General features: G+C 45.0%; 38 protein-coding genes. 34 read left to right on the top strand and 4 right to left on the bottom strand.

Translation table 11 applies throughout. The annotated features are described in order from the left end of the window. On the bottom strand, positions 1-143 hold a 143-nt coding region (locus C6P11_RS09575), incomplete at its 3' end, for a helix-turn-helix domain-containing protein (RefSeq protein ID WP_135518151.1). A gap of 283 nt (positions 144-426) precedes the next feature. Here C6P11_RS09575 and C6P11_RS09570 point away from each other — a divergent pair. The 15 genes from C6P11_RS09570 (at position 427) to C6P11_RS09500 (ending at position 19,144) form a co-directional block, all read left to right on the top strand. Further along, positions 427-2,424, top strand: a complete 1,998-nt coding sequence (locus C6P11_RS09570; RefSeq protein WP_135520660.1) for a WxL domain-containing protein — start codon at positions 427-429, stop codon at positions 2,422-2,424. Between the two features lie 335 nt (positions 2,425-2,759). Then, positions 2,760-4,022 (top strand): UDP-N-acetylglucosamine 1-carboxyvinyltransferase, encoded by a 1,263-nt coding sequence (locus tag C6P11_RS09565; protein WP_135520658.1) that lies wholly within the window; start codon positions 2,760-2,762, stop codon positions 4,020-4,022. 262 nt (positions 4,023-4,284) lie between these two features. Further along, positions 4,285-4,668: a hypothetical protein gene (locus tag C6P11_RS09560; protein WP_135520656.1), complete on the top strand. Its 384-nt coding sequence runs from the start codon at positions 4,285-4,287 to the stop codon at positions 4,666-4,668. 51 nt (positions 4,669-4,719) lie between these two features. Continuing rightward, positions 4,720-5,472 carry a WxL domain-containing protein gene (locus C6P11_RS09555; RefSeq protein ID WP_135520654.1) on the top strand — a complete coding sequence of 251 codons (753 nt, stop codon included), beginning with the start codon at positions 4,720-4,722 and terminating at the stop codon, positions 5,470-5,472. A 21-nt stretch (positions 5,473-5,493) separates the two neighbouring features. Beyond that, the gene (locus C6P11_RS09550; RefSeq protein ID WP_135520652.1) at positions 5,494-6,267 is read left to right on the top strand and encodes a WxL domain-containing protein; all 774 of its coding nucleotides are present in this window, start codon (positions 5,494-5,496) and stop codon (positions 6,265-6,267) included. Positions 6,268-6,279: 12 nt separating this feature from the next. Further along, positions 6,280-7,104, top strand: coding sequence for a WxL domain-containing protein (locus C6P11_RS09545; protein WP_135520650.1), 825 nt, complete (start codon positions 6,280-6,282; stop codon positions 7,102-7,104). Positions 7,105-7,205: 101 nt separating this feature from the next. Continuing rightward, positions 7,206-8,459: a DUF916 and DUF3324 domain-containing protein gene (locus tag C6P11_RS09540; RefSeq protein WP_135520649.1), complete on the top strand. Its 1,254-nt coding sequence runs from the start codon at positions 7,206-7,208 to the stop codon at positions 8,457-8,459. 6 nt (positions 8,460-8,465) lie between these two features. Continuing rightward, positions 8,466-9,242 carry a class A sortase gene (locus tag C6P11_RS09535; RefSeq protein WP_135520647.1) on the top strand — a complete coding sequence of 259 codons (777 nt, stop codon included), beginning with the start codon at positions 8,466-8,468 and terminating at the stop codon, positions 9,240-9,242. A gap of 179 nt (positions 9,243-9,421) precedes the next feature. Continuing rightward, positions 9,422-11,005 (top strand): DEAD/DEAH box helicase, encoded by a 1,584-nt coding sequence (locus C6P11_RS09530; protein ID WP_056972399.1) that lies wholly within the window; start codon positions 9,422-9,424, stop codon positions 11,003-11,005. Positions 11,006-11,172: 167 nt separating this feature from the next. Next, positions 11,173-12,657: an alanine racemase gene (gene alr, locus C6P11_RS09525; protein ID WP_135520645.1), complete on the top strand. Its 1,485-nt coding sequence runs from the start codon at positions 11,173-11,175 to the stop codon at positions 12,655-12,657. A 10-nt stretch (positions 12,658-12,667) separates the two neighbouring features. Further along, complete coding sequence (locus C6P11_RS09520; RefSeq protein ID WP_003607860.1) at positions 12,668-13,030, top strand: type II toxin-antitoxin system PemK/MazF family toxin; 363 nt, start codon at positions 12,668-12,670, stop codon at positions 13,028-13,030. Between the two features lie 75 nt (positions 13,031-13,105). After that, on the top strand, positions 13,106-14,434 hold the full coding sequence (locus C6P11_RS09515) for a dihydrolipoyl dehydrogenase family protein (protein WP_135520643.1): 1,329 nt from the start codon (positions 13,106-13,108) through the stop codon (positions 14,432-14,434). Between the two features lie 335 nt (positions 14,435-14,769). Further along, on the top strand, positions 14,770-17,070 hold the full coding sequence (gene helD / locus C6P11_RS09510) for an RNA polymerase recycling motor HelD (RefSeq protein WP_135520641.1): 2,301 nt from the start codon (positions 14,770-14,772) through the stop codon (positions 17,068-17,070). Positions 17,071-17,174: 104 nt separating this feature from the next. Then, entirely contained in the window at positions 17,175-18,194 is a 1,020-nt protein-coding gene (gene trpS, locus C6P11_RS09505) for a tryptophan--tRNA ligase (protein ID WP_056972427.1), read from the top strand. Positions 18,195-18,214: 20 nt separating this feature from the next. After that, a complete protein-coding gene (locus C6P11_RS09500; protein WP_135520639.1) occupies positions 18,215-19,144 on the top strand; it encodes an exopolyphosphatase in 930 nt (309 codons plus the stop codon). A 622-nt stretch (positions 19,145-19,766) separates the two neighbouring features. Here the strand turns inward: C6P11_RS09500 and C6P11_RS09495 are convergent. Then, positions 19,767-20,825: an oxidoreductase gene (locus C6P11_RS09495; protein ID WP_135520637.1), complete on the bottom strand. Its 1,059-nt coding sequence runs from the start codon at positions 20,823-20,825 to the stop codon at positions 19,767-19,769. Positions 20,826-20,971: 146 nt separating this feature from the next. Here C6P11_RS09495 and C6P11_RS09490 point away from each other — a divergent pair, with 146 nt between their 5' ends. Beyond that, positions 20,972-21,817, top strand: a complete 846-nt coding sequence (locus C6P11_RS09490; RefSeq protein ID WP_135520635.1) for an NAD(P)H-hydrate dehydratase — start codon at positions 20,972-20,974, stop codon at positions 21,815-21,817. 76 nt (positions 21,818-21,893) lie between these two features. Here C6P11_RS09490 and C6P11_RS09485 read toward each other — a convergent pair whose 3' ends face one another. Further along, positions 21,894-23,339, bottom strand: coding sequence for an MFS transporter (locus C6P11_RS09485; RefSeq protein WP_135520634.1), 1,446 nt, complete (start codon positions 23,337-23,339; stop codon positions 21,894-21,896). Positions 23,340-23,578: 239 nt separating this feature from the next. Here C6P11_RS09485 and pepV point away from each other — a divergent pair, with 239 nt between their 5' ends. Beyond that, positions 23,579-25,000: a dipeptidase PepV gene (gene pepV, locus C6P11_RS09480; RefSeq protein WP_135520632.1), complete on the top strand. Its 1,422-nt coding sequence runs from the start codon at positions 23,579-23,581 to the stop codon at positions 24,998-25,000. 48 nt (positions 25,001-25,048) lie between these two features. On the opposite strand, the gene C6P11_RS09475 is transcribed toward pepV, so the two are convergent. Next, positions 25,049-26,053, bottom strand: a complete 1,005-nt coding sequence (locus C6P11_RS09475) for a hypothetical protein (protein WP_135520630.1) — start codon at positions 26,051-26,053, stop codon at positions 25,049-25,051. 207 nt (positions 26,054-26,260) lie between these two features. Here C6P11_RS09475 and C6P11_RS09470 point away from each other — a divergent pair, with 207 nt between their 5' ends. The 17 genes from C6P11_RS09470 to rpiA all read left to right on the top strand — a co-directional run bounded on the left by C6P11_RS09470 (position 26,261) and on the right by rpiA (position 40,480). Further along, positions 26,261-27,262, top strand: coding sequence for a DUF1002 domain-containing protein (locus tag C6P11_RS09470; protein ID WP_135520628.1), 1,002 nt, complete (start codon positions 26,261-26,263; stop codon positions 27,260-27,262). A gap of 82 nt (positions 27,263-27,344) precedes the next feature. Continuing rightward, positions 27,345-27,890, top strand: coding sequence for a flavodoxin domain-containing protein (locus tag C6P11_RS09465; protein ID WP_135520626.1), 546 nt, complete (start codon positions 27,345-27,347; stop codon positions 27,888-27,890). A gap of 100 nt (positions 27,891-27,990) precedes the next feature. Continuing rightward, positions 27,991-28,770: a biotin--[acetyl-CoA-carboxylase] ligase gene (locus tag C6P11_RS09460; protein ID WP_135520624.1), complete on the top strand. Its 780-nt coding sequence runs from the start codon at positions 27,991-27,993 to the stop codon at positions 28,768-28,770. Further along, positions 28,767-29,312: a biotin transporter BioY gene (locus C6P11_RS09455; protein ID WP_135520622.1), complete on the top strand. Its 546-nt coding sequence runs from the start codon at positions 28,767-28,769 to the stop codon at positions 29,310-29,312. Before C6P11_RS09460 ends, C6P11_RS09455 begins: the two co-directional genes overlap by 4 nt. A gap of 87 nt (positions 29,313-29,399) precedes the next feature. Then, positions 29,400-29,960: an AAA family ATPase gene (locus tag C6P11_RS09450; protein ID WP_135520620.1), complete on the top strand. Its 561-nt coding sequence runs from the start codon at positions 29,400-29,402 to the stop codon at positions 29,958-29,960. Positions 29,961-29,984: 24 nt separating this feature from the next. Continuing rightward, positions 29,985-30,416 (top strand): hypothetical protein, encoded by a 432-nt coding sequence (locus C6P11_RS09445; RefSeq protein WP_135520618.1) that lies wholly within the window; start codon positions 29,985-29,987, stop codon positions 30,414-30,416. Further along, a complete protein-coding gene (locus C6P11_RS09440) occupies positions 30,416-31,219 on the top strand; it encodes a DUF6681 family protein (RefSeq protein WP_135520616.1) in 804 nt (267 codons plus the stop codon). The genes C6P11_RS09445 and C6P11_RS09440 overlap by 1 nt, the downstream gene beginning before the upstream one ends. Before the next feature lie 161 nt (positions 31,220-31,380). Then, positions 31,381-32,115, top strand: a complete 735-nt coding sequence (locus tag C6P11_RS09435; RefSeq protein WP_135520614.1) for an amino acid ABC transporter ATP-binding protein — start codon at positions 31,381-31,383, stop codon at positions 32,113-32,115. Positions 32,116-32,128: 13 nt separating this feature from the next. Next, the gene (locus C6P11_RS09430) at positions 32,129-32,977 is read left to right on the top strand and encodes a glutamate ABC transporter substrate-binding protein (protein WP_135520612.1); all 849 of its coding nucleotides are present in this window, start codon (positions 32,129-32,131) and stop codon (positions 32,975-32,977) included. Further along, positions 32,974-33,618, top strand: coding sequence for an amino acid ABC transporter permease (locus C6P11_RS09425; protein ID WP_003607837.1), 645 nt, complete (start codon positions 32,974-32,976; stop codon positions 33,616-33,618). Before C6P11_RS09430 ends, C6P11_RS09425 begins: the two co-directional genes overlap by 4 nt. Positions 33,619-33,620: 2 nt before the next feature. Further along, a complete protein-coding gene (locus tag C6P11_RS09420; protein WP_003607836.1) occupies positions 33,621-34,277 on the top strand; it encodes an amino acid ABC transporter permease in 657 nt (218 codons plus the stop codon). 283 nt (positions 34,278-34,560) lie between these two features. Next, on the top strand, positions 34,561-35,514 hold the full coding sequence (locus C6P11_RS09415; protein WP_135520610.1) for a Dyp-type peroxidase: 954 nt from the start codon (positions 34,561-34,563) through the stop codon (positions 35,512-35,514). Continuing rightward, entirely contained in the window at positions 35,511-36,869 is a 1,359-nt protein-coding gene (locus C6P11_RS09410) for an MFS transporter (RefSeq protein ID WP_135520608.1), read from the top strand. Before C6P11_RS09415 ends, C6P11_RS09410 begins: the two co-directional genes overlap by 4 nt. A gap of 139 nt (positions 36,870-37,008) precedes the next feature. Continuing rightward, positions 37,009-37,164, top strand: coding sequence for a hypothetical protein (locus C6P11_RS11020; protein WP_161691246.1), 156 nt, complete (start codon positions 37,009-37,011; stop codon positions 37,162-37,164). A 337-nt stretch (positions 37,165-37,501) separates the two neighbouring features. After that, complete coding sequence (gene rbsR / locus C6P11_RS09405) at positions 37,502-38,503, top strand: ribose utilization transcriptional repressor RbsR (protein ID WP_135520606.1); 1,002 nt, start codon at positions 37,502-37,504, stop codon at positions 38,501-38,503. A gap of 329 nt (positions 38,504-38,832) precedes the next feature. Continuing rightward, on the top strand, positions 38,833-39,768 hold the full coding sequence (rbsK, locus tag C6P11_RS09400) for a ribokinase (protein ID WP_135520662.1): 936 nt from the start codon (positions 38,833-38,835) through the stop codon (positions 39,766-39,768). 13 nt (positions 39,769-39,781) lie between these two features. Next, a complete protein-coding gene (gene rpiA / locus C6P11_RS09395; protein ID WP_167849566.1) occupies positions 39,782-40,480 on the top strand; it encodes a ribose-5-phosphate isomerase RpiA in 699 nt (232 codons plus the stop codon). The last annotated feature ends 137 nt before the right edge of the window (positions 40,481-40,617 follow it).

The following is a 40,617-nucleotide window of genomic DNA, read 5'->3' as shown; positions in this document are numbered from 1 at the left end:
CCAACACAGCGGGCAATCTCACGAGAGATTGTCGAAGCGCTTCTACCAATTTCTTTTGCAATGCTACGCATTGACAACCCTTCTCTGAGTAAAACTTCTATACGTCCGCGATCAAATGCGGTAAGCTGATGATAATGACTCATAATGTTTCCTCGCGTTCTGTATGTTCTAGACAAACTACATTTTACGCTGGTTCATTATGAGTCAGTTTTTATTTAGCTTAGTGTTGCACTTGAATTGTAAATTCAAGTTTCTTGAAAAACTGACGGATAATCATGGTGGTGAGTATATTGTTTTATGTAGCTTTGGCGGTTCCGGTTCTGTGGTTCGTTACTATGTAAAAAGGGTGAGCTATATATATGTGAGTGACAAACTTTTACTCACGGCGTGAATAAGACACCGTAAGCAAAAAAGCGAGGAAAACCAATGGGACTATTCATCAAAAGGCTTTCTAAGACTGTCATGCTGACCGCCACGTTGGGGTTGGTGATGCCAGTTTTGCCAACAACAGTATTTGCAGCCACAATTCCAGAGCTAGCCACACAAACGGAAATTGGTAGTTCGAAAATTAACCTAATCACTCCGGGACAAATGGGAAAGGCGTTTATCACGGGTGGTGACAGTACACCGTTTAAGAATGGACAAGCTGATTTAACCCAGGGATTGGAACAACAATTTGGGTCAGCATCATTTAAGTATTCAATTGACGTTTCGCAACCGTTTAAGTTCAAAGGTGTGTTGCGCACTAGCACTGGTGGAAATGCTCCGGGAGGCGGTTGGTTTGGCCCCAAGCCTAAGCGCACTGGAGATGCATTTGGTGTCATGATGGCACCTGTGGCGCCACACGAAATGGGGAATGGATCACGAGGAGGATTATTGGGAATTGGAAAGGATCCAAAGACGGGAACGGGATTTAATAATGCCCATTTTTGGGGAATTGACTTTCACTATAATCAGGAATGGCATGATGCGCCAATCTCAACAAATAATAATTCGCAGTATGCCTCATTTCGAGAAACTAATGCTAACGGTGACCTGCAGCATTACAACCCATCATACGATCAAGGTATGAAGGTTAAGTTAGATAAAAATGGGGATGATGTAGAAATTAATTGGAAACCGACTACGGTTACGGATACGCAAGTAACGGGAACGCTATCTTCATCGGCGTTTAAAAATCAATGGTCAAAAACAATTACTGTATACCGCAACATGGGATTCGGTGTGATTGCAGCAACTGGGCAAGATACATCAACCATGACGGTTGATATGCGTTCGTTTGAATTGCAACTGGGAACCTCCAACGTGACATTTAAGGGTGTGCCGGCAGCTAATACGGTCGATACATCAGATTTTAAGGCGCCTGTCTTTACACCGGCAGTCAAGCCAGCGTTGGTTGGTGCGCATGTGACCGTTTTGAGAGATGAAACAGCGCAAGCGGATGCTGCGAAGGATCCTAATTACGACCCGGACTATGTTTACTTGGCGCCTAAAGTTCAGGGTTATGAGTTAGCTGGTAAAAACCATGCGAACTATCTTAACTTTACGATTGGCAACGATGTTAACACGGAATGTGATTTAACGTATGAGAAGACCAGCGATGTGACGGTTAAGTACCAGTATGCAGCCAGTCGCGGACAATATTTTAAGCAGGTGACGCAGTCTGGTTATGATGGTGAAGCATATACAATTGATTCACCACAACAAGCTGGTTTTACGCCAGATGTTAAAACCGTCACTGGAAAGTTCGGCGATAAAAAAACGGTGGTTGTCACGTACTACCCAATTTATAACCGACCATTAAATCCATTTAATCCAAAGTGGGATGACCCGGTCACGCCGGTTAATCCTGGGGATGGGTCTGATGTTCCAACGGACGCAAGCGGTCAATTAACACTTGATTATGCCTCGACTTTTGATTTTGGAAAGCAAAAGATTAGTGCTTTAGACAAAACCTATCATGCGACCGCTCAGACTTTTAGCGATACAAACCATACTGGACTGACCACGCCGTTGTATGCGCAAGTCACAGATTTACGTGAACAACCAGGAAAGTGGGCGCTACAGGTAAAGCTAGGTGAGCTGAAAAGTCAAACATCAAATACAACACTGTCGCAAGCTTATTTAGAATTTAAAGGGGCAGCGTTAGCGTCGACTGATGCGAACCAGAAGGGTGTGACAGCAATGGCGGATCAATCAGCGGCCTTTGGTGACACTATTCAAATTATGTCGGCTGACAATGTTGGTGTTTGGGGGACGTGGCTAACCCGCTTTGGTGGTCAGAATGATTTCGGAACGGATTATGATGGTCGCAAAACGAATAGTGGTGTTTCGCTAGTTGTACCAGGAACGACCGCTAAGGCTGAATCCTATCAAGCCAATATGAACTGGATGTTAATGAACGTGCCAGGATCGATTAAATAAATCAGAAAACAGACCGATTATGTTTTGATGGGTCTGTTTTTGTATAAGCATATTTCCTTATTATTCGGTAACTATAAATAAGTAATGAGAACTGTATGAAATATAACGAGTATGATAATTCGGTAATTTTAAAGTAAAAGTTATAGGTTGATATTAGGTGCCGACTTTTCTTGTTATTCATATAAATGTAATGTAGACTTGTACAGTACGTTGTTTAGAAGTTAATAAATCTTCCCGGTTGATGATAATCAATCGGTATGCACGTTACAAATATATGAAAACATGAACGGGCCTGATAGGCATAAAAGAAATAAGGCTTTTATAAGGGTGAAAGAATGAAGAAGTTGGTTATCCATGGTGGACGCCGACTCAGTGGTGAAGTGACAGTTGGAGGCGCAAAGAACTCTACTGTTGCCTTGATTCCAGCTGCAATTTTGGCTGAGACACCAGTGAAGTTTGACAGTGTGCCAGATATTCTAGATGTATACAATTTGCAAGTTATCTTGGAGTCAATGAACGTTAAGTCTACTTTTGTAGGTGGCGAATTGATGATTGACCCAACTGATATTGTTGAGGCGGAGTTGCCATCTACGGCAATTAAGTCTTTGCGTGCCTCATACTACTTTATGGGATCTCTATTGGGTCGCTTTGGCCGCGCAACGGTGACGTTCCCAGGTGGTGATAATATTGGACCTCGTCCAATTGACCAACACATCAAGGGGTTTGAAGCCTTGGGTGCAACGGCGCGTGAAGAAAACGATACGGTTTACATCACGGCTGAAAACGGCTTGAAGGGTGCTCGCATCTTCTTGGACATGGTCTCAGTTGGTGCTACGATGAACATCATTTTGGCTGCTGTACACGCAGAAGGCACGACCATTTTGCAAAATGCCGCACGTGAGCCAGAAATCATCGACTTGGCAACGTTCTTGAACAACATGGGTGCACAAATCCGTGGTGCTGGAACGGACGTTATCCGTATTACGGGTGTGCCTAAGTTGGAATCAAAGAATACCCACACGATTATTCCTGACCGTATTGAGGCAGGAACTTATTTGTCATTGGCTGCCGCGCAAGGTGATGGTGTTTTGGTTAAGAACATTATTCCGGAGCACTTGGAGTCATTTACGGCTAAGATGATTGAAATGGGTGTGGACTTGGATGTTCGTGAGGACAGCATCTTTGTGCCAAAGGTTGAAAACCTTAAGCCAATCCACATTAAGACGGCACCGTTCCCTGAATTCGCTACTGACTTGCAACAACCAATTACGCCACTTTTGACGTTGGCTGAGGGTGAGAGCATTATTTCAGAGACGATTTATCCAGAGCGTACGCGTCACATTCCAGAGCTTCAAAAGCTTGGGGTAGCGATTGAGAATCCTGAGTACGGTGTTATTACTGTTGCTAACAGCAATAACTTCCACGGCGCAAGCGTTGCCGCGGCTGAGATTCGTGCCGGCGCTGCGTTGGTGACGGCTGGATTGATGGCTGACGGTATCACTGAAGTGACGAATGCTGAGCACGTTTTGCGTGGATATGATCACATTATCCACAAGCTAACGATGTTGAATGCGGATATTCAAATAGCAGAAGATTAATGATAAACACACACAATGCGACTCGGCGTTGTGTGTGTTTTAATATATACGGCAAAGCATCAGTCTCGAACATTTGGGACTGGTGCTTTTTTTGCACAGGCACTTAATTTTTAAAAATTAAAAAACTGCCACGAACGGTTTGTAAGTGCGCCTTATTCAAAGCGATTGCCAATATTGCCTGCCAAACAATTTACACTAAGGGTGTACAAATAGGTAAAGACTATCTGTAAACCAAACTTATTGTGAGGGGAGGATAAATTATATGAAAGTTAAAGCACTTTTGATTGTTGCTAGTACGCTGTTTGGTTTAAGCGTCGCAACGGTGGGATATACGGAAGATACGCCTGCCAACGTAGTTTCTACTGAAACTTATCAAACGGATGGTGTGGCCCGCTTTAGTGGACACTACACTTACCCAGATGATCAAGTGAACGGCTCGGATGATACATTCCAAAACACGGTCTACCAACCAAACGATAATACAAATCCGTATTATAAGCAGGCAAACGAAAAGAATGGTACACCGGTGTTGCCGAACACGGGTAGCGAAACGATGCTAGAGCGATTTAGTTTGCCGGTGTTGTTAACATTCATTGCCACTGGACTTTATTTCGTTAACGGTAAGAAATTTAGCCAACGCGGTTAATTTATCCACATTTTGACCCTTTTAGACACATTCGAAGCGAGGAGAAAAAATATGTCTAAAACTGTTACATTATTTGCCGCATCGGCAATGGCAACGCTGGGAGTGACTGCGAGTGTATACGCAGCGCCCGTCTCAACACTTGATTCAACGGCACAGGTGACGTTTATTCCAAACGATCAACCATCTGGACCGTTGGATCCAAACAACCCAGATCCGACCAATCCGGTTAAGCCAGTGGATCCTAATAATCCCAACAAGCCTGATAATCCTAATGCGGGACCTTTATCACTTGATTTTGCGTCATCATTTAATTTTGGTAAGAACAAAATTACGACAACTGATGAAACGTATTATGCAGAAGTCCAAAAATTTACGGACGGTCAAGGAAATACCACGACAGGTCCAAATTATGTGCAAGTTACTGATAATACCGGTGAGGATAAAGGTTGGGTGCTATCCGTAACGCAACAAGGTGATTTGACGGACAACAAGAATTCGCTTGATGGTGCAGTGATTACGTTGCATGATGCGAACGTAAAGGGAATCGCAGGAACTGGCGCAACTGCACCAATCGTTGCTGCAAACGATATTGCCTTGGAAAAGGGCCAGAAGAAGTTGGTTATGACAGCCACTGCGAACAGTGGTCAAGGAACGTGGTTAACGCGCTTTGGTAGCAACAAATTAGCTGACGATAAAGCGGTCAGTTTGTTTGTCCCTGGTAAAGCAGTTAAGCACGCGGCAACATATTCAACCACTTTGAATTGGAGTTTGGAACAAGTTCCAACGAATACGCCCATCAAGTAGTACAAAAGACAGAGGTAAAGCATGACAAATAAACTGATTACGATTACAAGTGTCGTAGCGGTTTCATTACTTAGTCTTGCAAGTGCGGTGACCGCAGATGCAGATGAGTATCAAACTAGCGGCACAGTTGGATTCATCCCCAGCACTGAGGTGGTACCACCGCATAACCCTGATGAACCCGAGGACGAAGTAACACCGGTTGATCCAACGCGATCAGATGGTAAGCCAGAACCTGGTATGCCGGGTCCGTTGTCAATCGATTTTGCCTCAAGTTTTAACTTTGGTACGCATGCAATCACTAATAAGAATGTTAGTTATGATGCTGAGGCGCAAGAGATTCAAACACGGGGTAAAGATACCTATGTGCCTGATTATGTACAGGTGTCTGATTACCGCGGTAATCGTGCAGGTTGGACACTGCAACTTTCGCAAAATGGCCAATTTAAGACGAATGATGCAAAACACCCTTCAGTTCTTGATGGTGCAGTTATTTCATTAGACGACTCATACGCAGTTGGATTAACGAATGCTATTGCACCAGATACGTATAATACAGCCTTGTCGCCTGATGGCAGCAAGACTGTTGTTATGGAAGCTGAAAAAGGTGAAGGAACAGGGACTTGGATGATGCCTTGGGGATACGATGGTGACTTGAAGCCGGACAAAGAAAACGGTGGTATGCTCATCGACCCAAAGGTATGCTTATCAATTCCTGGTACGACGCCCCGTGATGCCGCAACATATACAACGACATTAACGTGGACACTTATTAATGTCCCATTACAACAAAAGTAAGGAACAATCATTATGAAGAAGCAAGTAACTCTTTTTGCAGGTGTAGCTCTTGCTACGTTAGCTGTCACTCAAACGCCGATTCTAGCGGCGCAAATGTCTGATTATAAGTCAACAGGAACTGTTACTTTCCAACCGTCAAAGGATACAACCAACCCGGTTGATCCGACGAATCCAGACCCAGACAAGCCGGTCAAGCCAACGAATCCAGATGGTACTGACCCACAAGCGCCACAAGCTGGCCCTTTGTCGATTGATTTTGCTTCATCAATTGATTTTGGTATTCAAAAAATTACATCAAAGACCGAAACTTACCAAGGTAGTGCGCAACAATACACGACGTTTGATGGTAAGAAGACAACAGGACCTGATTATGTGCAAATGACAGATAATCGCGGATCGTTTACGGGTTGGACGCTGTCAGTTAAGCAAAACGGCCAATTCAAGGGACAAAACAGTAATGCTGTTTTGGATGGTGCTGAAGTCACATTTGGCAACGCAAATCACCTAGGAATGACGACAGCATCAACAAACGCAACGGACATCACGGCGCTAAAGTCATTTACGCTGGATCCATTGTCTAGTAATGCCATTAACATTATGTCTGGCGCGGCAGCTAAGAATGCTGGTGACACAAACGAAACTGGTGGTACCCACTTGATGCGTTTTGGTGACGCAACAGACATTGTTTCAACGGAAGTTAACGCTGATGGCTCAAAGCGTGGTGACACTGATAAGGCTGTCACACTAATGGTGCCAGGTAAGACGGATAAGATGGCAGATAAGTATGCGACAGAATTCGAATGGATCCTAAGCGACATGCCAACTATCGTTAAATAGAGAATATTTTCGCATGATAAATGAGAAGTGGATGGTGAAGGAAAACTTCTCCGTCCATTTTTTATTAAGACAGAATAAACGCCTAAGAAAGAGAAAGAGACATGAATTTAACAAAGAAGATTAAGCGCAGTCTGATTACCGTAGCGAGCCTAATTGCGACGGCTGGCATTGGTGTATTAGTGAGTAGCCAACCAGTATCAGCCAACCAACTAACCTTTTCAGTTATGCCGGTTTTGCCAGATAACCAGGTAGATAAGACTGATGGTTTCTTTAATTTGAAGCTTGGTGCAGGTGAATCAGAAGATTTAACGTTGCGTTATCAAAATAACACGAAGCGTCCAGTGATGGTGACAACTAAAGTAGCGCCAGCTAGCACAAACAACAATGGTGTTGTCGAGTATGGCCTAAACAAGATTAAGGCTGATAAGACCCGTCAATTTAATATGCAAGATTTGGTTGATGTGCCGGAAAAAGTTGAGTTAGCGGCCGGTGAGACGAAAGAGGTTCCCGTCCATGTTTCTATGCCAAATCAAGCGTATGCCGGAATTATTGCCGGCGGATTAACGTTCTCAGATGAGACGCAAAATCAGCAAAATATGGATGTTAAGTCTACCGGAATGGCGATTAAAAACATCTATTCATTTCAATTAGGATTGCTGATGCGCCAGTCAAAGGATGCGGCATACAGTGATGATCAAATTCAAAAATCCGGCTTGAAGATGCATGAAGTTAAGCCAACTCAGATTAACTATCGAAATGTTGTCACTGCAAATTTGCAAAATCCATTGAATGTGTACGTTAACCAAATGGCGGTAACGGCCCAGATTTCAAAAGTCGGATCGTCAAAGGTCGTTTACCAATCTAAAAAAGACAATATGCAAATGGCACCGAACACCAATTTCAATTACCCGATTGCGTTAGGAGCTGGGGAAGCCATGAAGCCGGGGAAGTATAAGCTTGACTTGATGGCGTATGCGGACAAGAACCCAAAGGGACGGTTTACAACGACAGACTTCAATACAAAGGGCGCTGATACGTATACGTATATGTGGCATTTTACAAAGACGTTTGAAATCAAGGCTGACACAGCAAAGCACTTCAACCAAAAGGATGTGACGATTCAACCGTTTAACTGGGAGTTATTAGTCATTGTGCTTGGTTTGCTATTGTTGTTGTTAGCGTTATTCTTGTGGCTATTTGTCTTTAAGCGTCGCAAGGATGAGGAAGAAGTTGAAATTGAAGAAATTGTGCATGATCAAAATGGACAAGAATTGCCCATTATTCGTACAACCACGATGAAGGAATATAAGCGTCTTGTTAAGAAAGGAAAACAAGTCCAGATTGTAGAGCGTTAGTGAAAAATGGGAAAGCAAAGTTTTCAACACAGTAAAAAAATAAAAACGGTTATTATTGCGATTCTAACATTGGCGGCGGTACTGTTTTCGGTACCGTTTCTGCAGGATTTCTATACCTGTTATGTCAAGTCAACAACATCTGTAAAGTATGTGTCGAAACTGCCAAAGGTTATTCAACCGGCCGAGACAATTCATGCGCCGACGTTACAGACTGTGATGAACATGAATACGCACGCTAGGACAGCCGTCGGACGTGTTGTGATGCCATCGGTTGGACTTGATGATGATATTTATGCTGGATTAACGAACGAAAATTTGTTTTATGGTGCCGTAACACTCTTTCCAAACAGAACGGTACACAAGCACAACCTGGTGTTGATTGGACACAATATGGGGCACACAAAGGTGCATTTTGGTGTGTTGGAGGGTGCTAAGGTCGGTCAGAAGGCGTATTTGCAATACCTTGGCAAGTACTATCAATATACGATTTACAAAACATCAACAATTTTAGAGACTGAAATTAATAAAGTGAAAGATACAGTTGATTCGGAGTTAAGCTTAGTCACCTGTTCAGCACCAACGCGAACGCCAAACCGTATTTTGGTGCAGGCAAAGCTTGATGGTGAAATTACTAAACCGCGAAGTCAGGTCTATATGCAACGGTCCCACATGAACATGGCAAAGAATACACAGAAATCAGTAGTCGGATACGACTTCTGGCCACTCTTTGTCATCTGGCTGGTCTACTTGCTTCTTGTTATTTTAGTTATTATGTTGAAGTGAGTATGGCTAATTCACTTGCTAATTAGTTGTTAACAAGATAAGATGGATAAGTTACAAAAAGGACTGTTGCCAAAATCAAACGCAGTACGGACGCCGGATTGTGTCTAGTTTGAATTTTGTTCGTAGTTCGCGATATATAGAGCGCGATTGACTCCGCAATCGCAACTGGAGGAAATATTTTGAAGTTTTCAGAGTTGGGTCTTACACAAGACCTATTGACGGCCATCGAGAAGCATGGCTACGTAGAGGCCACGCCAATCCAGGAACAAACGATTCCTTTGACTTTGGCTGGTAAGGACGTTATCGGACAAGCCCAAACGGGTACCGGTAAGACGGCCGCATTCGGTTTGCCAATCTTGGAAATGATTGACACAGACAGCAACCAAGTACAAGCCCTTGTTGTCTCACCAACACGTGAATTGGCTATCCAAACACAAGATGAGCTATTCAAGTTGGGACGCGATAAGCGCGTTAAGGTACAAGCTGTCTTTGGTGGTGCAGATATTCGCCGCCAAATCAATGGTTTGAGCCACGGTGCTCACATCGTCGTTGGTACGCCAGGACGTTTGATCGACCACATCAACCGTGGCACGATTAACTTGTCTAACGTTAAGACTTTGGTCTTGGACGAAGCCGACGAAATGTTGAACATGGGATTCCTTGAAGATATCGAATCAATCTTGAAGGCTGTTCCTGATCAACGCCAAACGTTGTTGTTCTCAGCAACGATGCCACCTGCTATCAAGCGTATCGGTGTGCAATTTATGACGAACCCAGAGCACATCCAAATCGCTGCCAAGGAATTGACGACGGATTTGGTTGAGCAATTCTACGTTCGTGTACGCGACTTTGAAAAGTTCGACACGTTGACGCGCATCTTGGATGTGCAACAACCAAAGTTGGCTATCATGTTTGGTCGTACGAAGCGCCGTGTTGATGAATTGACACGTGGTTTGGAATTGCGTGGCTTTAACGCTGCCGGAATCCACGGTGACTTGACGCAACAAAAGCGTTCACAAGTTTTGAAGCAATTCAAGAACGGTGAGATCAAGATTTTGGTTGCCACTGACGTTGCTGCTCGTGGTTTGGACGTTTCTGGTGTTGACTACGTTTACAACTTTGATATTCCACAAGATTCAGAATCATACGTTCACCGTATCGGTCGTACTGGTCGTGCCGGTGCTACTGGAACTTCTGTAACGTTTATCTCAAACGCTGAGATGGACTACTTGAAGGACATCGAAAAGTTGACTAAGAAGCGTATGCAACCATTGAAGCCACCTACCCGTGAAGAAGCATTGGCTGGCCGTATGTCAGTTGCTGCTGATTCAGTTGAAGATGTCATTGCGGCAACTTCAGGTGCCGTTGACTCAGAAGTCATCGACAAGTTGGTTGAAAAGTACGATGCCAAGACTTTGGCAACGGCCTTGTTGGGTGCAGTTGCTAACGTTGCTGAAATGGACACTGAGTTCACGTTGTCACGTGAGCGTCCATTGCCTCGCAAGCGTTCTGGCTTCGGCGGTGGTTCACGCAACGGTGGTGGATACCGTGGTGGTCGTCGCGAAGGTGGCGAGCGTCGTGGCGGTGGATACCGTGGCCGTCGTGAAGGTGGTCGTGACGGACGTGATGGCGAGCGCGGACAACGCGAGCGTCGTTCATTCGACCGTGGTTCACGCACTGGATCAGGTGACCGTTCACAACGCGGTCGCTCAGGTGCACCACGTCGTCAATCACGTGACTTTGTCATCAAGAACAACGACTAATTAATAACAAATGAAACCTCTGTTCAATTCTGTGTTGAACGGAGGTTTTTTATTGCTCTAAAAACTGGCATATTGTTGTTTGCTTATTTTTAGTTTGGTTGAATGATGTTACAGTAAAATGACGATAAACAGCGTATAATGAAACAATAATCTAGGAGGAAGTTAGCATGATAATCGGACAAGGCATTGATGCCCAAATGATTAGTGATGTGACACGATTGGCGGAACGCCGACCAAAGTTTATTGACGTCATTTTGACGCCAGCAGAGCGCGAGGTTTTTGATAAGCGTAAGGGCAAGCACCAAATGGAGTTCTTGGCTGGCCGCTTTTCAATTAAGGAAGCATATAGCAAGGCCGTTGGAACAGGAATTGGTGGCGAAGTTCGCTGGCATGATATGGAAATTGTTCCAAACGAAGCTGGACAACCAGTCATGGTTAAGCACCCCAAGCAAAACGAGGCGGTGGCACATATTTCAATTTCTCATACAGGTGATACCGTACATAGTTCAGTTATTTTGGAGTCGTTGGCTTCTTTACACCAACCGGTCAGTGAGCGACGTCCGGCTTGGCTCGAAATTTCCGAGTCAGCGCTGGCTCATAACGTAGCTTATATTCGTGAGCTGACCGGCGCCGAACGCTTTTTTGCCGTCGTAAAGGCAAATGCTTATGGCCACGGCTTGCCACAAATCGTTAAGGCAGCTGAAGATGCAGGCGTTGATGGGTTTGCGGTGGCAACAATTGACGAAGGTATTTGGTTGCGTCACTTTGGCATCAAGAAGCCTATTTTTATTCTTGGTGTAACACCGGCTACGTATGTTGCTGATTTGGCGACCTTTGAATTGATGCCCGTTGTTGCAAGTGAAACCTGGTTGGATGAAGCACTTGACCTTTTGCCAGCCGATAAGACATTGATTGCATCAGTTGGGGTTGATACTGGTATGGGACGCATTGGTATTCGTGACCGTGCCGAACTTGAGCGTGTCGTCGCAAAGCTAAATGATGCAGAAAACGTCGAATTCAAGGCGATTGGAATGCACTTTGCGACCGCTGATGGTGGCAACACAGCTTACTTTGAGCAACAATTACAACGCTGGCACGAATTGACTGATGGTCTTGATTTGCCAGCCGATATCTGGCGTCACTTAGCAAACTCAGGGACATCATTGTGGCACGAGCAACCAAGTACTGATTTGGCTCGCGTTGGTGCCGGCATGTATGGCTTTGACCCATCACAAGGTGAATTGGCCATGCGTGAGATTCAACCGGTCTTGTCATTGAAGGCTGAGTTGGTTCACGTGAAGCAAGTTGAAGCGGGTGCATCAATCTCTTATGGCGCAACATATACGACTGACGAACCAGAATGGATCGGCACGTTGCCAGTTGGTTATGCTGATGGTTATCCACGCGCATTGCAAGGCATGACCGCTTTGTTGCCAGATGGCCGTGAAGTTGAATTGATTGGCCGTATTGCGATGGACCAATTAATGGTCAAGCTACCAGAAGAGTTGCCAGTGGGAACTGTGGTAACATTGATTGGGTCAGTTGGCGATAAGGCAATCACGTTGGTTGACCTTGCAAACAAGATGGGGACGATTCCGTATGAAATTGCCACGGGATTGTCACCACGTTTGCCACGAAAGTTAGTGAAGTAGAGAGAGTAGTATGGCAAATCGACATGATATTAAAAGAGGAGACATCTTCTTTGCCGATTTATCACCGGTAGTTGGTTCAGAGCAAGGTGGGCAACGTCCAGTTGTGATCATCCAAAATGACGTTGGTAATCAGCACGCGCCGACTGTCATTGTTGCGCCCATTACGGCGCAAATTTCAAAACCCAAGATGCCAACCCACGTGGGCTTGCCATCTGAGTTAGAGAATACCGGTATTGCACGCGATTCAGTTATTTTATTGGAACAAATTCGCACAATCGACAAGCGTCGGTTGCAAGATAAAATTGGTTTAGTGCCGGGTCACTTAATCGCTAAGCTTGATCAAGCGTTGGTGATTAGTTTGGGGCTCGTTTAAAACACCCTTATTTTGCATAAGGGTTGCTGTTAACTGTTAAAATAATGACATTATAAAAAGAAGGAGGGCATACTCGTGGAACACTTTAATGTTGGTGTTATTGGTTCAGGACCTGCTGGCTTGTCAGCAGCCTTTCCATTGCAAGCAGCTGGGCAATCAGTTGTTATTGTTGAAGAGTATCTCTGGGGCGGTACCTGCCCTAATTATGGTTGCGATCCTAAGAAGGTTCTTTTGGCTGCCGTAGAAGCTAAGGAACAAGCTGAATGGATGCAACACACAGGTTTGATTGGTCACAATGAGATTGATTGGCCTGCCTTGATGGAACACAAGATGGCCTACACGGATCCAGTTCCTGCACGTAAGATTGCGGGACTTGATGATGCCGGCATTACCCACAAGTATGGTCACGCCTACTTTGTGGATGAGCACACGGTTTCAACTGGTACGGAAACGTTTACGGCTGACAAGTGGATTATTGCCACTGGTGCCCGTCCAGCTCGATTGGAAGTGCCTGGTGATGAATTCTTGCACGACAATGAAGACTTCTTGAACTTGCCTAAGATGCCAGAAGAAGTGGCCTTCATCGGTGCTGGATTCATTGCCATTGAGTTTGCTGGTATTGCCGCAGCAGCCGGCGCAAAGGTTCACGTTGTGGCTAAGCACGATGTGATTTTGCGTGAGTTTGATCAAGATTTGACGCAAGATTTGATTGCGCAAATGGAGAGCAAGGGTATCACGTTCCACTGGAACTTTGATACAGCTGCCGTTGAAGAAACCGCTGGCGGTCGCTTCGATATCGTTGCTGCTGATGGACGTCGTGTCACAAGTGACATGCCATTCATCGCTGCTGGTCGCGCTGGTAACACTGAAGATTTGAATCTTGAAGCTGCTGGTGTTGAAGTTGCTGGTAACGGTATTAAGGTAATGTCTGACTTGCGTACCACTAACCCAAATATCTTTGCGGTTGGTGACGTCGCAGAGTCACCAGTGCCAAAGTTGACGCCAACTGGTGCCTATGAGGCGCGTTATGTAGCTGGTTTGTTGACTGGTACTGAGCCAGAAGAAATTTCATACCCAGCCATTCCAACGATGGTGTATGGTTCACCAAAGCTGGGTCAAGTTGGTATGTCAGCTGTTGAAGCTGAGTCAAAGGGCATGAAGGTTAACTCAATCGACATGACACCTTGGCTAGCATACTGGCGTCACAAGGAGCAAATTGCTAAGGCTAAGGTTGTCTTGAACGAAAAGGGTGTTATCATTGGTGCGACGGTATTGAGTGCTGAAGCTGATGAGTTGTTGAACTACTTCACGGTAGCCATCAACCAAAAGCAAGACAAGTGGGCAATTAAGCACAACTTGTACTCATACCCATCAATCGCATCAGATATGGGCTTCTTCGCTTAATAAAGGTCAAATTAACGAGCAATCAGTATTGAACTGGTTGCTCGTTTTTTACTTACTAAAAAGCGATATTCACAATTTCTTCACATTTATAAGGGAAATCATTCACTTTTTATACTTACAATAAATTATGTTAAAAAGTTAGTAGAGAAGCTTTTTACGCTTCCGACGTGTTGAACGTTGGCCTTTTTTAGCAGGTAGAGTGGCTAAGAGGGTGAAAGAGAAATGGTTGTAAAGCATCGGGTGGAGAGACCCGGTGCTTTTTCCATTTGCACCGGTTTTCTGGTGAAAAAGCGTTATAATAGTTGAATTGAATATACGAAAGTGAGGGCCGAAAAATGCATGCAGACCAACCCGCTGAACAAAAGCGGCTCGATAAAGTGGTTGTCGAAATCGACGGGCAACTCGAACGTGCTAAGGAAGCCTATGCGCAAGCTCACTCAGAAACACGTGCCGTTGAAGGAAACTATATTGCCAATACGTCAATTAACACCTTCGAAGTCGATGATGCGATGGAAACGAATGCCGAAATCCAACAGCAACGTAACATCGTGGCCCGTGTAACTGAAACAGAAAACATTATGCGAAAGACTGTCGATACGCTGACGATGCTACGACCTAGTCCGTATTTTGGTCGCGTCGATATTGATGAAGAGGGCGATAAAGATACCTTGTATATCGGCTTAGCCTCAGTGCAGGATAAGATTGGTGATTTTCTCGTTTACGATTGGCGTGCGCCGATCAGTGGAATTTACTACAACGGAACACTTGGTGCTGTGACATATCCCACACCAATGGGTGAACAGGAAGCGGAACTACTAAAGAAGCGTCAATTTACGATTGAAGATGCGCAAATCGTCAACATGTTTGATACCAATGAAACTGTCGGTGATGAAATGTTGCAATACGCCTTGGGACAAGAAAACGACTTGACCATGCGTAATATCGTGGCGACGATTCAACAAGAACAAAATCAAATTATTCGTGATACGACGAGTGATTTGCTGGTTGTGCAAGGTGTCGCCGGATCTGGTAAGACCTCAGCGATTCTGCAACGCATCGCGTTTTTGCTATTCCATGCGCGTGAAGAATTGAATTCGGACCAGATTGTATTGTTCTCACCAAACCGATTGTTCTCAAGCTATATTGCTGATGTTTTGCCATCTTTGGGTGAACGCAACATGCGCCAAGTGACGCTGGCTGAATTTTTTAGTGCACGTCTACAGGGATTACAAGTACAAACACTATTTGAACGTTATGAAATCGGTCAGAGTGAAACAACGGTGGCCAGTCTTAAGGTTCGTGAAAAACTGGAGAGTGCCCGAGTCGTTGATGATTTGACGGCCTTTGTTGAGCAACTAACACCTGAGACATTGCGCTTTGACAATATCTACTTTGAAGATGAAGTGTTCTTTGGTAAAGAAGCCATGACCCGTGTGTTTGCTGAGTTCTCAGATAATTACTCGGTTCGTGAACGTATCCAAATGACGCAAAAGCGCTTTATGGAGCGTTTGGAACGTCGCATTGATCAATTGGTGAATGAAGACTGGGTGTTGGAAGAGTTGAATAACTTGGATGACCAACAGTATCGTGATTTGCTGGGAGATGAGCTGGCTGAGCAAGTTGCCGAAGAAGAAGAAATGGGTGACGCAATCAACATCGCGGCGAAGCGATTGTTGCAACGTGAATTCCAGGTTGTCGATGATGCGTTGTACAACATGCACTTCTTTGATATCTATAACCAATATGGTGACTTTTTGGCCTACATGGCCGAGCGTTCTGAGTTGGATACCGAATGGTGGCTAGCCAAGCGTGATCGCTTCCTACGTGAGCTGGAGTATCACCGCATTGACTTGGAAGATGCAGCGCCAATGCTATTCTTACGCGATTTGATTACGGGTGGTGGGACGAATAAGTCAATGTTCTACGTCTTCGTTGATGAAATGCAAGATTACAGCATGGCACAATTGTTGTACTTGAAGCACGCGTTCCCAGCGGCCAAGTTTACGGTGCTTGGGGATTCTGAGCAGGCGCTGTTCCGCGATGTTGAGACACCGGCTGCTTTGTTGGCCAAGTACAGCCAAGCATTCAAGGCGACTCACCCTAACTTGATTACGTTGAACAAGGCGTACCGTTCAACGCAAGAAATCATGGACTTTGCCAAAGCGCTGTTACCGGACGGCGATAACATCATGGCGTTCACTCGCCCAGGTGGAAAGCCAAAGTTAATTGTCACGACGGCGGATGAAGAAGAGCAGATGATTTGGCAGGCGGTTGATGAGCTGAAGGCGGAGCACCGAACAGTGGCAATTTTGACCAAAACCCAAGATCAAGCTGAGGCAGTTGCCCGCATGCTGCGTAAGTATCCCGAAAAGTTTCAATTGCTCCAAGCAAGTGATCGCACGCGCACATCAAACTTCGTCGTTATGCCAATATATTTGGCTAAGGGATTGGAATTTGATGCGGTAATTGGATACGATGTGTCACAAACGAATTATCCTGACAGTGAAGCAACCGGCTTGTTGTACACCTTGGCATCCCGCGCCATGCACGCGTTGACTCTAATTAGTGTTGGGCCGGTTTCTGGCTTGATTCGCGACGTGCAAGAGACATTAGATATTAGTGTTTTAGGTGATTAGAAAACAGGTAGTTTGTACGCTTGTTATCGGGTGTAAAAACTCTTACAATGAACAATGACGAATTAGTTTTGACGGGGAACCGTTGATAGAAAGAGATGGAAAACATGGCAGAAAAGCAAGTTTTGCTAACTGGTGATCGTCCAACTGGAAAGTTGCACATTGGTCACTACGTTGGTTCTTTGAAAAACCGTGTCGCAATGCAAAATTCAGGCGACTACGAACCATTTATTATGATTGCGGACAAGCAAGCGTTCACTGATAACGCGCGCGATCCCGAGAAGATTCACAACTCATTGTTGGAAGTTGCGTTGGACTACCTAGCTGTTGGTATTGACCCAAGCAAGTCAACGATTTTCGTACAATCAGCTGTGCCTGAGTTGTCAGAATTGACAGAATACTTCTTGAACTTGGTTTCAATCGCTCGTTTGCAACGTAACCCAACGGTGAAGACTGAGATTCAACAAAAGGGCTTCGGTGAGAGTATTCCTGCTGGATTCTTCATCTACCCAGTTTCACAAGCTGCTGATATCGCTTTGTTCAAGGGACAAGTTGTGCCAGTTGGTGATGACCAAGAGCCGATGTTGGAGCAAACGCGTGAATTGGTACGTACGTTCAACAACTACTACGGTGAAGGTATTTTGGTAGAGCCACAAGGTGTATTCCCACCAAAGGGTCAAGGTCGTATTCCTGGCTTGGATGGTAACGCCAAGATGTCAAAGTCATTGAACAATGCCATTTACCTAAGTGACGACGAAGATACGTTGTGGACGAAGGTTAAGTCAATGTACACTGACCCAGAGCACATCCGTGTTGAAGACCCTGGTCACGTTGAAGGTAACATGGTCTTCACGTACTTGGATATCTTTGATAAGGATACCGAAAAGGTTGCTGAATTGAAGGCGCAATACCAAGCTGGTGGCTTGGGCGACATGAAGATCAAGAAGTACTTGTTCGAAGTGTTGAACGCCGAATTGGCACCTATGCGTGAGCGTCGTGCTAAGTATGCTGAAGACAAGGACGCCGTATTGCAAATGCTACGCGACGGTTCTGACAAGGCACGTGCTAAGGCGCAAGAAACGATGAACGAAGTCCGTAACGCAATGGGCATCCAATACTGGGGTTAATCCTTAGAGGGGTATAAATTATGAGCTATTTGGCAGTCATTGACTTGGGGTCAAACTCAACCCGAATGGTTGTTGAAGAACTACAAGCAGATGGCACGTTCGTTGAGCTTAAGCGTCGTAAGTTAGATACGCGTTTGGCTGAGGGGATGGATCAAAATGCAGGTGAACTAACTGAAGCAGCAATGACTCGCGTTGTTGATGCTTTGATTGAGTTCCGTGATGACTATATGGCATATGAAGGCGTCTCAGTTGTTGGTATTGCAACCGCAGCTGTGCGTGAGGCAACGAATCAAGCGGACTTTTTGGACCGTGTTTACCGTGCCGTCGACGTTGAAATCCGTGTGCTAACGGGTGACCAAGAAGCTTATTACGACTATCTTGGGGCTGTTTCAGCCTTGGATATTTCAGATGCCTGGTTGCTTGATACTGGCGGTGCTAGTGTTGAGTTGGTTGGTATTGAAGAACGCATGGCCGCGAACTTTATCAGTTTGCCATTTGGGGCGGTTAACTTGTCAGAGAAGTTCCACTTGAATGGGGAAGGTAAGATTGATCCAAGTTTGATTGAGCGCGCCTCACAATACGTTTCTGATCAATACGACCACTTGCCATGGTTGGAAGACACGACGACGTTGCCAATCATTTTGTTGGGTGGCGCGAACCGTTCATTGGCCCGTCTTGACCGTTTGCGTCACGGCTTGCCAGCGGATTCAAACTTCCACGGCTACGAGATGACGACGGAATCAGTTTTGAAGACGTTTGATGAGATGGCCAACATGACGCACGCAGAACGTGCTGAAGTGTTGGGTACAGAAGCCAACCGTGCAGACATCATTATCAGTGGTTTATTGCCATTGGTAGAGTTGATTTCACGCACTGGTGCTGACAAGGTCATCTTCTCAGCATCAGGTGTACGCGAAGGGCTTTTGCAAGAGTATCGCATGACACTATAAAAAATAAACGACTAACTCGCTTGCGGGTTAGTCGTTTTTTGTTAGGGAGGACACACACCACTAACCAACTTAAAGACAAAACAAAAACCGCCGGTACGTTGACCCGCGGTAAACTTTCGTTACGCTTTGCGACACGTAACAAGGAAGACGCTACTCCGCCACCCTGTATTCAATTGTAGATGGACCACCCTAGAAGTTTAATCTGCAGTTTTAAACGTCTGTCGCTAGGGTATGGTCGCAACCAAACTCACCGTCTCTATCTCTACCGCATCCATGTCTATCTGTTTGAAAAGCAGACCGTGTCAGGAGCAGCCTTCGAATCGCCGTACATGCTTACGCCTTAAAAAGGTTATCGTACTTTGTCGAAGTGACCGATGCTAATGATCGCAAGAGATGTCAATACATGACTTAGGTGTTTATCTCTTTTAAAAACAATACGTTAATTATCTTGCGTCATTACTGTGACAGGCCCGCATGGAATTTGGTAGGTAGAGTCGTGATAGAGGTCGAATTAAGAACTTCTTTCAAATCCTTTACCTTCCTTTCCTTTGGTACACCATTATATTAACACCACATATAACCGCTTACAAGGATAAACCCTTGAAAAAGATGTGATGAATTTTTAGTAGCGCTCAAAGGTTGTTACGTGGGGCTTTGGGTCGGTATAACCGGCATCTAAAAGCTCGATAACTGTCAGCATTTGTTCATCAGACACTAACTTTGGTGCCTCGTTGACTAGCGTGTCATAGACAGTGTCGTAAACACGACCGTAGTCACCGTGAATGGTTGGGATGACCTTTTCAATGCGGTCGCCATTTTGGTTGTAGTAAGTGACAACACCGAAATCTTGTGGCGCATCATCCCCAAATCCAGGCATCCCCGGCATAATCCCGGTCTTCAAATCATATTCTTGTTGATCGATATTGTGCTTGATATAAGTGCCCTTGGTACCGTGTAGCACCCACTTAGGGTAGGCGACCGCAGCTAGTTCAGTTGCTTGCACCGTGGCTTTGAAAGTATCGCCATAAAACATGTTCACTTCAAATTGATCGTCGATGGTTGCACCCGGTTCACGTGTGGCACGTAAATCATAGGTGGCACGGTCCGGCGAACCGAAAAGGGCGACGATTTGATCGGCCAAGTGAACACCGTGTCCGTACCATGAACCGTCGATAGGTGTACCCAGTTTAACGCCGTCGTTAGGGCGATAATGATCCATATGCAACTCCAGTTCAACTGGACGGCCAACATAACCGGCATCAAGCACGTGTTGAATCGTCAGAAAGTCACTATCGAAACGACGGTTCTGGAATGGCATAAAGAAGAGCTGGCGTTCGCGCGCAAGCGTCACAAGCTCTTCGGCTTGAGCCAACGTTTCAACCATTGGCTTGTCGACAAGCACGTTTTTACCAGCAAGTAGCAATTGCTTAGCAACGTCATAATGACTAGGGGCGGGGGTGACCACCACCACTAAGTCGAGCGACTCATCGTTAATAATGTCAGCGATATCAGTTGAGAATTTTGTACCAGTTGCTTCCAAAGCAGCTTGTTCGTCGGGACGCTTGCCCAAGGTTGGGGTCACGACACGGCTAATCTTGAAACGGTCTTGGCGTTCCATTAAATAGGGGATATGGTAGCGGTTCGTACTTTTACCAAATCCGACGTAGGCAATATTTAACATATTTGCGTTCCTCCCTGTATATCGTTAATTCTTCCTGAAGATTGACCATAATGCAACTGACATTTCATGAATGAAACAGGACGATTTCAAATTTACGTTTTTGCGCGTTATAATTAGGTAACACTTACAAAAATTGGAGAAACGGCATGATTAGTGAATTGAAATCAGAAATATTGCACGAGGTCATTGTGCGTCGACCTGACGACAGCCACAAAGGGACGTTTGGTCGCGTTTTACTAATCGGGGGTAATATCCAATACGGTGGGGCCATTTTGATGGCAGCCGGTGCGGTTGTTGGCGCTGGTGCAGGGCTAACGACGGTTGCAACAGATTTGATCAATTTGGCACCGCTACACACGCGTACACCAGAAGCCATGTTTGTGGACTGGCGTAATAATGCGGATTTGATGACAGCGATTGCTAATAACGATGTGATTCTATTAGGCCCTGGTATGGGGACAGATGGTTTTGCGGTGCAATTAGTGCAACAAGTTTTGCAAGCTGTTACGGAAAACCAAATTTTGATTGTTGATGGTTCAGCATTGACTATTATGGCTGAGCAGAATATGACGTTCCCACGTGACACGTTCACGATTGTGACGCCACACCAAATGGAGTGGGCGCGCTTGAGTGGGGTGCAATTAAACTATCAAGCAGAGCACCAATTGAATGAGGTACAACGCCAAATTTTGAACATTGATGTGCTGGTCCTTAAGCAACACCACACGATTATCTACACCAAGGATGATCAAAAGCAATTGCAAATTGGCGGTGCTTACCAAGCGACTGGTGGGATGGGTGATGTGCTAGCGGGTACAATCGCTGGCTTTACAGCCCAGTTCAAAGCAAACCCAACCAAGGCTGTGCAAGCGGCCGTTTATGCACACTCAGCAATCGCCGAAGAGATGGCAGGACACAGTTATGTGGTGAAGCCATCATTCATTGCTGACTTCTTGCCAAACTACATGGCTCGTATTCAATCAAATCTGTAATAACGACACAAAAAAACGACGTGAATTTTGACATTCACGTCGTTTTTATTAACTAACTTAATTGTTAACCAAGAAATTACTTCTTGTGACGAGCCTCAACTTCGTGGTTCATCTTGTTAACTTCTTCGTCAGTCAATGGGTACTTCATGATTACCAAGATGGCAAGAACAGCCATGATGATTGGCAACCAGATCATTGACCATTGCAATCCCATCAAAGTCGTAGCTGATTGGATCTTCTTAGTACCGTCAAATACAGTAGCGGCGTTGATGTAACCAGGGATGATACCACCCAAAGCCAAACCAATCTTGAAGAACAATCCCATGATGGCGTTGATGATACCAGCAACACGCTTACCTGAAGTGTACTCACCATAAGTAACAACTTCAGGAACCAATGACCACATGAATCCAGTAGCTGAAGTCAATCCCCATTGTTGGAAGAAACGACCAGCGTAACCCATAGCGATGTTTTCAGGGTTCTTAGTCCATGCCCACAAAAGAACAGAACCAACCATGAAGATAGCCAAGAACAAAGCGAAGAATTGCTTCTTACCAACCTTGGCACGAATCTTAGGCCACAAGAAGACCAAGAAGATTCCAGGAATTGAACCGATCAATGAAATTGAACCGTTCCACTCTGAGTGACCGATGTTGTATTGCAAGAAGAATGGCCATACAGTGTTTCCGAAGAACATGAACGTAAAGCCAACCAAGAAGAACAATCCCAAGATTCGCAAAGGCTTGTTACGCTTCAACTCAGCAAACAAGTCTGAGTACTTTACTTCAGGCTCATCTTCAGCAGGCAAAACGCGTTCCTTCGTCTTTGAGTAAGTAACCATCAAAGCCAAGAATCCGATAACCATGTATACGGCATAAACCTTGAACCAAGCACCAGCTGATTGAGCTGATGAGTAGTCACCCAAGTTCATGTGGATTCCAAACATTCCGATATCCTTTGACTCACGACCAACTGACGTAGCCAATTGAACGAAGATAGGGAAGCAAGTGTAAACCAACAAGTTCGCGATGTTAGCCAACGTCATACGAACCGTCGTCAACTTTGCGATTTCATCGTTATCACGCGTCAATGATGCGTTCAAGGCACCATATGGGATGTTAACGAATGAGTAAACCATGGCCGTTGCCATATATGACAAGAAGGCATATGGCACCTTAAATGCAAGGAACCATTGTCCAACTGGCAAGAACAAGCAGGCAGCCAAGATAACTAGCGGAATACCGAAGTTACGTAGGTAAGGCAAGTACTTTCCACCCTTAGGATGTGACTTGTCGACCGTAGCACCTACCCAAGGATCCCAAACAACGTTGATCCAACGAACAACCAAGAAAATTGTGGCACCAGCCGCAGCTGAAATACCGTTAACCGTAGTAAGGAAGAATAGCAAGAATCCACCAACAGTACCGAAAACCAAGTTTTGAGCGAAGTCACCCAAACCATATGAGATTCGATCCATCAGTGTAAGCTTAGCAAATTCGTCCTTTTGAACTTTTGCATCCATGAAGCTAACTCCTGTGTATATAAAATGTAATTGCTTAATGCTTGTTCATAATATCACTAGAAAATACGAAAAAGCGGAAATTTACAAAGCGTTCTGTAAGCGTTCACAATTAGTATTGAACATGAAGAAAATATGACTGACGGAAGGTTAGCCATCATGCATAATATTGATTAAAGTCTGCATTTCTTTATAAAATGGCGTATAATTACAACCAATATGACAGTGGAGGTCAATGAGATATGACAACGCAATGGCGTGCAGAAGCATTGAAGTATGAAGATGAATTGTTGACAGACTTGAAGGAGATGTTGGCAATTAAGTCTGTTCGTGATGACGAGGCTGCAACGGAAGATGCACCTTTGGGACCTGGTCCTAAGGAAGCTTTGTTGAAGTTCGAAGAATTTGCTAAGCGTGACGGATTCCGCACGGGTAACTACAAGAACTTGGTTGCCTACGCAGAATTGGGACCTGAAGACGCTGAAGAGACTGTTGCAATTATCGGTCACTTGGACGTTATGCCAGCCGGTGATGGTTGGACAAAGGATCCATGGTCTCCAGTAATTGAAGATGGTCGCTTGTATGCCCGTGGTGCATCAGATGATAAGGGACCTTCATTCACTGCTTACTATGCAATGAAGATGATCAAGGACTTGAACTTGGACTTGAAGCGCAAGTTGGTTTTGGTTATGGGTATCGATGAAGAGTCTGACTGGACTGGTATGGATGAGTTCTTTGAGGACTACGGTATGCCAACGATGGGATTCTCACCTGACGCTGAATTCCCAATCATCAACGGTGAAAAGGGTAACGTTTCAATCGTAACGCGCTTTGCTGGTACGCAAGGTGGTTCATTGAAGTTGGTTTCATTCTCAGCCGGTTCACGTCCAAACATGGTGCCTGGAACTGCTGTTGCTGTTGTTGAAGCTGCAGATACTGCTGCTTTGGTTTCAGCTATGGATGCTTACTTGGCCGCTGAAAAGCGTGTTAAGGGTGAAGCTAAGGTTGATGGTAACCAAGTGACATTTACTTTCTATGGAAAGCAAGTTCACGGTGCGATGCCTGAAACTGGTGAAAACGCTGGTACTTACTTGGCTAACTTCTTGCAAGACCAAGACTTTGGTGGCAACGCTAAGGGCTTCTTGACGTTCTTGGGAACGCAATTGCACGATGACACGGTTGCTGAAAAGATTGGTGCTAAGACGCACGATGATTTGATGCACGACTTGTCAATGAACGTTGGTATCCAACGCTTTACTGATGGAGAAGATGGTTTCGTAAACACGAACTTCCGTTACCCACAAAACACGACGGCTGAAGAAATCGAAGGTCACGTGGCTGCCTCATTGCCAGCAGGCTTTGAAGCAACGGCTAAGCAAGAAGGTCACGCACAAGTGCCTCACTACGTTCCTGGTGATGATCCACTAGTTAAGACGTTGTTGCAAGTTTACCGTGATCAAACTGGTTTGCCAGCTGGTGAGCAAGTTATCGGTGGTGGTACGTTCGGTCGTTTGTTGGAGCGTGGTGTTGCCTTTGGTGCCATGTTCGAAGGTGTGCCTGATACGATGCACCAAGCAGACGAATTCTACCCAGTTTCAGATTTAACGCGTGCAATGGCAATCTTTGCACAATCAATGTACGAATTGGCTAACGTCGAAGACTAATTTAAGCAAAACAAAAGCACTCGCAAGATTTTTTGCGAGTGCTTTTTATTAGTCATGCATTAAAATTTGATATTCGCGCATCTTTTGGCGACGCAAAATCGTGTAGTAGGCAACGGCCCAGGCGGCGATTGTCACGACGACCACAACGAAGGCAATTGGCGTCCAGGCGAATTGATAGGCCGCCTTTGGCAAAACATCATCGGCGAGATTGCTTGCCTTTACAGCAACCGTTTGAACGACATTAATCGTTTGGTTACCTTGATCAGGCGCGATGTTCTTTTCAGTTGAGGAAGGTGTTTTAACACTCGGCACGTTAGCCGAATTGGTCTCAGTGTCCGTTTGTTGGGCTGGAACGACGTGAATGCTAGTCTTAATGACATCCCCATTAGTTTCAGAAACGTTCGTGGCATTCGCAGTTGATTGTGAGTGCGTGCTAGTTGTTGCTGAAACGGGGGCTTTTTCGTTCGTCGAAACTTGTACCTTATTACCGGCGTCCTCAGAAGGGGTCGTTGCATCACTACCAACCGCTTCGACAACCTTTTCAGCCGGCTTCGTGGCTTGTGAGCCGTTATCGACAATTGAAATGTCCGTCATTAATTGGACAAGGTCAGTGCTAGGTAAACCACTAGCAACTGATGAGGCTGCCGAAGTTGCTGAAGTTAACAACGACTTTTCGCCAGGCAAAACTGCGGGTAGGCTAATGTTCAAATCTGTTTCACTTGAGGTAACGACATCGACAGCTGAAGAATCAATGTCGGCTGTGCTTGCGCTGGTCACGGAAGCTGCTGGTGCCACTGAATCAATTGCTGAACTTGGTAATACAATGAACAATGGTTCATCAACAGCCTCTGATGTCACGACGCTCGATTCGGTGCTAGCAGGTGTTGATGTTGAATCAGGTGCTGACGGCTCGCTGATAGCTGAATCGGCAACTGAAGTCGCTGTGGTTGTATTCGGAATGTTTTGCGTTGCTGTACCTGCAAAACCAGTCGTTGTTGTCAGCGTTGTGCCGGCGACAGCGACTAACAATGCGAGTTTGGTTGCCCTTTGCATAATTAGCCGTCTCCTTTATCAATCTAAGACAATTATTTCCTTTTTATACTAACACTTTGTCAGTGTCAAAAGGCGGAATGCACAGTCTGTCTATAAAAAATTCAAAAAAAGTTCACAATTCAAAACGGATTTATTACCGACGATAAGTTTTGTTTTAGGTTGGTTGTGTTACAATTGTGTAACATAATATTCGAGGAGATTTTAACAATGAAAACGAGTAAGGTCATCACGACGATTCTATTGGCAACATCATTGATTGGTGCTACAGCAGTTACGACCACTGTCTTTGTTACGCCAACGACAGTGGTGTCAGCAGCTGGTACAACGAACGTACAAAATCGTGCCTTGTCAAAGTCATATGTTGTGTATGGTGCAGGTGCATCTGATCAGTCTACGTTGGCTTCAACGCTAGGCGTAACGGATAATTACACCAAGTTAACGACAACTGGTGCTGACGCAGCGACATACCTGAATATTTCAGGTGTTGCGGATAGCGCCATGATTAGTTCAGTATCAATTGCGCCAGCCGAACCTGGTACTGGCACGTTGGTTAATATTAAGGACTATAACGGGCAAAACAACATTACCCAAGTGACGTCACAACAATACGCGATGGCGGCAACGATGGCTGGTGTGAATGATGTCATCATCACGGTAACGGCTAACTCAAAGGTTTCTGGTGAGGCCGCATTGGCTGGTGTGTACAAGGCGTTGGCCACTGATGGGATTAATTTGGATGAAAGTAACACGACGGCAGCCAATGACATGTTGAGCGCAACACAAACGGCGGTTAACGAAAATGCTAATGACAGTAGCTACCCTGGTAAGCTAACGTCAGCGGTTACCACAACGGCCGGCGAATTGGCTGAGAAGAAGCAAGATGGTACAAACATTACGGTCAACATTGCGATCAACCAATTGAACGTTAACTTGGACAAGCAAGGCATTGCTGGTAAGACTTCTGAAGCAGCGGTACAACAAATGGGTCAAGCTTTAGTTGGTGTGGCGAACGCCCCAATTTCAGACTCAAAGGCCTTTGTTGATAACGCTAAGGACTTGTCTAATAAGCTTGAAAATTCAGCAGGTGATATCATGGCGAAGGCCAAGGATTTCGCGAACTCTGAAGATGTGAAGGAAGCGGCCAACTGGTTCGTGACGAACATTTGGAACCCATTGGTTAACTTCTTCAAGGGACTGTTCAACAAGTAGTTCTAAGACTGGTCAAACGTTGCGCACAGAATCATAGTTTCATCCTGTATCCTAATGGAAATTAGACGCAGGAGGGTTGGCTATGAGTGCGGTTATAATTTACGATACAAAATATGGACATACCGCAACTTATGCCGCTTGGATTGCAGAGGAGTTGCACATCAGCAAATATCGTTTAGACGAAATTGGCGCCTTAGACTTGTCGACGTACGATACGATTATCTTTGGTGGACCGATTTTTAATGGCCATATTAGGATTGCAAACTTGATTAATAGTGAGCTGGCTAATCTGAATGCTTGCGAAATCATCTTTTTCTCGGTTGGGTTACACCCGATTGATCGTGAGTATTTCAGAAGTATATGCACGCAAAACTTTGATTATCCGGCACAACAGCGCGTCCATTTTTATCAATTACAGGGCGCTGTTAACCCCGAAAAGTTAAAATGGTGGCACAGGCTGATGGTTTGGTTTATCAAAAAGTTTGATCACGATATCAACCAACAACATATTCAAGGGTTGGAAGAGACGAAAAATCATCGTATTGATTTGCCGCAACGTTTTCGCCCGCTTGTCGCACCAATTGTGGCGGAGGTGCGACGCCACGAACGGGCAATTTCATTACAATAAGAATAACCAGACGAACCGCTTGGGACGTCTGGTTTTTTAGTGTGTACCACGGTATGATTAAGGGGTGATACAGCCTGGGGGATAATTGGGGGACTAAGACGTGGATAAGACCGCTATACTTTCATACTTACAGACACCAGAAACCATGTCGGTAGAGACGTTTACGACGATTGATTCAACTAACACAGCCGCCAAACGATTGATTACAGCGGGAGACGTAATTGGTCCAATGGCGCTTGTGGCAGATGAACAGACGGCGGGTTATGGTCGGCATGGACGCCAATATTATTCACCACAAGCAACGGGGCTTTACCTAACGTTAATTTGGCCATGGGCTGATATGAAAACGTTGGCACCCGGTAAGGTGACGACGGGGATTGCAGTTGCAGCGGCCGAAGCACTTTCGCAAGAAATTGGTGTTGAGGTTGGCATCAAGTGGGTCAATGATCTGTACTACAACCAACGAAAAGTGGCCGGCATTCTAGTAGAAGCGGTGCCAAATACGACCGGCGATGATGGCTTTTTGGTCATCGGAATTGGACTAAACATTAATCCGGCTGACTATCCAGATGAGATTGCACAGAAAGCTGGTGCACTGACTGACCAAATGGTAAACCGAAATCGACTTGCGGCGACGTTATTAAATTATTTTGTTCGCTATTTTTCATTAGATGCGACGCAAGTCATGACGGCATATCGGCAACGGTCGTTGGTGATTGGTCAGCCAGTTGAAATGGCGGTTGGTAATCAAACGATTACCGGCATTGCTAAGGATGTGAGTGCGGATGGTGGTCTAGTGGTGGACGTTAATGGTCAACGTCAAACATTTTACTCAGGTGAAATCACGAAACTAACAATGACAGGATGGGTGATTTCATGAAAACACGCCAACTCGTTTTGGCAGCAGTCTTTGCTGCAATTATTGCTATTTTGGCACCCTTATCAATTCCAACGGGTATTGTGCCCCTGACGGTGCAAACTATTATTATTCCGTTGATTGCGTCAATTGCAGCAACCCGCGTTTCATTTTCGGCGGTTGCAGTGTATTTGCTTTTGGGGATGATTGGTATGCCGGTTTACGCTGGCTGGACGTCAGGTGTTGGGATCGTTATTGGACCAACCGGTGGTTATTTAATTGGGATGTTGCTATTTCCATTGGTCATTGGCCTCGGTGCTAGTTTGGGTCGTTCATGGCCGGCGATGCTCCTTTGGAATTTGATTGCGGCCTTTCTACAACTTGGTTTCGGTACGTTGTGGTTAGCGTTTGTTGCTAAGATGTCAATAGAAACAGCGGTCGCAACTGGTTTGATTGCATTCGTTGTGCCAACAATCGTTAAGGTTGTGATTGTGGTCATCTTGATGGTGATTATTGGGCGCGTGATGCGTTTGCCAATTGGTGGTAAAGATGGTGGTAAAGAATAAGTATAATTTTGCCCTGAGCTTAAGCCAACTTAAGCTCAGGGTTTTATAATGAAGTCTATTAAGAAAACAGAGAGGCATTTTGGGATTATGAAGCGCAGAGTATTTGTATTAACGGGTAACACTGGCACGGGTAAGACGACCGTTGCTAATTATTTGAATGAGTTTTACGAGATGCCTAAGGTGATTACGCACACAACGCGACCACCACGTGATGGTGAAGTTGATCAAGTAGATTACTATTTTGAAAACGACGCTAGTTTTGGCGACAACCACTATCTCGAAAGTGTTGAATACTCACACTACCGTTACGGATCATCACACGAAGGCTTGGAACGTGCATGGGAAAAGAACCCATTTATTACAATTGTGCTTGATACAGCCGGCGCAATTACTTATGCGCGTGAACTACCAGATGAAGCAGTTGTTATTTACTTAACGGTTAGTGAATCATCAGAATTATTAACACGTTTGGAAAAGCGTGGTGATGATGTTGCAGTGGTTAAGGCACGCCTAGCTAGTGACGAATACCAGCGTGATACGCAATTACCAGCTGAATTAACTAACGTTGCCAAAGTTGTTGTCAATGATGATTGGCAGACAACTAAGCAGGCAATTGATGACATTGTAAAAGAAGTTGTTCAAGGATAGCTTTGACGATATAAGGAGGAACTCATGGCATATCGCACACCACCGTTTATCACACCGGTCGCTTTAGTTTCAATTATTTTGGCATTGAGCGCAGCGAACGCGATTGTTAATGTCTCAACGAATACGTCTAACGGGGCGCCAAAACAAGCGTCTTCAGTTGTGTCAACGCCGGTATCGAGTGAGACACAAGAGAAACAAAGTAGCGTGTCATCTGAGAAGTCATCAAGTGACGCGTCAGAGAGCCGTGCGAAGGTTTCAACCTCTGAAGCAGTTGAAGAGTCAGCAGTCGTGAGTGAAGCTTCTTCTTCAAGCGAAGTGTCATCAAGCGCGGTTAGTTCATCACGTGGCGAAAGTAGCAGTGTGGCGTCATCGTCATCAGCGGTTAGTTCGAGTGCTGTTTCTTCAAGTTCAGCCACAACGGTACAAACGCCTGCGGATAATGGAGGCACAAACTAATGTTGACCATTTTGGATTTATTGAATCATTATCTTGGCTTCTTTAATGTCAACACAAAGTGGAAGGGTCAAGTGTATACAATCTTAGCGTCAGTGGGTAATTTCTACGTTTTGTACTTGGCAATTATGCACCTGAAGAACGCTGCTTATTTGCGTGGCTTGGGGCTATTGCTGGCCTTTATCGTGATTGCTTACTTTGCCTTTTTGAATGTTGTCTACTATTTTACGAAGAAAACGTTCAAATGGGATTTATCACCCAAAGTTGAAAATCTATTGGGGGGTAAGCCAGCGGATGCGGATAAGACGCAACGTCCGGCAACACCGTTTGTACCAGCAAATGGTTTGTATGGCCGTCAACACGTTTTGCCAGCTAGTGCCGTGACTGATTCGGATATGCAAGCTGAGTTAACAAAGGTTGCTGAACAACTCCAATCAAACGGTCTGATGACCAAAGATTATGGTGGCTTGTCAGAAGATGAGCAAATGGCCTACTTGGCGGCTGACCATGATGTCATTTATGCGAACCATCCTGGTACACCGCTACCTTACTTCCGTTTGGAAAAGGAGCGTGGTGGCCTGGCCATCTATGGTGGCTTGAACGAGATGTTGGCGCAACGATTGGCACGTATCGAAACAGTTGGCCTACAGCCAGTAGCGTTGGCGATGGAATCATATGAGTTGTTCGTTGCTTCGGCGGTTATCTTAGGTGGTGAAGGAAAGGTGCGCGGTCGCGCTAACCTACAAACACGCCGCGATGACTACCATTTAGCGGTCGAATTAGCCTATAAAGCAAAGGAATTGTGAACAAACATACTTGTTGTTAACAAAGCTAACAAAGAATTTGACACTATCGTAACTTACAGACTATTATTACAGTAGCGACCCGTCCCGAGTAATCGCGGCGGGTTTTTATTTATAGAGAGATAATTTAAATTGAGAGAATTATCAAATAGGAGGCAACCCAAATGTCGATGATCGAATTTAAGGACGTCGAGAAGTACTATGGAGATTTCCATGCTTTGAAGGATATTAACCTTAAAGTTGAAGCTGGTGAGACTGTTGTTTTGCTTGGTCCTTCAGGATCAGGTAAGTCAACTTTGATTCGTACCGTGAATGGTTTGGAACCAGTTCAAGAAGGACAATTGATTGTTAACGGTCAAGATTTGGCCAATCCCAAGACGGACATGAACCGTACGCGTAAGAACGTGGGGATGGTGTTCCAACACTTTAATTTGTACGCTAACAAGACAGTGCTAGAAAACATTATGTTGGCACCACGCTTGGTATTGAAGCGCGATGAAGCAGAAAACAAGCAAATTGCAATGGAATTGTTGGAGAAGGTTGGTTTGGCTGATAAGGCTGAGAAGATGCCTTCAACGTTGTCAGGTGGACAACAACAACGTATCGCGATTTCCCGTTCATTGGCAATGAAGCCAAAGGCCTTGTTGTTTGACGAACCAACGTCAGCATTGGACCCAGAAATGGTTAACGATGTTTTGAAGATTATGCGCGAAATCGCTGCTGATTCAAGTATGACGATGTTGGTTGTGACGCACGAAATGGGCTTCGCTAAGCAAGTGGCCGACCGTGTTATTTTCATGGCTGACGGTGAAATCTTGGAAGACTCTCCAACTGAAGAGTTCTTTGAGAACCCTAAGGAACCACGCGCTCGTCAATTCTTGTCACAAATCATCCACTAGGGAGGTGCGGAATATGAGTCGCAAGTTTACGCGCACATGGCGTACGGTACTTGCTACCGCAGCCATCGCACTACTAGCTGGAAGTGTTGTGACAACGACAGTTCAAGCTAGCGATAAAAAGAATGAAACTTACAACCGCATTAAGAAGACCGATAAGATGGTCTGGGGTGTTAAGGGTGACACCAAGTTGATGGGGTTGATGAACATTAAGACGGGAAAGCTTGAAGGCTTCGACGTGGACATGGCCAAGGAAATCACCAAGCGTGTGAACCCAAAGGCCAAGGTGGAGTTGACGCAAATCACTTCGGGTACCCGTATTCCAATGTTGTTGAACGGTAATATTGATGCCATCATTGCGACGATGTCAATTACGCCAGACCGTGCCAAGGTGGTTGATTTTTCAAAGCCATACTTTAACGCTGGTCAATCAATTTTGGTTAAGTCAGATAGTGGTATCAAGAGTATCTACGATTTGAACAAGCCAGGTGCTCGTATCTTGGCGGTTGCCGGATCAACTTCTGCTGTAACGGTTAAGAAGTTTGCGCCAAAGGCCAAGGTTGTTGCCTTGTCAGACTATGCCACTGCTTTGACTGCCTTGAAGGCCGGTCAAGGGGATGCGTTGACGACTGACAACGGTATCCTATATGGAATGGCCGCTGGTTCAAAGTCATTGGAAGTTGTCGGTGGTCCTTTCACGAAGGAACCATACGGTGTTGCCATGGACAAGAACAATCCTAAGTTGGTCAAGAAGGTCAACAAGGCCATCGATGAAATTAAGGAAGATGGTACATACGCTAAGCTAGCCAAGAAGTGGTTCTCTGGCGTTGAAGGTATGAACTGGAAGGAGTTGGCTAAGGAATGATTTCATTATTTCAATCACACGCTAGCGACTTCTTAAGTGGATTTGGATGGACGATTGTGTCTTCAGTGCTCGCTTTGATTGGGTCATTAGTTTTGGGAACGATTTTCGCTTTGCTTGAAGTGGTTCCAAACAAGGTCGCAAACATCATCGGTCGTATCTATATTGAAGTCGTACGAAACATCCCATTGTTGGTTATCACGATGTTCTTCTACGTCGTTATTGCAAACATCGTTAAGATTAGCGGTTTTGCAGCCGGAACGTTGGGACTAACACTATACACGTCAGCATTTATCGCTGAAACGGTTCGTGCCGGTATCAACGCTGTGCCAAAGGGACAACTTGAAGGTGCGATGTCTAACGGTTTGTCATGGTGGCAAGGTATGCGTTATGTGGTTTTGCCACAAGCCTTTAAGTTGGTTATCCCACCACTTGGAAACCAATTTATTAACTTGATCAAGAACTCATCAGTATTGGCCTTCGTTGCCGGTATGGATTTAATGTATCAAGCGAACATGATTTCACAAGAAACGTTCGACACATTTGGCCCATTCATTATTGTTGGTATTTTCTACCTAATTTTGACGATGCCAATGAGTTACTACATGCGTTACTTGGAAGCCAAGTTGAGTAAGGAGGGATAATCATGAGTGAATTTTTGTCAGCTTTCTCATGGATCAACATCCGCTTCTTGCTGATGGGACTATGGGTAACAATTGAGGTAGCGGTTGTATCCGTTATTTTGAGTTTTATCATCGGTTCAGTCCTAGGTGTTATCCGTTACGTGAAGATTCCTTATCTATCAAAGATTGTTGGTTTTATTATTGATTTGATTCGTAATTTGCCACTTTTGTTGATTATCTTCTTTACGTACTTTGCTTTGCCAAAGATTGGTATTCACTTGGGTGTTATGACGTCTACGATTTTTGCTTTGACGATTTTCGAGTCAGCAATGTTGGCCGAAGTTATTCGTTCAGGTATCGTAGCCGTACCAAAGGGGCAACTTGAAGGAGCACTTTCAAACGGATTGAGCTTCAAGCAAGCCTTGTGGTACATCATTTTGCCACAAGCCTACAAGAAGATGATTCCACCGATTGTGTCACAATTCGTGTCATTGATTAAGGACACGTCATTGGCAACGATTATCATGTTGCCTGAAGTGACATATCGTGCACAAATTATTTATGCACAAGAACCAAATGCGATTGTCGCAATGTTCTTTGCACTAGCTGTTTTGTACTTCGCTTTGAATTACGTCATCTCAAAGATTGGTCGTATTCTAGATCGTCGTATGGCGGCTTAATCTTAAAAGCACTACTGTTCGTTTTGAACGGTAGTGCTTTTTTGTATGCAAGTGGTGGCCGAAATAATCATCACCAGGCTTGCAACCATTCCCTTATAAAGGAATTTCGTGTTAACTACTTGTAAGTGTGCCAATAATAGTATGTGTGGCGGATGCCTCGGTTAAATAATTGTCATAAGCTTTCAATTCATGGTTGGCCGATTATTTTATGACACTTATTTAGCAACTTGCTAATTTGATAGAACTGAGACACCGCCCAATTATACTTTTGGGAGGGCTTATCATGGCTGAAATGGATTATACAAAGGCACAAGACGTTTGGAAGGACGTTGGTCAAAGCGTTGAATTTGTGGTGTTGGGATTGGACCGCACAAAGCCGTTGGCGGAACTGCAAGATGCCATCACGGAATTTGCAGATCGTTCACAAGCGATTAACCGTTCAATGAATGTACGTGCAGCAGACGGGAATTTGAAGGTTGCTATCGGTTTTAGTTATACTGCTTGGCAAACCTTGTTCCCAAACAAGCCAGTTCCAGCTGAACTAGAAGAGTTCAAGGGACTTAAGGGGCCTGAATATAGCATGCCTGGGACAGAGGGAGATATTTTCATCCACGTGCGTGCGAATGATATGTCAATTGTGTATGAGGTTGTGCGTCAATACATGACCGTTTTGCATGATGTCACGACGGTTATTGATGAAACCAAGGGCTTCCGCAATTTTGAAGGTCGCGCCATCATCGGCTTTATTGACGGGACTGAGGTGCCAAGTGCGGCTGACTCCGCTGAAGTCGCGGTTATTGGTGACGAGGACCCTGAATTTGTGAACGGGTCATACGCGTTTTCACAAAAGTGGTTGCACGATATGGACTTCTGGGGACAATTAAAGACTGAAGTACAAGAGAAGGCAATTGGCCGGCACAAGTATGATGATCTTGAATTGGAAGACGACGAAAAGTTCCATAACGCACACAATGTGAGTGCCAAGGTAGAAATTGATGGTGAGGAGCGTCAAATCGTTCGCATGAATGTGCCGTTCTCAGAACCAGCCTTGAACAAGACAGGAACGTACTTTATCGGCTATTCACGTTACTGGTCAGTTACCAAGGCAATGTTGACGCAAATGGTTGAGATGTCTGATTATTTGCTGACGTTCTCACAACTCATGTCAGGACAATTATTCTTTGTGCCATCACGTGAGTTATTGGGTGACATTGCGGATGGTGAGTGGACAGAATGAGCGAGACAAAACAATTAGGTAAGCGCGAACGAACCTTGTTTGTTTGGATGCTGTTGCTGACAAGTTTTTCTTTCTCAATTAGCCAATCAGCTATGACCACGATTTATCCAGTGATGGCTAACCATTTTAACGTGCCAATCTCAATGGTCCAGTGGCTGACCACTGGATTTATGTTGGTTATGACGGTGACGATGCCACTGAGTCCTTGGCTGTTGAATCGGGTACCATTCAAGTGGTTCTTAGCTGGTATTCAAGCGATGTTTTTGCTAGGAACGTTTATCGCAATTAACGCAACTGGCTTTGGCTGGGTGATTCTTGGGCGTGTGCTTGAAGGTGCTGCGGTTGGATTTTTGTTTCCGAGTTATCAAAGTGTCATCATGTTGATTACGCCAGAAGAGAGTCGCGGTGCCAGCATGGGAATGGTTGGTTTAGTGATGGGGGCTGCTCTAGCCACCGGGCCAATTGTGTCCGGTATTATCAGCCAATGGTTCAATTGGCAAGGTGTCTTTGTATTTTTTGAACTTGTTATTGGTTTGCTATTTTTGGTCAATCTATTTGTCGGACAAAACGTCATCGTGAAGAAAGATGTGCATTTGGATGTACCATCATTAATCGGGCTATTCGGGTTTGCGATGGTACTCTTTGGTATTCAGTCGTTGGGACACACCACGCAGCCAATCAGTATGATTGCAATGATGATGGTTGGCCTCGTCTTGAGTGTGTATTTTGTACACCGCCAAGGTAATCTGTCACAACCGATGCTCGACTTCAAGGTCTTCAAGCAAGCTGGTTTTACGCTAGGATTGCTGTTGACTGGCGCGTCATATATCGCTTTGATTGTTATGACAGTATTGATGCCGTTGTATTATCAGAATGTCCTACACACCAGTAAATTAGTGTCTGGTTTGTTGATGGTACCGCCGGCTGCATTGATGGCCGTGATGAATCGTCGTTCAGGCAAGCTGCTTGATCAAAAGGGGCTAAAGGTCGTTATGCGAATTGGGGCGACCAGTATTTTTATTGGTTATGCAGGATTGGCACTAACGTTTGGCTTGCATAACGCTGTATTGGCAGTTATTTTCGCTGCGTTTGGGGAAGTTGGCAATGCCTTTATGATGTTACCGGCCACGACGTATGCGAATAATCAATTACCTGATTATTTGATTACCCATGGTTCGGCAATGATTAGCACGGCCCGCCAATTCGCCGGAGTTATCGGGGTCTTGGTGGCGACGACCATCGTTTCAGTTGTGGGCAGCGGATTGCACGACGCATACATCGTCTTTGCCCTTGGCATGGCGGTGATGATTGTGACCGTTTGGCGCATTACAGCTAACTACCAAGGAACAAAATAGACCCAAGTAACGCGCAACTAAATCGCCATTTTAAAGGAATTCTGCCATGTCGTGATGCCGTTAGGTGCACACTTAATGACAGCCATTAAAAATGCATCCAACATAATCGATGAGATTATCGGAAAAGAGGTGAGAGGTTGTGGCACTTGTAGGTACTAAGGCTTGGGCAAAACAACAACTACGTGAGAACGGTATTCGTCTTATCGCTCGTGATAAGGGGATGATTCGCTTGCAAAACAGCAAGACGCGTTCACTTTACCGTGAGCTTGAATTGCGCGGTTTGCTAACCAAGTAATCTTGAATGTCCTTTAGGAAGGATAGATTACCCAACTGACGAATCGATAAGGTAAGATAGCATTCGTAGAGATGTCAAAAGCATAATATGACAACATTAGCTAGCGGGATGGTTACGAGATAGGTTAGCTAATGTTGACGCTACAACTCCTTATGACTTGTATAAGTCAGTATGTGAACAACTCGAAAAAGCTGAGCAGATGGAATCTCCCATTTGTTCAGCTTTTTTGATGCCACTTTTTTCAATTTAGTAAATGCATTTACTAGTTGAAATAGGTATAATGTTTGTAAAGATATGTATTAGAGAGTACATGGGTAATATCGCGAGGGGGATAGACATGGCAAAAAAAGCATCAATTAAAGACGTAGCAGCGTTGGCAGGTGTTTCACCAACGACGGTGTCACAAGTTATTAATAAGAAAAACGATCACTTTCCTGAGGAAACAATCGAACGTGTCATGGATGCAGTTCGCCAATTGGGCTACGTACCAAATCAGAGCGCCAAGAGCCTTCGTGGTGGCGGTAACCCATTGATTGGGGTGATGGTGCCAAGTTTGCGTAATCCATTCTTTTCAGACTTAATGCAAAGTATGCAAAACCATGCCCACAATCTCGCGGACTTGGTCTTCATTTCAGTTGATGACGATGAAATTGAACAAGGCTTGCTGAAGATGTTGGAACGTGGGGTAAACGGGTTGGTGATTGCGCGAATGCTACCGAATGCCTTGGAAGTAGATCGTTATTTGCAGAAGCAAGGCATTCCGTACGTTGTGCTAGATCAAATTAACGATAGTAACATTTCAGACCACGTTAAGACAGATGAATTTACTGGTGGCCAAGTGGTTGCGCGCCACTTAGTTGAACTTGGTCACAAAAAGATTGCTTTATTGCACCCGGATGTAATGACAACGAACATGTTGGAACGTATCTCAGGGTTCACAGCAATTATTGATGAACAAGATGATGTTGAAATTATTGAAATTGCGACGAAACTGTCAAAGCATGGTGGGTTAGCGATTGCGAATAAAGTCGCTGCATCAGGGGCCACGGCGGCCTTTACTTTGAATGATGAAATGGGAATTGGCTTGTTGCGCGGTCTAAAGAATGGTGGCGTGCGCGTACCAGAAGATATTAGTGTTATCGGTTATGACAACACCGACTATGCTGAGTTTACGGTGCCATCACTAACTACAGTGACGCAGGCTGTTTGGCGCATGGGTCAATTAGCATTGGACATGGTGCTAGCACGTCTTAAAGATCCGGCATTGCCAATGCAAGAAGAAATTTTGGATGTTCGTCTAATTCAACGTGAATCAACGGCACCAGCACCAACTAAATAACAATTAAGCAAAAGTCCTAGGAGTCCACGCTTCTAGGGCTTTTTTGCGCACCAAAACGATTTGTTTGTGATTCAATTACCACAGCAGCTGTTGGTCTAAAACTCCTGACTTCAGTCAGGAGTAAGACCAAAGACGCACCTGATAAGGGCGACTTGGTCACGTCGGAGCTCTAAAATCTCCGACATTCCTAGTCTTCTTTATCAAATTCTGAGTTGAAAAGGTTTACATTCCACAAAAAGGGTGTATATTATTCTTTGTAAAACGATTTACAAAAACGATTTACAAGATGAATTTTTTTAAAATGACGTATAAGGGAAAAGGTGAAAGAAATTAACAAGGTTGTCGTAATTGGTAGTTTGAACTTGGATATCATCCAGAACATTAAGCGTTTGCCTCTCCAAGGAGAGACCTTGCGAATTGACGAACGCAGCATGAACCTTGGTGGAAAGGGTGCCAACCAAGCCGTTGCCGCCGCCCGTCAAGGTGCTGAAGTTAGCTTTATCGGTGCAATTGGAAAGGATGAAGCTGGTCAACAATTCAAGGCCCTACTAGAAGATGAAGGTATTAACGTTTCTGGTTTGCGTGAGAAGGATACAGCAACTGGTTCAGCTACGATTTTGCTTGAAGAAGACGGGCACAACACAATTCTTGTGTACGGTGGTGCTAACGCTGAATTGTCAGCTGATGATGTGGTGATGTCTGAATCATTGATTGCGGATGCTGATTATGTGGTTGCACAGTTTGAGGTGCCACAAGAAGCCGTTGCTAAGGGATTCTACCTTGCTAAGAAGTATGGTGTTAAGACAGTTTTGAATCCAGCACCAGTTATGAATGCCAAGGACATTGATCCAGCCATCCTAGCATGCACGGATATCATCGTTCCTAATGAGACTGAAGCAGCCGCGCTATTGGAACGCGAGCCGTCAACAAAGTATGAGGACCTATTGGCAGTTAGTGATGCGATTTCTGAATTGTCAGTGCAAGGAACTATCATTACGCTTGGTGAAGATGGCGTTTACTACAACCTTGATGGTAAGGACCCACACACTCGTCCAATCTTTAAGGTAAAGGCAGTTGATACGACTGCCGCTGGTGACACGTTTATCGGGGCGGTTGTTTCACAATTGAAGTTGGATGCGACGAATGTTGCCGATGCCGTTGAATATGCATGTAAGGCATCTTCACTTGCGGTTTCACGTTCTGGTGCAATCCGCTCAATTCCAACTCACTCAGAAGTTGTTCGATCATTGCACAATGAAGACTAAGGAGGAGAACGACATGTTAGACAAGATTCAACAACAAAAGAAGGCTGCCGGGGAATACGCTGCAAGTTTAGTTGAAAACGGCATGGTCGTTGGACTGGGAACTGGTTCAACTGTCCGCTATTTTGTTGACCGCCTTGGTGAGCGTGTTGCCAATGAAGGTCTTGATATTGTCGGTGTGACGACTTCGAATCGTACCGCACACCAAGCCCGTTGCTTGGGTATTTCATTGGCTGATGTTGATGCGGTTGACTACATTGATTTGACCGTTGATGGTGCTGATGCGGTTGATCCACAATTGAACGGTATCAAGGGTGGTGGTGCCGCGCTACTATACGAAAAGGTTGTTGCTAAGAATTCAAAGCGTAACATCTGGATTGTTGATGGTAGCAAGCAACACGCTGAATTAGGTCACTTCCCATTGCCAGTTGAAGTGGTGTCATACGGTGAGCAACAACTATGCCGCTTGTTTAAGAAGCATAATTTGAACCCAATTTTGCGTTTGGATGAAGATGGTCGTCCGCTAACGACTGATAATGGGAATAACATTATTGATTTGCACTTGGAGACGATTCCCTTCCCAGAAGAACTTGCGACTTGGCTCTCAAATCAAGTTGGTGTTGTTGAGCACGGCTTGTTCTTGAATGTCTGCGACGAAGTCATTGTTGGTGGGGATGAGATTCAAGTATTGAAGCGTGATATGGCTAAGAATTAGGGTTATTTTTACCCGGATTATTCATGCACTAAATTTTTAACCACAGCTAAATCAGTAAAATACGATAAATCACCTTGAAACTGCCAGTACCTTGGCACGGTTTCAGGGTGTTTTTTTCGATTGGGCGTTTTTTGAGA

It is taken from the genome of Weissella confusa, assembly GCF_004766315.1.
In the GTDB taxonomy this organism is placed as follows: domain Bacteria; phylum Bacillota; class Bacilli; order Lactobacillales; family Lactobacillaceae; genus Weissella; species Weissella confusa_A.
The sequence above is the reverse complement of the archived record's forward strand: the minus strand, read 5'-3'. Positions and strand labels throughout refer to the sequence as shown.

What these genes read in the sequence shown, in the direction of transcription:
- C6P11_RS09570 (WP_135520660.1), top strand. Translation starts at nt 427, where the DNA reads ATGGGACTATTCATCAAAAGGCTTTCTAAGACTGTCATGCTGACCGCC.
- C6P11_RS09565 (WP_135520658.1), top strand. Translation starts at nt 2,760, where the DNA reads ATGAAGAAGTTGGTTATCCATGGTGGACGCCGACTCAGTGGTGAAGTG.
- C6P11_RS09560 (WP_135520656.1), top strand. Translation starts at nt 4,285, where the DNA reads ATGAAAGTTAAAGCACTTTTGATTGTTGCTAGTACGCTGTTTGGTTTA.
- C6P11_RS09555 (WP_135520654.1), top strand. Translation starts at nt 4,720, where the DNA reads ATGTCTAAAACTGTTACATTATTTGCCGCATCGGCAATGGCAACGCTG.
- C6P11_RS09550 (WP_135520652.1), top strand. Translation starts at nt 5,494, where the DNA reads ATGACAAATAAACTGATTACGATTACAAGTGTCGTAGCGGTTTCATTA.
- C6P11_RS09545 (WP_135520650.1), top strand. Translation starts at nt 6,280, where the DNA reads ATGAAGAAGCAAGTAACTCTTTTTGCAGGTGTAGCTCTTGCTACGTTA.
- C6P11_RS09540 (WP_135520649.1), top strand. Translation starts at nt 7,206, where the DNA reads ATGAATTTAACAAAGAAGATTAAGCGCAGTCTGATTACCGTAGCGAGC.
- C6P11_RS09535 (WP_135520647.1), top strand. Translation starts at nt 8,466, where the DNA reads ATGGGAAAGCAAAGTTTTCAACACAGTAAAAAAATAAAAACGGTTATT.
- alr (WP_135520645.1), top strand. Translation starts at nt 11,173, where the DNA reads ATGATAATCGGACAAGGCATTGATGCCCAAATGATTAGTGATGTGACA.
- C6P11_RS09520 (WP_003607860.1), top strand. Translation starts at nt 12,668, where the DNA reads ATGGCAAATCGACATGATATTAAAAGAGGAGACATCTTCTTTGCCGAT.
- helD (WP_135520641.1), top strand. Translation starts at nt 14,770, where the DNA reads ATGCATGCAGACCAACCCGCTGAACAAAAGCGGCTCGATAAAGTGGTT.
- trpS (WP_056972427.1), top strand. Translation starts at nt 17,175, where the DNA reads ATGGCAGAAAAGCAAGTTTTGCTAACTGGTGATCGTCCAACTGGAAAG.
- C6P11_RS09500 (WP_135520639.1), top strand. Translation starts at nt 18,215, where the DNA reads ATGAGCTATTTGGCAGTCATTGACTTGGGGTCAAACTCAACCCGAATG.
- C6P11_RS09495 (WP_135520637.1), bottom strand. Translation starts at nt 20,825, where the DNA reads ATGTTAAATATTGCCTACGTCGGATTTGGTAAAAGTACGAACCGCTAC.
- C6P11_RS09490 (WP_135520635.1), top strand. Translation starts at nt 20,972, where the DNA reads ATGATTAGTGAATTGAAATCAGAAATATTGCACGAGGTCATTGTGCGT.
- C6P11_RS09485 (WP_135520634.1), bottom strand. Translation starts at nt 23,339, where the DNA reads ATGGATGCAAAAGTTCAAAAGGACGAATTTGCTAAGCTTACACTGATG.
- pepV (WP_135520632.1), top strand. Translation starts at nt 23,579, where the DNA reads ATGACAACGCAATGGCGTGCAGAAGCATTGAAGTATGAAGATGAATTG.
- C6P11_RS09475 (WP_135520630.1), bottom strand. Translation starts at nt 26,053, where the DNA reads ATGCAAAGGGCAACCAAACTCGCATTGTTAGTCGCTGTCGCCGGCACA.
- C6P11_RS09470 (WP_135520628.1), top strand. Translation starts at nt 26,261, where the DNA reads ATGAAAACGAGTAAGGTCATCACGACGATTCTATTGGCAACATCATTG.
- C6P11_RS09465 (WP_135520626.1), top strand. Translation starts at nt 27,345, where the DNA reads ATGAGTGCGGTTATAATTTACGATACAAAATATGGACATACCGCAACT.
- C6P11_RS09455 (WP_135520622.1), top strand. Translation starts at nt 28,767, where the DNA reads ATGAAAACACGCCAACTCGTTTTGGCAGCAGTCTTTGCTGCAATTATT.
- C6P11_RS09450 (WP_135520620.1), top strand. Translation starts at nt 29,400, where the DNA reads ATGAAGCGCAGAGTATTTGTATTAACGGGTAACACTGGCACGGGTAAG.
- C6P11_RS09445 (WP_135520618.1), top strand. Translation starts at nt 29,985, where the DNA reads ATGGCATATCGCACACCACCGTTTATCACACCGGTCGCTTTAGTTTCA.
- C6P11_RS09440 (WP_135520616.1), top strand. Translation starts at nt 30,416, where the DNA reads ATGTTGACCATTTTGGATTTATTGAATCATTATCTTGGCTTCTTTAAT.
- C6P11_RS09435 (WP_135520614.1), top strand. Translation starts at nt 31,381, where the DNA reads ATGTCGATGATCGAATTTAAGGACGTCGAGAAGTACTATGGAGATTTC.
- C6P11_RS09430 (WP_135520612.1), top strand. Translation starts at nt 32,129, where the DNA reads ATGAGTCGCAAGTTTACGCGCACATGGCGTACGGTACTTGCTACCGCA.
- C6P11_RS09425 (WP_003607837.1), top strand. Translation starts at nt 32,974, where the DNA reads ATGATTTCATTATTTCAATCACACGCTAGCGACTTCTTAAGTGGATTT.
- C6P11_RS09420 (WP_003607836.1), top strand. Translation starts at nt 33,621, where the DNA reads ATGAGTGAATTTTTGTCAGCTTTCTCATGGATCAACATCCGCTTCTTG.
- C6P11_RS09415 (WP_135520610.1), top strand. Translation starts at nt 34,561, where the DNA reads ATGGCTGAAATGGATTATACAAAGGCACAAGACGTTTGGAAGGACGTT.
- C6P11_RS09410 (WP_135520608.1), top strand. Translation starts at nt 35,511, where the DNA reads ATGAGCGAGACAAAACAATTAGGTAAGCGCGAACGAACCTTGTTTGTT.
- rbsR (WP_135520606.1), top strand. Translation starts at nt 37,502, where the DNA reads ATGGCAAAAAAAGCATCAATTAAAGACGTAGCAGCGTTGGCAGGTGTT.
- rpiA (WP_167849566.1), top strand. Translation starts at nt 39,782, where the DNA reads ATGTTAGACAAGATTCAACAACAAAAGAAGGCTGCCGGGGAATACGCT.